Genomic DNA, 45,050 nt, shown 5'->3' on the forward strand with positions numbered 1-45,050 from the left:
ATGAACGATTACAACGAGCAATGTCCACATGATTCTCTCAACGGGATGACACCTGTTGAATACCGATTATTTCATCAACCTCAAAACTCTAGTAATACATGGCACTGATTGGGGGAGGTTTACACCCTGGCTTCAATAACTTAGCATTAATAAAAAACACACAGATCTCAGCAAATGGGACTTTGTTTTCACAATATGTAAATCTGGATAAAGGAATTGCCGGCGTATTCATGATTGCGGCATTCTGTCGGTCGATGCCATTGTTGCGCGACAAAAGGTGGAAGGATATGAACGCCTGGCTTATTGTCGTAGTTACGTTTTTTCTCACTTTCAGTATTGCCATACTCATGGGTGTGACTCATTGGCAACCCCAGTGGACAAGTTATACACCGACGTTCTTATTGGTAAATTTATTTTTTACCTGCATTGCTGAAGAAGCATTCTTCAGAGGCGGAATTCAGCAAGGCATCATCCAACTGTATCCCAAATTACCTTGGCTGGCAGTTGGCGTTTCAGCATTGCTATTTGGATTGAGCCATCTTGGCGGTGGTGCGAAGTATGCCATGTTGGCCACCATTGCTGGTCTTGGCTATGCATGTCTATATCAGCGTAGCAGAAGCATAGTGAGTGTCATTCTGATGCACTTCTTTTTTAACGCTCTGCATTTTGTGTTTTTTGTTTATCCGGCGATTGCTTAGGTGTTACTTATTTTTAATTTTCAATTTTCATTGAGCATCTCAAGTGAATCGCATAGCGGCTTCCGCTACAGAGCCGTTATGCGTGGGTCAATCACTGATATCCCTTTTGCTTTGCTAACTTAGAATTGACGTTCCAAAGCTTGATGAAATTCATCCGATTCAGAAGCGTCAAATACTAATGAATAATACTAACGACTAATGCGGATTAGCAAAACGCGGATTGCTTAAGAATTTTTGATCCGTCAAGGTACCTAAGAAATTAATCAAATCAATTTTATCTTGCTCGCTTAAGCTAATACGATTGACCAGATCACTTTTGTACGGATTTTGACGTCCGTCACCAGAATAAATGCCACTACTAATGACCCGTCCACCCGCAGCATAAAAGTCGATGACTTCCGCCAGTGTTTTGATCGAACCATCATGCATATACGGCGCAGTCACCGCTACGTTGCGCAGGCTAGGGGCGCGAAAAGCGCCCATATCCTGCACCTTGCTGGTAAATTCAAACAAGCCACGGTTGGGAAACGGAAATCCGCCCTTGCCATCGATGTTATATAAGCCAGTGTTATGAAATGGGGTATCAATCTGACTAAGCCCGGCATAACGTACCTGATCATTGAAATTGAAACTGCCATGGCAGTGAAAACATTCCGCTTTCTCTCCCATAAACAGATTCATTCCACGCAACTCGGAATCGTTCAAATTTGTTTCCTTTCGCAAATACTGATCGTAGCGGGAATCGCTAGAAATCAGACCGCGTTCGAACGTCGATATGGCGGCAATGATATTGACAAAGCTGATTGCGTCCGCATCCTGGGGAAATGCTTTCTTGAACAAGATTGCATATTGAGTGTCCTGGCGGATGCGATTCAATACCTCAACTTTGTTGCTATCGTTGATTCCCATTTCTACCGGATTTTCACCAAACATTGGCACCTCCATCTGTCGCTCTAATTCCGTCATCACCGGATTTGCCCAGGTGAGGGTGGCGTGATAAACGACATTGGCAAGACCTTGTGCATTTCGCGGATGTGTTTCACCCGTTGAGCCTATGGCCAATGGTCGCCCATCAGTGAATGCTTTGTCCTGTTGGTGGCAAGATGCACAAGACTGCGTTCCATTACCGGATAATTTGGGCTCGTAGAAGAGGGCACGTCCAAGCACGAACTTGTCTTCAGTTGCAGGATTGTTTGCAGAATTTACTGCTGCAGGAAAACCATTTTGAGCAGGGATTGTTGGTGGTGCATGGCTATGGGTTGCAGAGGGGCCACCTCCGCCACTTCCTCCGGAACCACAAGCGATGAGCATCAGACTGCTAACCGCGAGCAATGCCAGAGGGAGTATGTGACAGCTGTAGCGTTTTTTCATTTGGAACGCGCAACAAAAATAGATTGCGCACCATTACTGGTTGTTTTACCCGAGTTCAGATCGATTTTCATATTGTTGAAAATTGCTGCGCATTCGGTATCGGTGCTGCCAGACATACAACCTGTTGCACCAGCAAGATCGGTTGTCAAATCAGCTCCCGCATAAAAAGCATTCAAATCCAATGAAATTTTTTGCTTGCTGGAATCGAAGGCGGACAACTTCACTAACATGCGGTTGCTGTTGGTACAGCTATATGCTCCAGTAGTCGCATTGGTGCTGCATCCGGTCGCGCCAAGATGGGTGTACCAAGTGCTACCATTCGATGTCGTCGTGGTTGCTGGTGTGGTCGCAGTGTTAGTGCGGATGACGTTAACTCCACCGATCGGATTGACTTCTAATTTCAGAAATTTTCGACCGGATGTCCAGCTCCACGCCATACCTGCAACACCTAAAGGTTTAGGCGCAGTCGCATAATCGCTGTGGTTAAGTGCTTCAGGAACGCCAATCTCGTATTGAATTCCAGTGTACGTTCCGCTTGGAACAGTTCCAGTAATTACCGTGTTTGTTAATAAAGGGACGCCGCCGCAGACTGCGCCATTTCCATCGATCAGGTTAATCAACGCCACCTGATCACTTTGCCAGTCATTTGGTGTGAGTGTCACCGGTACGTTTTGCCCACTCGCGTCGACCAGATTGACATTGTTGACGTAAAAGCGCGCGTCCTTTAAATCTACGGTGGTATTTTTTGTGCCCAGACCAGTAATGCTTGTACCGCATTTTGCGCTAATACCATTTGCCAGCAGATCGAAATTAATGCTTACTGGCATGGATGTTGAAACTGGCGCGACGTTTGCGGAACTACCGGAACCGCCACCGCAAGCGGATAGCAGAAAGCTAGTGGTGGTTAGGATTAAAGCTAAGGAAATAATATGGTTCATTTTTTTTTGCATGATGTTCTTTCAGAATGTAGATTGAAGGCCTAATGTCGCAGCCCAGTTCGCGACGAGTTGTGTGCCGTTAACTGATTGCCGGAGCGGGATTTGGACAAAGCCGTAAGCACTGGTTTTCCCGCTGAGTTTGATACTGATCCCCGGACTTAACGAAACACTGCTGCCTCCTGAGCTATCCGGTTCCGCATTGCTGCCGCTGTCTTTGCTTTTGCGTTGCAAATTTAATTGCAGCATGGGTGCGATCTTGTCATTGAGATCGGTGCGAATACCAAGATCCAAACCGTATTTAGAACCAGGTCGGAAGCCGTCTTTTTCAGTCAGTGGTGACTCGATATTTGCCTGAACAAACCAACTACTACGCAAGTTTGGGAGAATTTTCCGGTAGTAGATTCCTGCCAACAGATCCGTACTACCTGTTCCAGGTTGCAAACTTCTTTCTGCCTTGGTGCCTGTATCGTTGGCAATAGTTGTTTTTCCGGTCGGTAGTTTCAGTCCTAAATTGAAACCACTGACTACTGCACCACCTTGGGTATCTTCAAACAAGGCAGTTTGGTATCGGGCCATAATCCGCGCGTCACCGATTTGTCTGAAATTCCAGGTGACTGGCTTACCGTTTTCTGTGTGTTCATGGCTACGATCTAAAAATGGTAATGAGGCAGTAAGCCCCCAATGTTCATTCAGACCATAATCAAGATTTGCCAGCCAACGGTGACTTCGTGTTTCGACTTCGCGGTTGCCGACATCCGTTTGGTTTACATTCAGCTTATCTGATCCGCGCATGAGTTGGTCTTGCCCGACTTGCTCGTAGCGTAGATCGAGGTGCACACCATGGTCTAGCCAGGCGCCTTGAATTGCCCAATCAGTATTAACCAGGCAAAAGCTGGCACCGCATGAGGCGCTGGCAGGAGCAGACAAGACGAAGCCCGATAGCATAACAATGACAGTCTTCATTCGAGGTAGCGTTTGTATTCGTTTATTTGAAATCATTCATTCTCTTTCCTATTGCGAAATGCAACAGCTCACGGCTCAGAATCCTGGTGGATTAAGCCAAATTATTCGGTTGACGATGAAGTGCAGACGAAGCGATTAAGCTGGTGGAGCTCGGGCGAGATAGAAGTTTCTTGTATGACGACCTAGATGAGATGTCTCGCACTGATCAATGCCTGATAACTGCTTGATAGTTCGCAATAATCCCTGTTGTTGATTGGGCAGCAGACCGAGGTCAATGTGAAATGAAAGGCAGGTGGCACAGTGACGCCAATGAGATGCGGGGGTTTTACCTGAAGTCGCTCTCCGGTCTTTGGAAACGCTTAGGATAGCTAAACCCTTACTTGCTCCGGTGCGCGAAGTGCAAATCTCACTTCCTGGCCATAACTTTTCATTCTGAGAAAAAAACACGGCTGTCGCGAACGGCAATAGCGCACTCGCAAACATACACAGACAAAGCAGACAAACTACCAGTCGGTGAAAAGGCATTTGTGTTTTTTTTAAATTCATGTAATCGCGTAATCACGACCTGACGCCATATGTGCAGAGCACGGGAAGCGAATGCATTGAAGAAATTTCTTCATATAATTCGGCAAACTAAAGAGGTAACATCGATTTTTTGACAGGCGGAACGTATGAAATGAACGAGCCGTGTGCCTGTTCAAATCTTTTTCAGTCAGTATTGCGTGTTTTGGCAGAGACCAGCTGCTATTTGGATAGCTGATTCACCAGTCAATGAAAAAACGATGTCATTCGCACAGGAGAGCGCAGGAGGAGCGCGAGGCTGGGAGCTTAGCCATGCAAATAGCGGATTTGGTGCGAGATAAAATAGTTGTGGGAATGTTTCTGACTGTGGTGCTGCGACGACATTGATTGCGAACGTTGACAATGTCACATGTTTGGCCGCATGCAAGGTGCAATAGGCGCAGGATTGTATGTGTGAACCCATATCGCTGTCAGTCTTGGAATTCGCAATTTGCACCAGTTTGATAATGCTGCCCTGAGCAGTGCAAATTTCTGTTCCAAATTTCATCGCTTGATTGTTTCTGTTCAACGCAGATGAAATGGAAGGCGCGAGCGACAGCAGGAGTATCGCAAAAATTGCAATACACGCTGTGAGTTTATTGATCGCTGCCGAGAATTTCATGGCGCGGAGTATAGAAGTAGATTGACAACAATGTCAAATTAAACAAAAGTAATCGAAGTATTTTTTGATGTTCGACAAATGGATAGTTCACGAGCCGTTTCGAAATACAACCTGAGTGTCGATTTGCATTTAACTTCGAACTGCCAAATACCATTAATCAATCACTTAGGAAGCTGGAAGTAATTTAAGTTTGAATTTATAGATTTTAGTAAACTTAAAATTATTTCTTGTCGGAGTAGACAAGTTGTTTTTAATTATGCGTATGGACCAGTGAGTTATGTGATGGTTACGTTGACTCTGCGTTCTGTAGATAGTTAGTCGTCAGTGCGTCAGTTTTTTGAAATTAAATATTGTTAGAAATTTTTATGCAATTTCTTTCGCTTTTTTTAACCAATAATTCAGCAATATTTTTATATTTTTAAGAAAGTTTTTAATGGGTTTTTATATAAATCGCAATTGGATGAATTTTATCATTGTTATTTGTGCTTTATTTTCATTGTCAAACATTGCGTCAGCAGGTGTCGAAACACAAGTAATGGGGGAAACTACGTGGATGCAGGTTGCGCAACAGGCGAACTCTTCCGCTAATGCCAGAGCACAATGCCTGGCATTAGCTTCAAGTTTTGGCATTGAAGGAAAATGGTGTACAAAGGGTAAAACAAATTCTCCTGAAGTATCTGCCTTCGGGTTTGGCAATGTTTGGGTTGCGGAAGAAAAAACATTCTATCTAGTAAAAGTCTTTTTTTGCGAGAGCGAGAATAAGCTGATTACAGGCATTGATAATCAATGTGTTGACGTAAAGCCCTTAACTGATACGTCACGGTCATTTTGCCTTTCTTGTGCTCGATCCATTAAACCAAATCATAGAAATGTAAGTTATATTGAGCGCGATTTTGTTGGTCAGCATATTGATCTTACTAGGTTCTACAATATCGATCCAAAAACTATTGATACTGATATTCCAGGTGTTTTTGGAATGCGCTGGAGCAGCTCATTTGATGTTCACTTGGAATTGGGCGGAGCTAGGTCTTATAACGAACTTCCGTATCAATGCTATATCCGCAACGACACAAAAGAAACTCTTTGTAAGGGCATTTACCGATCGTTTCAAATGAATAATCCAGCTTCAGTAACATTGGTTCAAGCTGATGGGAAGCGACTCTTCTTTTATTTGAAAGATAAAAAATACGCTCCAGTTGTCGCGATGACTGATGCGATTATTCCTACCTATTCCATTAATGGTATTTTGAAGGGATGGACGCATACCTATGGTGACAACAATTACATTGAAATATTCGATTCAGATGGACTGTTGTTATCGACAAAATATCACAATGGAAAAGTCCTTAAATTCACCTATAGCAGCGGTGCGAGCAACAATACAGCGATAAATAAATATCCGGCAAATGCACCGACATGCCGTAACGTACAAGCGGGACAAGCTGTAACGCAGTGGCGTTTGCTTTGTGTTACCGATAATGCAGGTCACCAAATTAATTTTGAATATGACATTAGCAATCGTATAAAAAAAATATTTGATGAGTCCAATCAACCCTATATCTATGAATACGACGGTGTGTCAGGTGGCTGTACTAAGTCTGAATCAAATGAGGCATGCCATGCAGGTAATCTCACCAAGGTTACTTTTCCTGATGGTAAAGCGAGAACCTATTTGTATAATGAATTGCCGAAAATTAATGCTGGAAAAACTTGTGTGGGAACAAAACCTTTAGGTGCTGGGCTAGCGCATCTCAAAAATGCACTTACGGGGTTGGTTGATGAAAACAATGTTCGCAATAAAACATGGAATTATGATTGCTCCGGTTTGCTTCGTTGAATTCACGCAGAAACGGCGAAACATCGGTCTTGAGGGCGCTAACAAGTTAGGTTGCCTCAGTTTAATATCTATTTGAGTTCAAATTCAATTTTCTGTTACTGATAGCATTTGTCGATGTTCAGATAAGTCTGAACTGCATTTTTATGAAAATCAATGACTTACATTTTGACCGAATAATGAATTCTGAACAAATAAATCAGCTAACCCTGAATTTTTATGGTTTTCGTTCAGCTAACTCTGAATTTTTCGGATAAGACAAAAACAGGCGGCCAAGTCTGGTGTTCGGATCTGCGGATGACCCGAGGCGCGCAATATGCCACTTGGTTGCTCCAACATTGCACCGAGTGGTTCGTGCGCAATCCGTGCATCTTTCGTAAGCGTCCAACCCCACCACCCTTTCAGAGCTTCAATGTGATGTACCATTGAAATTTACGTATTGCTAACGGCAAACGAGTGAATTATCTGTGTTTATTTGCATGAACCATAAACAAAGCAAATAGTATCTTTCAGTTCTCCTACTTAAGTTATTTATGAAGAGTGTGTCTGTGGTTAATACTATTCATGAGATTATTCCTATGGCACTTCCGTGCTGGTTTAATAAAGATTCACACCTCTATCAAACCGGGTAACCTCTCCGTTTGCAAGGACCAACTGTCAGATCAGATTAAGCCAGACATCATCGTTGAAGGTCGCTCATTCATCAACTTATGCGATGCACGTGAAATTCATTCAAACCACGATGCTCATTTTCACTCTCCCAATCGCACCTTGTATAACGATATCCAGAAAATATATCTTGCAGGGAGACTTCACGTTTAATCAAGCGCTTTATCACCGAGGCTAGCAAGATTACGTCGTCTTCATGATGAATCTCCATCGGAATACATGCAAAAACAATTCGTGATTTATTAGTCCATCTTATATCGAAACTTGGCAGTACTGTAAATTCGGTTGACGCTTCTATGTCACGTTTTACTTTCTTCAACCTGACCACATAATCATCATCAGGTAAGACATTATATTCAAACCCTTTCACCTTCTTGCGCGAACGCCCAAGTTTTTTATAAATTGGCTTTTGTATTGCTTCTATATTCGCATTACGTTTCGCAAACTCAAGATCGTTCTTCAAGACCATGTCGATCGCCTCGGCTTCAATGAAATATCTGAATGCTTGTCGAGGATGAGACCAAGCAACGGAAACTCGATAGTCATTGATGATGAATCCAAAATCATCCCACCATGACAATGGACTTTGTTGCTGATCTGGATAAACGTGACGTATCAAGATTCCATTCTTATAACAAGTCTGCAAGCAGTTATTCTTATGTGCAAGTTTTGCATGTTTGATTTTTTGCTCGAATTGCTGAGTCTTCATATCTATTACCCTCGGCTCTTTACGTTACTATTTAAATAGAAGAACATCTACAAAACGTGGCCAATCACAATCATCTTTTCCCCGAATTCTTTGCCAGCATTTCATTGCATACTAACCAATCTTTGGGTCTGGGCTTGAGCACTCCAGATAATCATTTTGACTCTACGCCAATTGTTGGAAATAACGACTGATACACTAACGGAGTCTTCGTTTTAGTTCTCAGTCAGGTCTAGCATCTCGCAAACCAATACTCTATTCAAATCCCGACAGCGAGTAATTTTTGACGCAATCGTAGTTCAGAATCATCGTCAAACCCAACTAATGAATTTGTCTTCACTAGGTTTGGCAAAAATGGCTTGAACAAGAAAGCCTTATCATCTATCGCTAGCCAAGATATCCATGGTTCCTCAGATCCACGCAGCCACGCTTCAACTTCAGTCTGGCGTTGGTAACCTACAACTTCAAGAAGATCAGGAAAGTCTCTCCAACTCGGCGTCATGCCAATGATCCGGCTTGAAATGTCTGCCGAGAAAAAAAACTGTATTTCTGACAGACTACGCGTTTCTCGCCATGTACTACTAATCACCACTCGCACTTTTGGAAAATCCCGTAAAACGTTTTCTAGTCGAGGTAGGCAGCAAAAAAATAATTGCTTGTCATAACATGGATCTGGGTGCAGAACCCCATCAAAGTCCAAAAACAAGATCATTCGCTTTGCGCTCCTTTCTTCTCACCTAAGCGTTCTAGGACAAGTACAGAAGGCTCGCGCACTTTCACATTCAATACATCGCCTTCACGCCATCCCAACGCAGCAAGTAATTCAACAGGAATTTCTAACATTCCATCACCGGATCCATCTCCAGCATCAACAACCGTTGTAGTGAACTTAATTGATCCGCCTCGACTAGCGTTCGTTGATTCAATGTGCTTCAACAAGATCGAAAGTAGCGCATCGTTTTCCTCTGGCAACATCAACCAAGTCGCACAGATAGACTCAGAATACTCTGTCCATGCACTAATCAGATCAGACTCGGCCACAACATAGCCTGCATCTTGAGCGCAACGGAGCATTCGTTCAACATCCCTCCTATATTGCTCTTCAAAACTGAGACTCTTACTCATCCCTATCTCCAATACGAAAGTTGTACATGCAGAGCAAATGCTTAAAATTATTAGCCTCTCCTGGACAAACACCATTTATAGTCGCACGAAAAAATATACTATTTCACACAGCCAACAACTTGGTTCAAAAGAAATGTCTCGCGTCTTCAAATTTTTAGCGCTAACTGATTGAGAAATTCAATTCTATTGCTACACTAGCTCACCTAATGAGCTAGTTCAAAGGCATACTGTTGATAACTTCTTTCCGAAAGGGAAAGTTTCTGATGAATAGCACTGAACGCCTCCACAAGATCCACCACATGTTGACTCAAAGGCATATCGTCACAACAGAGCAATTCGTCAACGAACTGCAGGTATCGGTTTCCACGATCAAGCGCGACTTAACTTTCTTAAGAGATAGATTAAATGCGCCTGTAAAGTTTGATTACGAATTGGGCGGCTATTGCTTCGAGAAAATTCAGCACGTCGGACCAAAATATGAAATGCCTGGCCTCTGGTTCAACGATAGCGAGTTGCACGCACTCGTCACTATGCAAAAACTATTGAATGAGTTACAGCCAGGATTGCTCTCACCGTACTTGGATCCATTACAGGCAAAACTGCAGGCCATTTTGTGTTCAATGAAAGACTCGCCGGAAGAAATATCCAATCGAATCTTAATTTTGGCACCAAATAAACGCGAATTGCCTTTAGAAAACTTCGAAGTCGTAGCAACAGCCGTTGTTCGACGTCGTCGCCTGAAAATTGTTCATTTCAATCGAGGTACTCAAACAAAGACAGAGCGGATCGTCTCTCCTCAACAACTGGTCTACTACAGAGATAATTGGTACCTAGATTCTTGGTGCCATCTACGCAAAGACATTCGTAGTTTCGCCGTAGATGCGATTGTCTCGGCAGAACTTATGCCGGACAAGGCAAAGGATGTTTCACTCAATAGTTTACGCGAAGAACTAAGCGAAGGGTATGGAATCTTCAGCGGTAAGCCATTGCAATGGGCCAAATTGCGCATTACCAATGTAGCGGCAGAATGGGCATCCAAACGAATCTGGCACTCCAATCAAAAATCAACCGTTGATGCTGATGGCTCTCTTCTTTTGGAAGTCCCATATACCGATGATAGAGAGCTAATCCAAGACATATCAGCTTGGCTACCTCATGTTGAAGTAATCTTGCCAAATTCACTACGTGAAAAACTGTCTGAGATTCTAAGAGCTTCTTTAGACAAAAATTCGGCTAAGTAAAAAATAAGTAACTCAATAGAGCCTATATGCAAGAAATCGCTCAAACAAAACATGCCTTAGATTCGATGACGCAAGTTGGTCTTCGCGCATTCTCTGAGATCGCTGACCTTTGGAAACTAACTCCTGAGCAGAAGGCGGTGATTCTTGGTAAGCAAAGTGGCAGCATATTAGCTGATCAGAGCGAATCGGAATCCTCTGAGCCTCACTTAACAGAAGTGATTATTCGCATCAGCTATGTTTTAGGAATATACAAACAATTAAATATCCTGCTGCCTATCCCTGCACGTGCCGACGCTTGGATCAGAAAACCAAACTCAGAAAAACTATTCAATGGTGCCAGTGCGCTAGATTTCGTACTCAAAGATCCTGAACACCATCTTCCTTTACTTCTTGCGTATCTTAAAAACGTAATCTAAGGCTATTGAAAGAGTAAATCATGAATAGTGATATCGAGCCCCTCAGCGAAAACTATGAATTAATCGCTTCGGACTTCCCTAAGCTTAATCATCTGGGGGCTGTTCCCGGATCTCAAATGAAATTGCTGGCTGTTAAGTTTGAGAATAAATACTACACACCTGGAGATACGCCACCTGAGAGATTCAAGCGCTGGCAAAATTGCGAGGATATTTCACGTCAGTTTTGTTCAGCATCTCTTAATTCTAAAGTTGGGAAGAGATCACATATGTCCGAGGAAGCGATCATTGATCAATACCTCGAACGCCTAATCGATACAGGATGGATGACGACTGCTGAGGCTCATTGGACGATGCGTCGTACCACTCAATTGCTCGGCTGGCCAGTGTCGCAAAAAATCAAAGATTTCTTCAACGATCTTGAAGCGGCATCAAAATGAAGAACCAAAAACCAATCATCGCTCTTGATGGAGACGGTGTCCTACTCGACTATCACCTTGCGTACCAGCAAGTATGGCATAAGGCTTTTGGTAATTTTCCGAAAATCAAAGATCCGTTAGCCTATTGGCCGAAGGATCGATACGATGTCAGGCATTTAGATGCAACCGAATTGGACTACTTTCGTGGTTTCTTTGATCATGATTTCTGGATCAGCATTCCTCCAATTGAAAATTCTATCGATGCATGTAATTTGCTTGTCAATGGCGGCTATAAACTCGTTTGTGTTACCGCACTCGAACATCGATACCAATCAGCACGATTCAAGAACCTACGTGAGCACGGTTTCCCTATCACGCACGTTGTTACCACGTCGCAAACGGATGGTGAAGTAAGCCCCAAGAAAACTGCACTTGAAGATCTCGGGGCGGTGGCCTTTGTTGATGATTATTTACCTTATTTTCGGGGAGTGTCTCACGTAATCCACCGAGTTCTTATTTTGCGAGAACCGCATGGTAGCCCGAATCAAGGACCTGAGTTATCGAATGTCGATTCTGTACATAGTGATTTGCAAGCATTCGCGAGAGAATGGCTGAAAGTCCAAAAATTGGATTAATTATGCGCTCACTTAACCAGAATGTAGAGCGTGAAATGAGGTAACAATGGAAAAGCTCAAAGAATATATAAAACGCTCTGCACGTGAAGCTTGGGATGATTTCTGGCAACCATTTTATTGGCTTATTTCCTCAAAAAGAACAGCAAAAGGACAGTACGAAGTTGAGGGAGGCACTACAAAGCGGCAAAAGGAGGTGACAAAAGTTATCTCTTCATTACTGACGAATATGTGGACTCCATAGAATGAGCGCTTGAAGAAAACTACCACTTCTTGTTGTATCAAACCGCTGCAGATAGTCCGAATTGACAACGTGAATTAGAAATCGACGATCATGAACTTCTTGAACTCGATCTTTCGCTGCGAGAAGAGAGTCGGTTGGAGAGTCGATTTGAGCCTTTTTAGCGAGACAGATGAAAATCAATTGCGTGAAAGACGTGTTGCGGCGTGTTTAGTGGAGTGCGCACCTAATGCGTAAAAATGGTCACCTTGCCACGCCACCGTGATGAGAGTAGGTACCCAGAATGCGAGCACCTAGCTCTGGAAACTCGACTTCATTGCTAACTACCGCGTTGCGAAAGTTTCCTACGATGCGACGATAGACCGCTGGATCTGCAAAATCGGCAACGCTTCGCCCCGTAAAGACAGTTCCGTAGTCGTCGATCGTCACTTGATCAAGGATCGAGTTCATCCCGGCTGTATCAAAGTCTGCGAGCACTGCCAGATTCGTTCTGATCTGCTTATTTGGGCGGAATATCAGGTTGTACGTTGCTCGCCCGACCACCCCGTCAGCCTGCCCAACTCCCGTGCCATGTACGAAGAGCGCTTGAGTCGCCTCATCTGCGCTGATCTCCTCGAACTCGACGCTGATGACGATCCAATGACCGCGCTAGGAACCAAGTCCCCGATAGAAATCCAACTCATTGAGCTTGTATGAAGCTCGGAGCACATTGTCATCCAACAGGAGTCTGATCGCCCTTAGTACGTTGCTCGTTCCCGCACCGTTTTCGCCAATAATCGTATTGACGCCTTTACTAAATCGCAGCGTTGCATTAGCGAAATTCCGATAATTTATAAGTGTCAGTTTAGAAATGTGCACGCGTATTTCCGCATCCATGTGGGGCAAGTGCACACGTTATCACAAACTTAAGCAAAAAAGTCTCAATCTTTTTCTGAGCAACATTTTCTAACCAGCTGTTTGTGGTCGTTGGTACATACTCAGCTAGATTGGAGGTGGGGCTCGAGCACTGGCCACCAGCCTTGCATAATACGATTTTCATGCTCTACTCGCAGTCATCGGTAACCATCCACTCATCCATACCCGAATCCAATCGCTCTTTAGCCTCAGCAAAGGTCCATGCAGGTGTTTGTGGACGGACGTGTTCGTGCGTCAGTGTGACGAGCGGAAGGTCATCGTCCTCGTACACATACGCCTTGCGAAAATCGTCAGGGTTGTAGGCCACATGAAGTTGCGCGTGGTTACCGTGCTTGGCCAGCAGATATGATATGGCTTCGTGAGGTAAGCCGGCAATAATGGAGTTCAACGGAAGGATTATATTTTGATGTTCCGAGAATAATTAATTTGAAATATGTCTGACGTTGAGACGTCTTATGAAATTTTAGACATCTTTGCATATAAAGCTACTCGTTCATAATCAGGAATATGCGTTCGTCTATTATTTGGTCTCCATTTTTTAGCCCGATCATGTAATCTATCCCGTGCCTGCATTCTTTTATTTAAATTCGTGATGAAGTTGATCAATGCGTGCCTTTGGCCTGAGGAAAAAGGGGATTGAAAATCTGCGTTAGCTGCGGAGTGCAGAATTCCTAGTTCATAAAGACGAAACATAATATGCAGGCCAAATCGTTTATTTAGCGGAGCGATTTGGCAAGAGCCGATGATAATACTAGCCATCATATTTTTTTGAATCTGTATCTGATCTTGTAAAGTTGGCAGAATTTCCTCGTTGCTTTTCTTCTTTGAAAATTCAAGCAAACAGCTCTGGCAATATCTAAAATTTGGGACAGAATTTAATCCGGCTAACAATGAATCGGAAAGAGTAATATCGTTATTGCAGTGTGGGCATGTGGTATTCAATTCGATAGCGTGATATGGGCATATTTTCCAAAATTGAAAACGCCACTCAATTCGAAAATACGGAAATGAATCGTTTTTTAAACATTCGCTGCAAATGGATGTGATCGGTTTTTTCTCATTATTTATCCGGAGTTGCTTTTTCACGGATTTAAATTTTCGAATCGATTTATTGATTGCAAATAAGCCTTGAAACCAAGCGTCATTTAAGTTTGATATTTTCGAAAATGTATTCCTCTGGATGGGGAGCGCAGGCGCATCCATATCTTTGATATGATTGAGTTCAAATAATTCTGTGATTTGTTTGTAGCTCATGGCCTGCGATTGAGCGAGTCTTTGTAGCCACGAATATAGTGATTCGCGCTGCTGTAATGGTGGAATTCCGTAAAGATAAGTGCTCATTTGTTAAAAAAGTTGTAGTTGTGATCGTGGATTGAAATTAGTAAACGAAGCTTGATGGCTATTTCTATTTCTGCAGATATCTAGCAAACTCATCGCCAACCGCGCGTCATTGATGTGTTGAAATTCATTTACAAGTAGCTCCAGGCCTGAAATCAAAAACTCCTTTCTGATCATTGGTAGGTTGTTCGTCATTTCAGATAGTTTTAATCGGTGCAAACTTCTTTCAACGCATGCGCTTGCCTCGTCAACTGAAAGTATTTTCTTTGCTTTTCCCGCCCTTAATTGATGCTCTTTGTTCTCTCGGAAACCAGTTGCAAAAATAATGCGTAGCATACCGTCCAGAGACAACCTTCTAAAAATTTTCAGGGGAGCGTAATCACTATTGATCTTGTCGTAATAGATATTTTCAACTTTTCCGGCGATCCATTCAGAAACCATTTCAGCCTCAGTGGTCGACGCAATGACACACGACTCCCTGAGGTCAAAGCCACACTGGCAGATTGCTATTCCAGGTCGGTTCCAATTAAGATTTTTTTTGCATCGTTGGCAGGTTTCGATTAAAAAAAGCTTGTGTCTGAAGCAGGCCGTCGCAAGGTTGACATCCCACCACTTTTTAGTAAATTGTTCTTCTTCAATGCACCTTACGCAAACTTGTGGACATCGAAGTCGGATAAAAAATGGACGGCTGACGCAATGCCCATAAAAATTTGCGTACGGCATGGCCGAACTCATTCTGATTTCAATATAGCGATTTGCCATGGATGTTGATTGTTCACCGAACAGCCAGGCGATGGTTGGTACGTGCTTTCTCGATAGGTGGTGAATGCGCTCAACTTTGAATACTTTGGATAACCACTGAATGCCAGAAAAGTGATTTTTTTCAGACATTCGCAATACGTACCCCATGAGTGACTCTTGTTTAAGAATCGGGGATTGCACTGGTAATCGGTGATATGGGCGCATCAATCAATTAAATGGATTGTTATTTGAGGCCGAGGTTCCGAAGATATGGCTAAATCCATTTCTTAAATCACTGATTTCAATTGCTGTCCGTCCTTCGGTCATTGCAAATGTGGCTGCTGCAATTAGCAAAAATTTCAAGGTTCTTGGTGATCCATTTGTTGCGAGATGGATTTTTGCTTCTACACTTGAAATAATGGACATATTGATACAAGTGCAAGTGGCGTGGAAGGCTCGCAGAAATGCTTGCCATTCCACTCCTCTGACAAACGGTCGTATTTGAAATCGAGCAGGTAGCCGTGAAGCGAATTGCACATCAATTTGAGAAAGATCTCCAAGTTCATCCGTACCAAACACAAAAATTGGGATTTGAGTTTTGTCGGTAATTTCCTTCAATAAATCTGTAATTTCACTGGCACTCGAATCACGCCTTCCTCGAAAAAGATGTTGAAATTCGTCAATAATGATCAGTTGTACATTTCTATCGACCAATGCTTTGATCAGAATGGATAAACGGAGATCTTGTAGCCGGGTTGCGCGAACCCCCGGTGGATGACCGAGCTCTTGTAACATTCTATCGATCATCGACCCGATGTTTGGTGAAGCGGATGCGGATATCACGATGACCGCACTACTCGAATCAATCAGATCAGAATTTTGGATATATTCTCTCTTAATGACAGAGATCAGATGAGACTTTCCAGTTCCTGTTGGCGCCGTTACGCTTCCTCCAGTTGGGCAACCTGAACGCTGACTTTGTTTGACCAAAGCGCGAATTCCAGAATAAGTATTTTTAAATTGGGGGTGCATAATCGTAATTAGGCGAATCTGATTTAACGTATCTTCAATATCTTTTTCTGTCATTTTTTAGTCCATGAAGTATGATGAAAAACTCGGTATTGATGTTTCCTCAGATTTCATTTCATCTTTTGTAAATAATTGATCATTTTTGTTTTTGAGTTCAACTACTCCTGGCGCGCTTAGTGATTTTGTGCTGGTCAGATCTCCAAATCGCAAGGCACTTTTAAGATCCTTCGTGACTTTTCGCCCCTTCGTAATGCTTTCCCATAGTTCAATGAATTCTAGTTTTGCCCTTAAGTGTGACTCGTACTTGTCGCCCTGGATGGCAGATTGCTTGAGCCTATCGCGAATTGCTTTGTGTTGTAGCATTGATAGATTGTTCGCGTACTCAGGGTGACAATTCGGAACATAAAGCCAAGTTAGATCGAGTGGATTTTGAACATAGCAATAACCAAGATCTTCGGGGTCATATTTGATATTTGACTTAAATGATGGAGAAATTTTTCTTCTCATTGCCTGCAGCTCATGCGAATTAAAACGTAAGTAATTCATAACAATTCCCTCGTTACCAACACTAAGAGTTTTTTGATGTGCAGCGATAAGACCAAGACTTTTTAGATTCGTCGGAAGAAGCGGGGGAGGCGTAGATTCAAAACTTTCTTTAAATAGATCGAACGGTAATTTAAGCGTCTTCGAGTTTATTTTTGTGGGATAAACGTCGACAAAGTACTTTAGCAATCCGTTGCAAAGCTCAGAGAATGAGATTCTTGCGGATTCTGCCGGACTGATCGGTAAAAAATTTGCAAGTGGCTTTTGTACCTTTCCTTCATCTGGAAGATTGAATCCCAGCTCTTTAAAAAAGCGTTCGACGCTCGGCTTAAACCAAGGTTGTCGCACTGGACAATATTGAATATCGGTATTTAATTCTAACGCTGCATTCACAAATTGCTTTGAATGAAATTCGAGACCATTGTCAACAACATACATTTCTCCGACGCCATAGCCTAGCCAAGGATTTTTAAGAAAGTTGACGTGATCAGTAAAAGCATTTTTTGGCATTAAGCCGACTTTCATGCAATTTAGGACTGCAGCAAGACCGGCCCCGGCAAACGAAATGTAAAATCCGACGAGGTAGCCAGAAAAGCTATCTACAATGATGGTGATCACTGGACGTCCCAACGGCATGCCGTTCGCGTCAGCAATGACAACCAAGTCTAGTATCGTGTGGTCAATTTCTAGTCTTTGCAATGCTCGATTCGTGTAGTTTCCATGAAGCGAGTAGCGCCACTTATTTTTTGCATAAGCAGCACCATAACGTAACGTGTCTCGCACATATGGATCGACTTTTTGAACCCGTCGCCTTAATGAAGATATGCTGACTTCTGGAGTTTTTTCATCCCGTTGCTCTTTTGACCGCAACATTTGCAAGTGACGCACTAACATCGTATGAGCACGCTCTAAGCTTGGGCGTGATCGTACAAAATATTCCTTTTTCAAAACTTTTTGAATTTCTTCTTCAATAAAATCAGAGAAATTAGTGACTCGCTTTCGCTGGAAATTTTTCGAAATTAAACAGGCGGGGTTGTTATTTGAAATTGCCCAATCGCGCATCCAACCCATTACAACTGAGGCTGATGGGTGCTTTACTTTTATATCAGAGTGCAGTTCAAAGAATTTTTTTATGTTGAGGTCGACTAATTCCCTTCGACCGCGAGACACGCCACATTTGTTAAGCCATTTTATTAACTTAATCTTAAATTCAAGATCTGACTTATATTTTTCAGGTAGTGAATCAATACTTGAAATGAATGCACTAGTTGAGCCAACATCGTGATTTTTTCGCTCGACCCCGCCAACCACCTGTAGTTTTCCAGACAGAATTTCACTTGTAATTTTAGAGATGGCCCACGTGTAGTTTCGGCGAGTGACGGGATCCTCGAATTGAACTTCCGACTCCGTGATCATTCTTACGAACTCGAGAGTTTGCAGTCCATTGCGTATCGTTAAGCCAATTTGGAATGAAAACATTGTCATCGTATTCTCCTTCTGCATTTCCTAAGATGAGTGTGTTGGTTGATGTAGCAATTTCATTGCTAAAACGAAGTATTCGTCTTCCCAGCATATGAAATAAAAGATGGATACTGCTGTTTGTACTGCCGCAAATTTCTTTAATGCTGATTTCACGCGTAGTAGCGCAGGAAATGAATTGCTTTACTGCTTCGATATTTGAATTTGGAAAAGAACCTTTTGCATAACGTAGTAATAAATCGATGCTCTCTGGTTCATCCTTAATGTCAATTTGTAATTCTGATACAACACAAAATTTAAAATTTCTTTGTTGCAGAATGTCTCCGGCAGCGTCAAACGTATCCGCAAATTTGGGGATGAATTTTTCAGGTTTTACTTCCGCAACAATTTTTGTTCCATCTTGAAAAGTAATCAGAAAATCTGGCGTGTAATTTTTCTCTAATGCATCACCATATTCAATTTGAAACGGCTGGTGGATGACTTCTGTGACACCCTGCGTCAGTAGAATTTTTTGTATAAATCGCTTCTCGAGTTGACTCTCGTACTCGATCGGTTGTTTTTGTAGCCAATTGCATGCGATAAGTCCAACAACTCGGTGAGGCGAGCGCGTGACTACCTTTCTGCTTGGTTTCATAGAGCCTCGCAAAATTTAGGTAAAAAAAGGGCTTCCGATTTTTAAAAAATCAGAAAATTGAGGCTTGACAGGGGAGGAGTAGAGAGAGATACTTAACGTACCACACGTAGGTATATTCTATCTACTCGACGCCACTCAGCCTTTTTGGAGAGTGGCGTTTTCTATTTTTGACTCATTTTTCTTCCTTTGTTTTAAGATTGTTGTTGATAACTGCTATCTGAATAGGACTATTCAATTTTTTGTTTTATCCCCAGTTTTACTGCAATTCTATGGCTTTCGCCACGAAGAGCCTTGCTCTTTCCGTTCAAGATTTTATAAACTAGTTGCAAATTGAAATCATTTTGACGTGCCCATTCCGCAATGCTTTCGCCGCGAGCGGCAAAGTTGTTTTTTGTGCTACTAATAATTTCAGGGTCAAGATCACGCATGGTGAAAGTAATGTATCCAAATGGTTTCATTTGATCCGTATCGTATACTAAATTTTCTATTTAGTATACAATGTTACTATTTCTTATTTAATATTCTTAATATCTATGCGCTTACTAAATAATAGTAATTCTGTCGGATCTAGATTAAAGAGTGAGCGCGAACGTTTGGGGCTGACCCAAGCAGGATTTGCGAAAAAAATTGAAGTCGGGAGACTTTCTGTTATGCGATACGAAATCGGCGACAGATGCCCAAACGCTGATTATTTAATTGAATGTGAAAAGATTGGGGTGGACATTTATTTCGTTCTTTCAGGCAGCAAATCCGAGGAAAAAATTGATTTTCAGTGTATGCGGAAAGCAGTGGGATTAATGTTGGAAATGATTAGGGATCTTGGTGACAGTGCAGACGCAAGAGTGATGACAACAGCATTAATTCACTTCTATCGATCGATCCTAAATGATCAGAGCCAACGAAATATTGAAGCAGAAAGTAAAAGGATTGTTTTAACGTCGATTGATTGATGGTGAATATGAATATACTTGAACGCATAAAGAATAAAAAAGAATCATTCTTGATATCAATTGTGAGCTTGAGAATATCACTCCCCACAATGAAAGTTGGAAAATCTGAAGAAATTGGACTTTATCGAGCAGTAATGTATTCACCTAACGCGTTGGACTACGTCGTCAATCCAATGAAATCGTTGAAGTTTCTCTACTGGAAAAATCGTTACAGTTTAATTTTTCCTGCCGGCGAACAAAGCGATGTTTACGATTGGACGTCAACCAAATTGATAGCGGCTTATACTTCATTAAAGTTTGGACGAGAATTAAATAAGTTAGTTACCGCGAAGTTAATTTGGTTAATGCTTGAAGGAAAATTCAAAGAACAACAGATAAAAAAAATTCTAAGCGATGCAAACTTATATGTTAATAAAAACGGGAATATCGAAGTTCGTTTAATCAGTCCACCTCAAAAGATCGCAGCATTAAGTGTTTTTGTATTTTTTTTGTTGGTTGCAATTTTTTGCGTTTATTCATTAGCCATTTTCTTGCTGAGCGATAGATGTACTCCTACCTGCGCTATTACCGGAGCGACTGAATTGTTGCTGATTTCGACTATTTTTATTTGGTCCGGGGAAAAAATTGGGTTTCGAAACAAGAAAATTTGGTGTCTTTACGATTCATTGAACTGATTAATGATGCATTGCAAAGAAATAAAATGTAGTAGTTTAAGCCGTTACGACTTTTTATATTATCGCTGGACGGACTACGCCTGCCAATGCATAAAACTGGTCTGCAATTGACATGTACTCACATCCGACCAGATTCAGTTGTCCTTTGCGTAGCATATGCATAAGCTCAATTCCCGCCAAAATATTTCTGGCTGCACGAAATGACTTGAACCCAAGCATCGGACGCGTCACACGCTTGATCCCACGATGATCTTGCTCAATCATATTATTGAGATATTTGACCTGCCGTACAATAATGCTCAGTCCTTTGTCTTCGATGATCTGATCAATCGCTGCTTTATTTGCACCGCTCTTATCCATGGCGATCTTTCCTGGCAAGCCATTGAGAAGCATGGCTTTGTCGAAGAAGCGCATGGCAGCAGTTTTATCGCGTTTAGCAGTTAAAAGAACATCGACGGTTTGTCCCTCTTTGTCGACGGCACGATACAAGTATTTCCATTGTCCATTGATCTTGATATAGGTTTCATCCATTCTCCAGCTGCTACCAACAGGGCGTTTATATTTTCTGAATGTTTTCTCGATCAGAGGCAGAAACCGGATTGCCCAGCGGTTGATGGAGGAATGATCAACAAAGGCGCCACGTTCTTGCATCATCTCTTCGAGATGTCGGTAGCTGAGTGGGTAAGCTGCATACCAACGAATACAGGCGGATATAATTTCTAATGGAAATCGCATTCGTTTCGTATCAAGCATGGCTGAGCATCAATTTTAAAAAGGTGCTGAGCATAACCGATTTCGCTTTTAAAAAGTTAATGCGACGGAACCAAAATAAGTACTCGGTTTAATATAAGTACAACAGTCATTGAATGGATTTAATCGTCTAGCTTCCGTACACGTTTCTGAGAATTTTTTGCTTGTAATGTCGAATTTCTGAAATTTTGAAAAATATAAATTAAAGCATGTTTAAAAAGTAATTTATTTTATTGCTATTTAATGTATCAGTAAAGTATTATTGCATCTCAAACAATGACAAATTTTGTTGTAATGTTTAATGTGATGTTCATATCGTATCTTTTTTTGCTTTCTCTTTAATGGGAATGCCCGGTAGTTAGACGACTTTGAATCATTGTATTCTTAGAATTTAAACTTTCTACTAAATCAACTTAAGTATGCTGAGTCGATTGAGTATCGTCGATTCGACTGGTCTAGTTTGTCTTGATGGTTGTATTACATTTAAATATGGCATCAATTCTTTATATAACAATTGCTCCTGACTTGTCTGTTTGGTGCTCAGATCTGCTGTGATATGTTTCAATGCTAATTTAACAACAGCATCAACTATAGCTTAGACAGGGCAACCGTGTTCAAGAAACCGTGACAGACGCCAGCGGCACCCCGAGCCGTCAGGTCAGTCGTATCTATGACACGCTCAACCATCTCCGGCAAGTCACTGGTGCAGCACAATGAACAGACCACAATTAGAGATCAGACTTCAGTCGACATGTACACCATAGCCCTGATTTATTAATTAATTTGAATTTATTTCGTCTCTTTAGAATGTATTTATGTATTATTTTTTAAAAAAAATATCGACACTAATAGTAATTTTGTTAGTTTCAAATTGCTGCTATGCACAAACTATCATTTGGAACGATAAGTACGCAAGTCCACTGGAAGCGTGTGAAGCAGCAAACATGGGCCCAAACGGACCTGTCCGTCGTGAAGTTACAGCAACCGTCAATGTATATTATCCTGCATGGTATGATTGTTCTGGTTTGCTTGATATTCCAAAGGATTTTAGACAAGGCTACGCGACGGCTTTTCCTAGGTCATGTGATGCACCTTGGCATTTCTTTGGAAGTGAACACACTTGCGTCTACCAGACACCGCAACCGGCTCCACCTGAGCCGCCACCATGTCCGCCATGTAAATCCGGAGCAGAAGAGCAACCGAGCGTGGGTAACCCAATTATCGTTGCCACTGGCGCTAAGATTCAAACTGAAGCCGATTACCGGAACAGCAGTCCTTTAAGACTACTACGAACCTATGACAGCAATCCGGCTAAAGTCGGTGCGATAGACTTACATCCCTTCGGTCGACGCTGGGGCCACAATTTTGAATCTAGCTTACGGGCCGAAACTTCTATAGCCTTAAATACTACACGTTCCGTTTGCTGGCAGCGCTCTGATACTCAAGCTATCTGGTGTGAGAACGCCACCAAAGTCCTTGACCCTGCCACTATCCCTGACGCGGTCTCCGTCACCATAGGTGCCGGCAATAAAGCCTTCTTCAAACGCAATGGCACGAACTGGCAAAGCGATCTCATTAACAGTGACCGTTTAACGTCGATCTGGAGCAGTAACCAGAGTGCCATTACCGGCTGGACTTTAACGACCTCTGGTGGCGACGAAATTTGGCAGTATGATGCCAGTGGTCGTTTGATTTCTGTGACCGAACGTAGTGGCATTAATTTTAAACTGACCTACAGCAATGGTATTACCAACGATACCAAAGTAGGACGCCTGCCGGTAGATGCCCCCGTGTGTACACAAGTACTACAAACGAGTGCAGCAGTCACGGTGGGGCAATTACTCTGTGTCACCGATAACTGGGGACATCAACTACAAATGAGCTACGACAGTGCAGGTCGCATCACTACTGTTGTTGATCCGGCAGGAGGCAAGTTTCAATATGCCTATGACGGTATCAGCGGTGGCTGTACAGGGACTGGCACGGGTCCCACCGCCAGCTTGGCATGCTCAGCCAACAACCTGACATCTGTCACTTATCCGGATGGAAGTCAGCGGGTGTACTACTACAACGAACTCGCTAAAATTAACAACGGCCAAGCCTGCCATGGTAATAATGTGGCTGCAGGACTCGGCTCACTCGTCAATGCCTTAACTGGCATTGTGGATGAGAATGGCAAAGCCTATGCGAGCTGGAACTATGATTGCCAGGGCAGGGCGACCTCCTCAGAACACGCCGGGGGAGTAGAAAAAGTTACCCTGACCTATAACCCTGCACAAGCAGATGGATCAACCACCGTGCAAGTCACCAAGTTATTAGGAACGTCCACATCACCCCAGTCTACTTCCACCAATTACCAGTTCAAACCGGTGTTGAACACTATCCTCAATTCGGGCATGGATCAACCCTGCGCAGATTGCAATAACCTCGCGCAGCGCAGCTACGACGCGAACGGCAACGTCTCAAGCAGCACCGACTTTAACGGCATCGTCACCACCTACAGCTACGACCTGAGCCGCAACTTAGAAACCAGTCATACCGAAGCCTCAGGCACAGCCCTGGCGAGAACGACAACGACTTCGTGGCATCCAAGTTTCCGCTTGCCAGTACAAATCAACGAACCCTTGTTGCGCACTGTATTCACCTACGACAGCAACGGTAACGTCTTAACTAAAACTCAGCAAACGACCACCGATACTAATGGTAGTCAAGGCGCAGCAGCAACGGTGACCGGCGCCCCCCGCGTCTGGAGCTACACCTATAACAACGTCGGTCAAGTATTGACGGCCACCGGTCCACGTACCGACGTTGCTGATGTCACTACCTATGCCTATGACACCCAGGGTAATCTCACCAGCGTCACCAATGCGGCAGGACATGTCACCACCATGACCAACTATGATGCCCACGGCCATGTTGGTACCATCACCGACCCGAATGGTGTTGTGACTAACTTGACTTATGCCCCACGTGGCTGGCTGCTCAGTCGTAGCACCAGTGCCGATGGCATCACAGAAACCACTACCTACACCTATGACGGCGTAGGGCAGATGACCCAGGTAACTTTGCCGGACAATAGCCAGGTGCACTACACCTACGATGATGCGCATCGCCTGGTGCGCATCACCGATAACGTTGGCAACAGCATCAACTACAGCTTAGACAACATGGGCAACCGTGTTCAAGAAACCGTGACAGACGCCAGCGGCACCCTGAGCCGTCAGGTCAGCCGCATCTATGACACACTCAATCACCTCCAGCAAGTTACTGGAGCAGCACAATGAACAGACCACAATTAAAGATCAGCCTTCAGTTGACAACCCTGGCTTATGTGATCGCCCTGGCAATGGGCAGCATCAGTAGCAGCGTACAGGCACAGACAGTAACACCAACGCCGCCACCTTCTGTTCCTGTGCAAAACAGTACCTATCAATACGAATATGATGCACTGGGTAATGTGACTAAGATCACCAACCCTTTAAAAGCACAGACCGTACAAAGCTACGATGCACTGGGTCGTTTGCAAACACAGACCGATGCCAATAACCAGGTCACCAGCTATGGCTATGATGGCCAACATCACCTCATTAAAGTCACTGACGCACGCCAGTTGTCGACCCTCTACAGTATTGATGGTTTGGGAAATCAACTCGGTTTAACCAGCCCCGATACCGGTACCAGTAGCACCACGGTCGATATTGCCGGTAACGTACTGACATCCACCGACGCCAAAGGACAAACGACCCGTTATACCTATGACGTCTTAAACCGCGTCACTAGCATTACCTATAGTGATGGGCAAGTAACGAACTACACTTACGATCAGGGGAATAATGCCAAAGGTCGCCTGACCCAAATACAAGACGCCAGCGGCAATATTCAACTCAGTTATGACAGCCGTGGCCGACTTCTGAGCGAAACCCGCACCCTTAGCAATAATGGGAACCCCATCGTATCGACCACCAGCTACCAGTACGACATTCAGGGGCAACTGACACAGCTCACCTACCCGAACGGAAGACAGATTCGCTACACACGAGACAGCCTTGGCCACATCACTCAGATTGATACCAGCAAAGATGGCATCACCGCCACCGTGTTAAGCAAAGTGACCTATCGCCCCTTCGGTGGCGTACAAAGCTACCTCAATAGTGCAGGGCAAGCCTATAACCGTGGCTTTGATCTCGATGGTCGCATTACCAGCTACACCCTTAATAACCAGGTACAAGCCATAAGCTACGATGCCGCTAGTCGTATTATTGCCATCAACGAAGTCAATAACACCGCACGTCAGGCCAGCTACGGCTATGACAGCGTTGACCGTCTCACCAGCTATCTGACCCCGCAAAGTAATCAAAACTTTAGCTACGATGCCGTTGGTAACCGTCAAAGTAAAACCACCGGATCGACCACTACCAACTACAGCTATAGTAACACCAGCAATCGCTTAACCCAGATTGCCGGTAGTCAGACCACGAGCATTCAGATGGATGCCAATGGCAGTACTACCAATAACGGCAATGCACAAATGAACTACGATGCCCGTGGCCGTCTGGTCTCAGTCACGACCGCCGCTGCGACCATCAGCTACCGCATCAATGCCTATGGTCAGCGCGTACAAAAGAGCAGTCCGAATGGCAACACCCTGTATCACTACGATCAGCGTGGCCGCCTCATCAGTGAGCATAGTGGACAAAGCGATGTGGACTACGTCTACCTCGACGACATACCGGTTGCCGTGCTGAAGTAATTCACACACAGCACACAAACCGTCCACACATAGACACCATCACTGATGACAAGACAGAATAGAAGGTAAAAGAATGAAGCACGAACTTTCAGCACTTCGCGCACCTAAAAATTTATGGCGCATGAGTGCCCTGAGTGCAGCCGTACTCCTGGGCGCTCTTTGCACTCAGGCGCAAGCACAAAGCCAACCCAATCAACCGCAGACAACAACCAGCGGCAGCGTCTTTAACGCTTTCGCCAATGGCAGTATTACCCTCGGTGACCAAGTCAATACCCAGGCCTATTGCAACTTTGGGTTTGTAGACAGTCCAACACTGAACGTCAGCGCAGCAGGATTCTTAGGTAGTACCCAATGTAATAACATCGATAGCAAAAACCCAGGCAATGCACCAACCAAAGTCAGTGCCAGTGGCAATCCTGTCGCCCGCTTACCGCTCGCAGCGTTCCAGACGACCAGTAGCCCACTCAACGTCAACTTTGCTAATAGCTTACAAGTCATCGTCAACGATGGCAGTACTCAGCAACAGATCAGCGGTAATGGCCAAGTCAGTGCCAATAGTTTGGGACAAAGCCTGCTCATCAGCAAACAAGGCAATGTCGTTACCATTCCTGCAGGTGACTATGCAAGTGTCAGTCTCCAGATCAATGGTATCCTGCACTTCCAGGCGGGGGCGAATGGAACACGGATTCAACAACTCAATTTAGCCAACTGCAATGGCATGAGCATGGAGTTTGAACCGGGTGATTACTACATCAACCAGGCAAGCATCCAGACTAGTTGCCACTTAAAAGTAACACCAGCAACAAGCAGTGGTAACAGCAATACCGTCAGCAACAGTACCAGCGTCAACTTGCACTTTAACAGCAGCTTCACGCTCAATTCTGGCCCCACTTGCTGGAATATGAGTGATGGCACCTGCAACGCCACTATTGGTGCGACAGAAATCCAGGCTCAACACCCGGAACGACTCAAACTCTACCTGCATAAGGGTGACTTCATCACCTACCAAGGCGCTAAGGTTGCTGCAGGCATTTATGCCGATCAGGGTGATATTAAATTCGTCGGCGCTGGTAACTCAGCCTTCATTGGCGAGGCCTGGGCGAACCATGTCACTACCGCCAACGGTGGCCCAACTGCATATGCTTACCGCCAGGTCTTCACCACGAGTGGCGGCGGTGGCAATAACAACCCACCACCGAGCATCAGCATCACACCGGTGGCACCCAATGTTACCTTCGTGGCACCCGCCAGCATCACTGTGAGCCTCAACGCCAGTGCGGTCGGAGCAGGCAATAGCATCACCAAAGTCGACCTGTATCAGGGCAGCACCTTAGTGGGCACCACAAGCAGTCCTACTGCACCGAACAGCAACACCTACAGCATCACCTGGAACAAAGTACCCGCCAACAGCTACATCCTCACCGCTGTGGCCACCGACAGCACAGGCCATACAACTACCAGTGCACCGATGAGCATCAACGTCATCAACAACATGCCACCGGTCGTGAGCCTCACTGCCAGTCCGGCCAATGCTGTCGCACCAGCGACGATACTGCTCAATGCGACCGCCAGTGATCCGGATGGCAGCGTTGCTAAAGTTGACTTCTACAATGGCAGCAACCTCATCACCAGCATTGCCCAAGCACCCTACAACACCCCATGGTCAAATGTAGCGGCAGGAACCTACAGCGTCACAGCCAAAGCAACGGATAATTTAGGAGCAAGCACAACCAGTACCCCTATCACCGTCACGGTAGCCAGCGGCACAGCAAAGATCTATGATATCCAGACGGATCAAATCAATACACCGCGGGTAATCACGGACAGCACAGGCAATGTCGTATGGAGATGGGATAGCACACCGTTTGGAGAGAGCTTGCCGGATCAGAATCCGGGTCATACGGGAACAGCGAACGACTTTACGTTTAATTTGAGATTCGCGGGTCAGTACTATGATCAGGAGACGAATCTGCACTATAACTATTTTAGGGATTATGATCCGGCAACGGGGCGGTACATCCAAAGTGATCCGATTGGCTTGGGTGGGGGGATTAATACTTATGCGTATGTTGAGGGGAATCCAGTTACTTTCTTTGATCCACGCGGTTTGCACAAAGGTGATAAGTGGTACGGTCGAAACAACCGTGAATTTCAGCGGTGGTTTCATAATCCTCAGTGCTGGAAACAACCGGGTAACGCAGATGCGGACCAGGAAGAAATCGAGGAAGCCTATGCTGAATGGGTAAGCCGTGGCAGTCCGAAGGGAGGTAAATGCGATAACATGCCTCCGCCTCCGCCCGCTCCTGCTGCACCGATCTGCGGTGAAGATTGCAAACAAAAAGTTCTAAAGCCTGTCAAAGATCCTATCACTGGTTTAATGATTTTAACGTTAGTGTGTTTGTTTTTGTTCACTCCTCAATGGTAGCTATGAGTATAAAAAATAGTTAACTTTAGCGGCAAGATAATCAGGATATGAAAAATGCATAAGTACACGATAGAGCTGAGCTTCTATGGGGACCAGTTGGATCCGTCTGAGATTTCAGCTTGCTTGAATTTGCAGCCAAGCGGTAGCCTGAGTCAATCGCAAATCCAGGCAATCAAAAGGAAGCGACGCCCGTATTGGGGATTCAATGGACAAGGGGAGGTTGGATTCCAGCCTGAGTGGACATGTCTGGAGGATGGCTTTGAATTTCTTCTAAAAATTCTGAATCCCAGAAAGTCTGAAATCGTTGCGCTTGCCCATCAGTTTGATGGCCTTTGGTGGTGCGGTCATTTCCAAGCCAGCTTTGATGGTGGCCCTACACTGTCTCCGGATTTACTGGTTGAGATAGGTAGCTACGGAATTCCCCTTACCATCGACAATTATTTTTCCGACGGAATGTAAAGCAACTGCGACTCGTGCTCAGGCTCAAGCTCAAGCATATGCTTGGGCAGGAATATCGGAGGGGGGGGCGCCAACTCCATGGATTAACTTTAATCCACCCGGTGGACCAGACTTTAGAAAGACTCCAGTTTGGGCAGATTTCATGCGACGTTATTATCCTCCGAACTTTGGCGCGAATGGCGAAAGTGGGGGTTTGGAGGAGCATCCATTTGGTCACCCGGATATTCCTGGTGGGCAGAATCATGATTGCCCCCATTTCGTGGCCACCAATTCCGCCGGGGCCAAAAAGAGTTCCCATTTAAACCAGGTTCATAAAGAGGGTGTAAATGTCAAACGTTGACGACAATGGATATTGGTCAAAAGACTTAATGCTTAGAGATGCATACCCGGAAATAGTGCCAAAAATAGCTGAAAATCTCGCGAGACGAGGACTTGAACGCGTTGCTGATCAGATCAAAGATATACTAGTTCCATATCAGGTACCAAATGGAGCATCAGGTGAATTCTCGTTCATGGCATATTCGGTTCCGAGATTGACGCCTGAGGAGCGTCAGTTGATGGCGCTGAAAGAAGCAGAAACCATTATGTTAGATGATCTTGGAATTAGGATTGATGTGGATGACTTTGGTAAGATCGCTTGGTTTTACATCAAAAATATGCCTGAAATGTATGAGCTATTTCAGCGTAGTTTATCCTTTGACGCGATGATCAAACTACGCGACTCAGTTCCGCGCAACGAAGGGCCGACCGAGCCGATGCGGAAAGACTAAAGCAAAGCGGGGCGGAAAAATACCCCCGCCCGCTACGTGTTTGCGGTCGCTAAAAAAAGTCGGTCGGGAAAATCTCCCCATCGGCTTTTTAATGGAAAAAACTTCAAAAGCGGCTTGGTATGACGCACATACGGCCTGCGGTTGTTTGGGAGCACTCAACGTCAGTGCCAGGGCAATCCTGTCGCCCGCTTACCGCTCGCAGCGTTCCAGACGACCAGTAACTCTGCCTTCATCGGCGAGGCCTGGGCGAACCATGTCACTACCGCCAACGGTGGCCCAACTTCCTCTCGGAAAAGGTCGTGCAGCGTTTGATGAAGCAAGAACGCTTGATCGTCGCCAAGGTCAAGCGACGCCGTTATAGTTCCTACCTGGGAGAAATCTGCCCTGCACCAGAGAATGTAATCAATCGCGATTTCCGTGCCGCAGTCCCCAATGAGAAGTGGCTCACCGACATCACGGAATTTCAAATCCCGGCCGGCAAGGTATATCTATCGCCGATGATTGATTGCTTCGATGGCATGGTCATCAGTTGGTCAATCGGCACGAGTCCAGACGCAAAGCTTGTCAACACGATGTTGGATGCCGCCATCGAGACGGTGGCCAAGAGCAACGACCGGCCCATCGTTCACTCTGATCGTGGGGCTCATTATCGCTGGCCTGGGTGGCTATCGCGGATCAGCGATGCAAAGTTGATTCGTTCGATGTCGCGTAAAGCGTGCTCGCCTGATAATGCGGCATGCGAAGGATTCTTCGGGCGGCTGAAAACGGAAATGTTCTATCTTAGGGAATGGCAAGCGACTACCATTGAGCAGTTTATTCAGGTACTTGACTCATACATTCGTTGGTACAACGAAAAACGGATTAAAATTTCCCTTGGCTCTCGCAGTCCACTAGAATATCGCGAGAGTCTCGGGTTAACGACATAAATCAGTTCAAGTTTTTATCCGCACCCCCTGTTGGTCAATATTCGGTGCGCGTCAACACCATACCAGCCCAAGCGAGGAGGCAATACCATTACAAATCGCGTGAGCTTCTTCAGCTGAACCAGCAATTTGATAAATAAGTTCACTAGCGGAAGCATACTGAGGAACTAGAAACCATGAGTTCAACATGCACAAAATTAACAAAAACTTACGAAATTTAACCATGGGTATTTTTTCAAAAAATTAGAAGGCAATATTATTTAAAAAATTGCACCGTAGTGTGCGCTAAAAGCACATTAGTATTCAAAAACGCACTTTAACAATTTCCAAAATTTCAGATTAAGATCTGGCTTACAAAACAGGGATACATTTCGATAAGATTTTTCTTGCCATTTTAGTCACAAAATTTTTCAAGCGATTTTTTAGAAACATTAAGGAATAATTAGCTACTTTTCAAAATGATATAATACGCTATTGATACATTAAGTAGCATAATAAATATGCTTTTTAACCACTCTTTAACTTTAAATTAATTTTTCTTAATCGCATGATTCTCGCATCTCTTAAAAAAAAATCGTGCCAACTGTCATCTCGAAAATCACAAGGCTTCACACTTTTAGAGCTTTTAGTAGTAGTGGTGATCATTGGGCTGTTAGCATCCTATGTGGGTCCCAAATACTTCTCTCAGATCGGAAAATCAGAAGTGGCAGTTGCCAGGGCGCAAATTACGGCATTAGATAAAGCACTTGAAACGTACAGAATTGACATGGGTCGCCTACCGACAACCGAAGAAGGACTATCGGTATTGAGACAAAACTCAACATCGAATCCAAAGTGGAATGGACCTTACTTGAACAAAGATATTCCATTGGATCCTTGGGGAAACGCATACCAGTATTACGCCCCCGGAAAAGCTAAGGACTTTGACATCATCTCTCTAGGTAAGGATGGACAACCGGGTGGTACGGGCGAAAACGCCGACATCAGCAACTGATCAACCACTGTAAATCTTTCCTGCAAAAAGCATGCAATTTAAAGTCAGGGCTTTAACCAAAGATCAGTACGTGGTTATCGAAACCATCAATGCGGTCGACGAAACACAAGCACGCCAAGAAATTAAATCGCGCGGTTGGTTTGTGTCGTCTATACAAAAGGAGGCTGATAATCGCTTTCCTTCACTGACTGGCAGAGCTCTTAACAAATGGAAATCGACGTTTTCCCTACTTCTGTTTAGTAAGGAACTATTGGCATTACTACAAGCAGGTCTCACCATCGTTGAATCGCTGGAAGCGCTGGTAGAAAAAGAAAAGAATGAGCAAACACAAAATATTTTGATGACGTTGCTCGCAGGTGTAAGGGAGGGGAAACGGTTTTCTCAAACCCTACATGACCAACCTACTATTTTTACGGCACTTTTTATTGGCATTATTCAAGCCTCCGAAAGAACAAGTAGCTTGCCTTCTTCGCTTTCCCGATTCATACAATATCAAGAGCGAATTGATATCATTAAAAACAAAATCGTGAGCGCTATGATTTACCCAACCATTTTGCTTGCGGTTGGAGGTAGTGTCACAATCTTTCTGATGACATATGTCGTTCCCAAATTCGCGGACGTCTATAAAGGAACCGGTAGAGAAATGCCTTGGTCGTCTCAGCTATTGTTGGACTGGGGAAATTTTGTAGCTCAACATAGCTCAACATTAATCGTGTCACTGCTGGGACTCGTGATAATTGGGGCATTTTACTTACATAGATCATGGAAAAATGGCGAATTCATGGAACTGGTTCGCAATCTTCCTGGGCTTAGTGAGTCCTTTCATATCTACTATCTTTCACGCCTGTATCTGACTCTAGGTATGTTGCTCGATGGAGGGATTCCTATTGTCACAGCATTGACTACCGTTGAAAAAATGCTCACCTCCACCATGAAGCAAAATCTACATAGAGCGCTGCAGGCTATCGAATCTGGTATCTCGTTATCTGATGCATTTGAAAACAATCAATTGACCACACCTATTTCGCAACGTTTGCTACGAGTTGGAGAGCGTACTGGTGAACTTGGAAAAATGCTGACTGAATCGGCAAACTTTTATGAAGGTGAAATAAGCCGTTGGATAGATCGCTTTATCCGTGGGTTCGAGCCATTACTCATGGCTGCAATAGGTTTAATTGTAGGGACAATTGTCGTCTTGTTGTATATGCCGATTTTTAATCTTGCAGATGGGTTTTCATGATAGCGACATCAAGTATTGAGACTAGCACATCACCCCCTAAGAAACTCAGCAATACGATTTACGAGCAAGCTAGAGCGCAATCTGCTAAGTTAGGTGTATCAATTTGGAATGCTCTCTCGGAAATAACCGAGCTCGACGCCAGAGCATTGAATGCTGAAGTGGCCTCTTATTTAGGTATGCCGTCGCTAGACACTCCGAGGATGTTACAGTACGTTCCTGCATTTGATGTACTGCCTCTTAGCAAAGCGATGCAGCGGCAATGCGTGATTCTACGCGACGCCAATGGTGTCCTTTCGGCAATCATCTCAGACCCCTTCGATACTGACATTTACGTTTGGCTCCAAAATATAGCGAGTCAGCCAATAGAATTTGGGCTGTCGTTAAAGTCAGACATTCAGGCCTATTTATCAAAACAAGAAGAATCAGTCAGAGCGACTGATGGGATTATCAGCAGTTCTTCGCAAGAAAAACGTGAAAACAAGGCGGCAACGAAACTGTCATTCGAGTCAGTTTCGGAACTCTCCAGCCCTGCAGTCAAGCTTGTCAATGCGACTTTATATGACGCGTTGAAAGCAGGTGCATCTGACATTCATCTTGAATCCACTGCCACAGGTTTAACAGTCAAATACCGGATTGATGGCGTGCTAGATCACATTACAGCGCTATCGGGAAATACGGACGCAGAACAAGTCATTTCCCGACTAAAAGTCCTCGCAGAGTTAGATATTTCCGAAAGACGCGTACCTCAAGACGGCAGTTTCAGCGTCGAAGTGAACGAGCGTGAAATTGACTTACGTTTATCTATTATGCCAAGCATACATGGCGAAGATGCGGTCATTCGTATTCTCGACAAACGAGCAATGATCGAAGCCTATGGCGCACTCAATCTTGAGTCTCTGGGATTCGACACGCCGTCATTGGTAACGCTAAGAGCCTTGACCGAAGAAGCGTACGGGATGTTATTGGTAACGGGTCCAACAGGATCGGGTAAAACCACGACCCTCTACGCAGCACTATCCGAAATCAATACAGGGCGAGAAAAGATTATCACCATTGAAGATCCCGTTGAATATCAACTCCCAGGCATATTACAAATACCTGTCAATGAGAAAAAAGGACTGACGTTTGCAAAAGGTTTGCGCTCTATATTGCGGCACGATCCCGATAAAATCATGGTAGGCGAAATCAGAGATAAAGAAACCGCGGAGATTGCTGTTCAATCCGCGTTGACAGGGCACATCGTATTGACCACTGTCCACGCTAACAATGTCTTTGATGTTTTTGGTCGATTTACCCATATGGGTATTGACCCCTATGCATTTGTATCCGCACTCAATGGTATATGGGCGCAACGTCTGGTTCGTTTAAATTGCCCTCACTGTTCTATTGATGACACCATGACCAGCGAGAGATTGTCGCGTGTCAATTTATGCTTTGAAAATGTGAAAGATTTTCATTTTCGTCGTGGCGTCGGTTGTGGCGATTGCCGTGGCACAGGGTACAAAGGGCGACGTGCTATTGCTGAAATTTTGACTCTAACAGATGAAATGCGCGAATTTATTATTGAGAAGAAACCGATCCGTCAAATCAAGGAACTGGCAAAAAAGAACGGGACTCATACGTTGCGGGAAGTGGCTCTTGAATTGGCAAAAAAAGGAATGACGACACTTGAAGAAATCAAAAGGGTTACTCTTCATGCTTAAGCTTTTATTCCCTCTAACTGAATGTCGGATAACGCGCCACGGTATTTACATCAACAAAAAGCTACAGGCCCGGCTAACGAAAAAGGTAGCGGAGGGGCCACTCTATTTTCCCTATGATCTAGATTTTTCAAAAAATGGTTTTGAAGCAATTTGGGAAAAGGCAATTACTGGGATTAAAGCAAGCCCTAAATTTTTGGAAATGACCGTATCTGATTATTGGTTACGGTATTTTGTATTTACTCCGCCGAACACGGCGAGTTCTCTAGATGACATGCGAGGCTTCGCATCGATGCGATTTGAGACACTGTTTAACCAAGCCAGTGAAGATTGGGTGCTACGCAGCGACTGGTCAACGACGGGTAGTTCTTTGGTATGCGCTATACCAAGGCACTTGATCGATCAAATACAGGCATCAACCAAGATGCGTCGGCAATGTATCACATCTCTCCAACCAAACTTTATTAAAGAATGGAATAAGTGGAAAAACACCATCAAAGATGGGACATGGTTTGCCGTATGTGAAAGTACGGGTTTAGTTGTCGCTGTAGCCCAGTTTGGCTCAATCGTGAATTTATTATCAGTCCCGTATGGCGCCGAAAAGAACGGCCAGTGGTTAATCAATCAATTAATTAGGTTTTCTGTTTTAGCTCGGTCTGCGCTTCCAGAACAACTAGAAATCGTCGGAGAGGTTCCTACCCATTGGAATTTAAAAAAGATAATGACAAACCAATTAGGTGACAAATATTCATTGTCACTGGTTAATACTGCGATGAATGATCACAAATCGCAACAATAAAAATGCACGGTATATATACATGCGAGAACTAAACATCGATTTTGCGCCAAAAACACTTTGCCATCAATTGCTCAACATCAGCATCATTACAATAATGTTGGTGGTGGCATTGACGCTAATCTTTGGTACTTTTCTCGAGCACTATCTCGCACTTGAAGGTCGAAAGTCCGTTATCGAATCAGAGATCCACAACACCACAGCATTGCGATTTAACTTGTTAAAAGAGATGACCCCCTCTGCACCGACACCTATTCCAGATGCAAAAAAGCTCACCATCAACCATGCCATCGCGAAACTCAATATGCCATGGTCTGATCTATTTGATCAGTTGGAACATGCGACATCACCGAACGTCGCGCTATTAAGTATTTTGCCAAACGCTGAAAAGTTCCAAATTAAAGGCGTAGCTGAAACGAAAACTACGGACGATATGATTGATTACATCGAAAGACTAAAAAAAGAAACGTTCTTTACGAATGTCATGATTGAAAAGCATGAAGTCAATGAACAAGATATTAATCATCCGATCCGATTTCAATTTTCCGCTCAATGGCGTCCACAATAAAATATCGACATGGGCAATCATTACAAGATAAGAGCAGCGCTTTATTTACGATCCAATGCGTTTTGGAACGTATTGCTGTTTCTACTTATCATCGTAACAATCTTCGGATGGGGTTGTTTGATTCCATTGGAAATGGCAAAAATAGATCGTGCAGACGTCTCTTTAAAAAATGCTCAACAAGAATTGATTCGTGCTAAAAACTCAAAGAAAATAGTTCGATTATCGCCAGACGAAGTAAATTTAAATAAATTCAATGATAATTTAGGTCAAAAAAAATATGTTGAACAACAGCTAAAGACCATTCTTGCTTTAGCACAGGATGCGCAATTATTAGTTAATAGTGGCGACTATAAATTCGACCATGATCCTGTAGGTGGCTTTTTTATTTATCACATGCAGTTTCCTATCAAAGGCACATATAAACAGATCAGACAGTTTTCTGAACAAGTCTTACTGATGATTCCTTACGCTTCATTGGAAGAAATCACTTTCAAACGCGATGCCATTGGAAGTCCGTTACTAGAAGCAAAGCTGGCGTTTAATATTTACGTGACAGATATTTCACGCAAGAGAGATGACATTGAATAAGCGCATTGGAATTCTGATCGTGGGTTTATGTATTTCAGGTGGATTTGCTTTTTTTGGAAATAAAGCACCGGACAGCAACGTTGCGGAACCCGTCATTAGAAAAGCAATCCCGAGCAATACGCAAAAGCGGCGTGACTCGAATATGCCGACAGCAATTCAAAATGAAGGTACCAAATACCTCTCACGGGGAATTACTGAACTCATTGACAGGAAAACTTTAATCACCTCGTCGCCTGGTGACTCGTCATTGCTATTTGTTTCTCAAAACTGGAATCCACCTCCGCCAAAGCCAGCTAAGCCCGCACCGCCTCCGCCACCGGTGGCACCACCGCTCCCTTTTCAATATTTGGGCAAGAAATCTGAAGACGGTGTGGTTGAAGTTTATTTGGGCAGCGGAGATAAAAGCTATGTTGTTCAAAAAGGCGCAGTTATTAATGGCCTGTATAAAGTGGAGTCGATTGCACCACCGATAATGACAATGACTTATCTACCTTTGAATCAGTTACAAACAATTCAAATTGGCAGTCTCGAATAAAAATAAAGATATCCGAAAAAAGCCACATCATGCATAAAAAAACTAACACTCGCTCACAAAGACTTATCATCATACTTTTTGCTTGCCTACTCTGCAGCTGTGCGGGACAAAAGGCTTTTCGTGATGGCAATGACTTGCTTTCCCAAAATAAATTTGAAGATGGCCTGAGTAAATTGAAATCCGCGATGATCCAGGCACCAGACAATCTGGAGTATCGCAAAACCTATTTAAGCAATGCTGAAAAAATTGCTTATACCCTCAATGCACAAGCAGACGCAGCAATTAAAAGTGGCGACTATAATTTCGCAAAAAGTAATTTCTTGCGCGTCATCAACATTGATCCTGAAAACGATTTTGCAAAGCTAGGCCTGACTAAGTTAGATCAACTTGAACGGCATCCTGACATACTGGCCAATGCACAAAGCGCATTTGAACAAAAAAACTTAAATGAAGCTAACCGCCTGGTCAAAAAAATACTCTCAGAAAATCCCGACAACGATGCTGCAAACAAGTTAGCACATCAAATTGCACATCTCAACGATTTGGAGCCACAAATTTCGAACAATACAGTTAGCCTTAAAAAGCCGATTAGTATTGAATTTAAAGATGCGACGATCCGGCAAATTTTTGAGGTAATTTCGCGTACGTCTGGTATCAACTTTCTGTTTGACAAAGAAATCAAAACTGACCAACGCGCATCTATTTTTCTTCGCAATAGCACAATTGATTCGGCTATCCATTTCCTATTGATAACGAACCAATTGGAAAGGCAGATTCTTGATGACAATACAATGCTGATCTATCCAAGTACCCCAGGCAAACAAAAGGAATATCAAGAAATGCTCGTCAAAAGCTTTTTCTTGACGAATGCGGACGCAAAAAAGGTCGAGAACACCCTGAGAACTATTCTCAAAACAAAGGACATTATCGTTGATGAAAAGCTCAATATGCTGATCGTTCGTGATACTTCTGATGCTATTAAATTGGCTGAAAAACTCGTCGCTTTGCATGATGTACCAGAGCCTGAAGTGATGTTAGAAGTAGAAGTACTGGAAATCAAAAGAACGCGACTAATGGAATTGGGTGTCCAATGGCCAAATAGCCTGAGTCTAACTCCTCTGCCGACAGTTGCTGGAGGAACACTCACACTGCAAGACCTTCGTTCTAATTTACATAGTTCGACAATCGGTGCAACCATCGGGCCAGTAACCGCCAAAGCCAGAAGAGAAACTGGCGACGCTAATTTGTTGGCAAATCCTCGAATTCGCGCAAAAAATCATGAAAAAGCAAAAATTCTTATCGGCGAACGTGTGCCTAATATTTCAACGACTGCCACTTCTACTGGATTTATTTCAGAGTCAATTAATTATATTGACGTAGGCTTAAAGTTAGAAGTTGAACCAACTGTTTACCTTGACAACGATGTAGGTATTAAAGTGGCATTAGAAGTCAGCAGCGTCACAGATCAGTTAAAAACACAATCAGGGACTGTCGCATACCATATCGGAACCAGAACCGCGAGCACTACTCTGCGATTAAAGAATGGCGAGACGCAGGTGTTAGCTGGACTAATTAATAACGAAGAACGAAATTCTGCAACTAAGGTCCCAGGAGTAGGTGAAATTCCACTACTGGGCCGACTATTTGGCAGCCAATTAGATGATAACCAAAAGACAGAAATTGTTCTCTCTATCACTCCACATCTGATTCGAAATATTCAGCAACCGGATGGAATGAAGTCTGAGTTTAATTCAGGCACAGAGACCAATTTTAAAGCACACCCTGACTTTATCGAAACCTCAGGGAAAGGGAATAACTCTGTTATTGCACCCAATTCAGTTGGCTCAGCGCAAACTGGACAAGTAAGTTCAAATCAGACTTTTGCCAATTCAATCAACGGCATGTCACCAAGCAATGCTCAAACGGCCGCTGACATCGCTAAATTAGAATGGCAAGGGCCAAAGTTTGTCAAAATCGGAGACGTATTTTCTGTGCAGTTATTGATGCAATCGGGCCAGCCTGTCAAGCATACTGACTTGATCATTGGCTTTGATAGTCAAGCTCTGCAAGCAGTGAGTGTCAACGAAGGAATCTTCATGAAGCAAGGTGGTGTACAAACCAGTTTCGTTAATCAGATTGATCCCAAAGGTCAGATTTCGCTCTCTAACGGCCGTGCACAAGGGGCAGCAAGTAATCTGGGGAATTTAGTCACATTTAATTTTCGGGCTCTTGCAGTGACAAATAGCACTCCCATACAGATAATCAATATAAAGCACACCAGTGGCTCAGGACAAGCATTGCCATCGTCTCAATTGGCGCCGATGAATATAGAAATTCACCCATAGTCTGCTTACGCAAAGTAACAATGAACAAAAAAAATCGCGGCTTTACACTCATTGAGTTGCTAATGACCTTAGCCATACTCGGTTTATTAGCGACGATAACGCTTCCCGTCTCGCAACTTATTCAACAACGAAATAAAGAGCGAGAATTACGGACTGCGCTCATTGAGATAAGAACTGCCATAGATGCCTACAAACATGCGAGTGACGATGGCCGGATTGCTAAATCAATGGGAGAAACGGGATACCCGCCTAATTTAGAAGTTCTGACTAGCGGTGTCATCGATCAGCGCGACCCGATGCGGCGAAAGATATTCTTTCTACGTCGTCTACCACGTAATCCACTAGCGCTTCCACAAGCGCAAGATGAAATTAACTCATGGGGCCTTCGCAGTTACACCAGTGAAGCAAATGATCCCAAGGAAGGGGATGACGTTTATGACGTTTACGTCGATAGCGATCAATTGGGTCTGAACGGAATCGCATACCGATATTGGTAATCGGCGTTGAAAACAAAATTATCCTTCAATGGACTCTAAACAAAGAACCTTTTATTGAAACATCGCATGAAAAAATCCGGCTTTACTCTTATTGAATTATTGGTCGTACTCGCCATTTTAGCACTCTTGACGACATTGACCTTGCCGAGATATTTTCAAAGCATAGACCGCAGTAAGCGAGTCGTTCTCGTTGAAAACTTACGTACGACGAGAGAAGGAATAGACAAGTTCTTTGCGGACACAGGGCGTTATCCAGAGTCGTTGTCAGAATTAGTTGATCGTCGATACCTAAAATCAATTCCGTACGACCCCGTCACTGAAAGTACAACGACTTGGCAATTAGTAGCGCCAGAAAGCAACCAACAAGGCCATATTTATGATTTGCATAGTGGCGCGCCAGGTAAAGGTCAGAATGGTATTCTGTACGGTTCGTTATAAGAGATACCAATGGTGACGAAACAACTTCAACATGAAATAAGGTACACGCACATTAAATGTGCAGAAGGCGGCCTTGCTTATTTAGGCTTAGTGATTCTGCTCGCCATACTGGCAATTTGTGCGTCTGCGACGCTGGTAGTCGCATCATTAGAACAGCAACGTACCGCGGAAAATGAACTTCTTTTTGTGGGTCTAGAATTTCAGACCGCATTTAAGAGTTACGCAAACACCGCACCACCTGGGTCTTCACGCTTTCCGAGTCATCTTGAAGATTTATTAAAAGATCCAAGAACCCCACAAATACGTCGGCATCTCAGGAAAATTTATATCGACCCGATGACAAAGCAAGCTGACTGGGCGACCATCAAATCAGAAGATGGCAAATATATTGTTGGCGTTCATAGCATCTCAGAAAAACGACCAATTAAAATTGCGAATTTCCCGATTGAACTGGGTAGATTTGAAAACGCCAAATCTTATCGAGACTGGGCGTTTCGTCTTAAATTTTAAATCTTTACCATTGAGCAGTTTATTCAGGTACTTGACTCATACATTCGTTGGTACAACGAAAAACGGATTAAAATTTCCCTTGGCTCTCGCAGTCCACTAGAATATCGCGAGAGTCTCGGGTTAACGACATAAATCAGTCCAAGTTTTTATCCGCACCCCCCGATGGTCAATATTCGGTGCGCGTCAACAGACAATGCTATGACTACTCGTGAATTCGAGCAAGTGCGTTACGCATCCCGAAACAGTGGTTCGACACTCTTCAAATAGAATCCAGCACGACCTTGGTCATTTCGTCGCGTAAACTGTATGGGTTTTAGCACTTCCGCAGTCTCAGCTGAAATTTTCTCGTTTTCTAATAGAATGATTTGACCAGGGCCAGCCCATCCCGCAAGCCATGCGTAAAAATTGTCTTTCACAGCTGCCAGCGGAACATCCCCTATGCTCTTGTCGCTCTCAGATGGATCTTGGTCTGCATATGCTTTGAGAGGGGAGTCGATAACCACAACTCCTAGATGTGGGAATCCACATTTCAATGAGTGACGCATCAAAGCTATTGTCAGGGCTGTCAAGAATAAACCTCGCTTTCCTGCACCGTAGCTCAAACGCTCTCGCTCATTTATGTATAGATCGCATTCATCAGTATCTAGGCGAACGGAGGTGATATCCTTAAACCCCCAATCGATGAGCATTGACTTTGCATGGCTCGCCACTTCGGCAGCCGCATTGCCGCCGTCACGACTGATTGGTGCTGTTTTCTTTTGTTTCGAACTCTTGAGTTTCTCTATCTCGATATGAAGGCGTTCTACTTCATCAAATAGATTAAGAATGGCTGATAGTTCACTTCGGCGCATGGCCAATGTCTTTGGATCACCTTCAAACTCGATACGTGCACCTTTTAGCTGACGTTCTTCTTGGTGCTCCAATTCATCGAGTGTTTGGATAAATTCACGGACATTCCTTTCGATGGCTTGCAAGCGAACCCGTTCATGCTCCAATGAATTCAAAAGTCCAGACCGAAGAGCACGAATTTTGTTCGCTTCCGCAGCTACAGCAATTCGATATTTATCTGTAGCTTTTGCATTTGGTTGTCCGTTCAATACGTTTTGTTCAATCTCAGTCCCGCAAAGTGGGCAAGGCGCTTTATGCAATGCCTGGAAGTATGCTACACCTTCATCTATTGCGTTAAGTCGATTTAGGTCACTGTCATATTTTTCGAACAGTAGTTCGAAGCGTTCAAGCATAGACGCTGAATGTTTCATTCGAGCCGACTCAGTTGCTAATGCCTCTGTTTTATCAACGATCTGTTGACGTATAGCTTTTAGACTATGAGCACGCAACTCATACTGCTTGGTCATTTCATTCAATATCTGATCGACTCTTTCTAATGCTTCGACTGTTTCTTTCCTATCCGTATTAGTAGGTATGCCTGCGAGCGCACGTCGTATGCCGTCTTCTGCAGAACTAAGCGCGCCTGCAGCGCGATCTTGCTCAGCCTTAGATTTAGTCAATGCAATTGAAGAGTCATCGGTTCCAGTTAGAAAAAGATGAAAAGCTGCGGTTCTCTGTGGTCTTTCCGTGTGGCTAGAACCGCTGGTTGGAGATTCACTGATAATGGTAGGTTGTGAAAGTAAGAACCAATGACGAAGGTCGGTTCCTGTAACATCCCCCATCTTACTCTTGGATCGAAGGATCTTCTTACCTGAGGCTCCAGCTAGTTTCACCATCAACTCAGAAAGGTCCACGTCTAGTGGTTTCCAGTCATGAAGATTAAATAGCGGATCGCTATCCTCACTTTGTGAAGACAGTTGATCAGGTGTTGAAGTACTATCGGAAATTGCCACTCGCTTATAGATTGTCGATGAGCCTCCTGCTAAAGCACGCTGGACGATATAGGCTTCATCATCAAAATGAAACTCTAAGGCAATGGTTTGGTAGCCATCTGCTTCCGGCACGTACTTTGGAACTTTTTCCCCGCCCAAGAGATACCATAAGCAATCACGAATGTATGATTTACCCGTATCGCTTGGGCCTCGAATCAAGCAATTGTTCGAGGCAAATGTTATGCCTGCCGTTGGACGATCGATGCCTTGAGCAATCAGTTTTTTCAATACTACTGCCATCTATTGAGCCTTATCTTCAGAACCTTCAATTTCCGCACCCCAACGGTGCCCCATCTCATTAAACTCCTGTGTCAAGCTTATTGAATCAATTTGAGCGAATCGTTCGGCCGCCCATCGGCAACGTTCAGTAAGCTGCATGAAATAGGGAGCAGATGCGGATCCGACCAGAGCTAATGCATTGGGACCCGCGACGTAACTGATTCCTTGGGAATCTAGTCGTGCGTCCACCAGTCCTCGAGTACTCATTAAATGCAAACCCTCTTCGATAAGAGCGCGCCTACTAAGCATTTCATTTCCCCTATATGGAACTGGAGTGTGTAGGCTTTGAGGTCCCCCGAGGTCACCAGAATACACCGCTGCGTAGTCCAGTAATATAAGCTTTTGGAGGTCAACAGCGAGTGGTCGAATTGCACTTAGCAGATATACCATCCGTAAACCCAATTCAAATGGAGAATTGAAGACTGACACGTTAACTTCTTTATTCACTTGACCCACTTAATTCTCGATTCATTTACCAAATGATGGCAGGCTCCAGGAATGTCCCCACCGCGGAGTCGTGGATACAATCGACTGTCTGTAAATGGTAGTGCCGAAACACTTGATAACGTTGCATCCAAGCGCTCAAGTCCAGTCTTATGGCGTGGGCTGGAAGCAGCGCGTTTCGCACTTGGGTAAATCATTTCCAATAGTCGGCCAAATTCATCTTCAGGAAATAAATCACGGCTAAAGCGTTTTAGACCTTCGGCACAGTAGAATTCGGCACGACAGGATGCAAAGTGGTCAGCATAGTTCTTTGAGGTAACGACATCGGAGACAGTTAAGGTGCAAGCTGAGTCTTCACCATAGGCTTTAACAAGTTCAGACACATACGACTGTTCATCAGCAGTTGGTGCTATCGGCACACCCGGATCATCACCTCTTTCGGGTTCTATGCCAAACATTTCGTAATGAGCCTTTGTGTCAGTCTCATGCCACTGAAGAAGTGTCCTGACTAACATCTCTCGAATTTTGGTGAAATCAAAGTTGTGAATAGTAACTAAAACGTCCGGTGTTAACCGTTTACTCTGGCCCTTTAATCCTGTCCTCTCTGCTTGCCAATCTTCAATTAAACGCTTTTTAAGTTCTATTGGCTTTTCGAGAAGATCGTGAAGATCGGGGCCAGCATTCTGCGGTGAACAAATGAAATAATAACGCGGAGCCGGATATGTTTTAATAGTCAAATGCTGAAAGAACTTGGCCAGCTCGGGAAAAAGATCAGACGGCGCCAACGGATTTTTATAGTGCTTTGCCTGGTACAAATCCCATTTTTCTGAAGCCAGCGAATCGACTAGTCTCGCTTCAATATCTCTTCCTGCGTCTCCAGCTCCTCCTAGTCGCTTAACTCTGATGTATTTCCTTTCCGGCTTCAGGTTTGCTACACAGCTGGACTCAATAAATTGCTCCCATTGACCTGGCGCAAGGTGCTGGACTTGCACTGAAGGCGGTAGGGCTCCAGTTCTGACAACAAGCTGGTTTACTCTGGCTTTTGTGGTTGACTGGGCTTTCGAGTGCATTGTAAAAAGAGAAATCTAATGTATTTGTCAATATTACATAAATGTAGGTTCATTGGGAATTGTTTTATTGAATTTGGTTTGCGTTGATAAGAAAAATTAAGGCGTAAATCCTCAGAACGTTACGTATGTAAGACAAATTCTGATACGCGTATTCAAAAGCGTCCTAATTCGCAAGCAGCGATTTGACAATGGCGACTAATACCTCAAGATATTATTTTTTTATAATATTTTTATTTGCCATCTCGAATTGTGTTGAAATCTTGATGAAATAAAAAATAAAACAGCCGCAGTAGGTGACTACTGCGGCTGTTTTATTTTAAGACAAGAAAGTGAAAGAAAATGTGATTATTTTT

46 protein-coding genes and 2 pseudogenes are annotated in these 45,050 nt (G+C 43.9%); 28 read left to right on the forward strand and 20 right to left on the reverse strand.

The window, feature by feature from the left end:
- Positions 1-98 precede the first annotated feature (98 nt).
- The gene (locus ACO0KY_RS17665; RefSeq protein ID WP_423048249.1) at positions 99-698 is read left to right on the forward strand and encodes a lysostaphin resistance A-like protein; all 600 of its coding nucleotides are present in this window, start codon (positions 99-101) and stop codon (positions 696-698) included.
- A gap of 195 nt (positions 699-893) precedes the next feature.
- Here ACO0KY_RS17665 and ACO0KY_RS17670 read toward each other — a convergent pair whose 3' ends face one another.
- The 5 genes from ACO0KY_RS17670 to ACO0KY_RS17690 all read right to left on the reverse strand — a co-directional run bounded on the left by ACO0KY_RS17670 (position 894) and on the right by ACO0KY_RS17690 (position 5,153).
- Positions 894-2,069 (reverse strand): MbnH family di-heme enzyme, encoded by a 1,176-nt coding sequence (locus tag ACO0KY_RS17670; protein WP_423048251.1) that lies wholly within the window; start codon positions 2,067-2,069, stop codon positions 894-896.
- Positions 2,066-3,019 carry an MbnP family copper-binding protein gene (locus ACO0KY_RS17675; protein WP_423048253.1) on the reverse strand — a complete coding sequence of 318 codons (954 nt, stop codon included), beginning with the start codon at positions 3,017-3,019 and terminating at the stop codon, positions 2,066-2,068. Before ACO0KY_RS17675 ends, ACO0KY_RS17670 begins: the two co-directional genes overlap by 4 nt.
- 9 nt (positions 3,020-3,028) lie before the next feature.
- Positions 3,029-3,970 carry a hypothetical protein gene (locus tag ACO0KY_RS17680; protein ID WP_423048255.1) on the reverse strand — a complete coding sequence of 314 codons (942 nt, stop codon included), beginning with the start codon at positions 3,968-3,970 and terminating at the stop codon, positions 3,029-3,031.
- Positions 3,971-4,105: 135 nt separating this feature from the next.
- On the reverse strand, positions 4,106-4,516 hold the full coding sequence (locus ACO0KY_RS17685; RefSeq protein ID WP_423048257.1) for a DUF2946 family protein: 411 nt from the start codon (positions 4,514-4,516) through the stop codon (positions 4,106-4,108).
- 166 nt (positions 4,517-4,682) lie between these two features.
- The gene (locus ACO0KY_RS17690; RefSeq protein ID WP_423048259.1) at positions 4,683-5,153 is read right to left on the reverse strand and encodes a DUF2946 domain-containing protein; all 471 of its coding nucleotides are present in this window, start codon (positions 5,151-5,153) and stop codon (positions 4,683-4,685) included.
- A 433-nt stretch (positions 5,154-5,586) separates the two neighbouring features.
- Here ACO0KY_RS17690 and ACO0KY_RS17695 point away from each other — a divergent pair, with 433 nt between their 5' ends.
- Positions 5,587-6,990 carry a hypothetical protein gene (locus tag ACO0KY_RS17695; RefSeq protein WP_423048261.1) on the forward strand — a complete coding sequence of 468 codons (1,404 nt, stop codon included), beginning with the start codon at positions 5,587-5,589 and terminating at the stop codon, positions 6,988-6,990.
- 700 nt (positions 6,991-7,690) lie between these two features.
- On the opposite strand, the gene ACO0KY_RS17700 is transcribed toward ACO0KY_RS17695, so the two are convergent.
- The 3 genes from ACO0KY_RS17700 to ACO0KY_RS17710 form a co-directional block, all read right to left on the reverse strand.
- Entirely contained in the window at positions 7,691-8,365 is a 675-nt protein-coding gene (locus ACO0KY_RS17700) for a hypothetical protein (RefSeq protein WP_423048263.1), read from the reverse strand.
- Positions 8,366-8,621: 256 nt separating this feature from the next.
- Positions 8,622-9,074 carry an HAD domain-containing protein gene (locus tag ACO0KY_RS17705; RefSeq protein ID WP_423048265.1) on the reverse strand — a complete coding sequence of 151 codons (453 nt, stop codon included), beginning with the start codon at positions 9,072-9,074 and terminating at the stop codon, positions 8,622-8,624.
- A complete protein-coding gene (locus ACO0KY_RS17710) occupies positions 9,071-9,487 on the reverse strand; it encodes a hypothetical protein (RefSeq protein ID WP_423048267.1) in 417 nt (138 codons plus the stop codon). The genes ACO0KY_RS17705 and ACO0KY_RS17710 overlap by 4 nt, the downstream gene beginning before the upstream one ends.
- A gap of 263 nt (positions 9,488-9,750) precedes the next feature.
- Between ACO0KY_RS17710 and ACO0KY_RS17715 the strand changes: the two genes are divergently transcribed.
- The 5 genes from ACO0KY_RS17715 to ACO0KY_RS17735 are packed head-to-tail and all read left to right on the forward strand — an operon-like array spanning position 9,751 to position 12,436.
- On the forward strand, positions 9,751-10,728 hold the full coding sequence (locus tag ACO0KY_RS17715) for a helix-turn-helix transcriptional regulator (RefSeq protein WP_423048269.1): 978 nt from the start codon (positions 9,751-9,753) through the stop codon (positions 10,726-10,728).
- A gap of 26 nt (positions 10,729-10,754) precedes the next feature.
- Positions 10,755-11,144, forward strand: a complete 390-nt coding sequence (locus ACO0KY_RS17720; RefSeq protein ID WP_423048271.1) for a hypothetical protein — start codon at positions 10,755-10,757, stop codon at positions 11,142-11,144.
- A gap of 20 nt (positions 11,145-11,164) precedes the next feature.
- Complete coding sequence (locus tag ACO0KY_RS17725; protein WP_423048273.1) at positions 11,165-11,581, forward strand: hypothetical protein; 417 nt, start codon at positions 11,165-11,167, stop codon at positions 11,579-11,581.
- Positions 11,578-12,195, forward strand: coding sequence for an HAD family hydrolase (locus ACO0KY_RS17730; RefSeq protein WP_423048275.1), 618 nt, complete (start codon positions 11,578-11,580; stop codon positions 12,193-12,195). Before ACO0KY_RS17725 ends, ACO0KY_RS17730 begins: the two co-directional genes overlap by 4 nt.
- A 46-nt stretch (positions 12,196-12,241) precedes the next feature.
- Complete coding sequence (locus ACO0KY_RS17735; RefSeq protein WP_423048277.1) at positions 12,242-12,436, forward strand: hypothetical protein; 195 nt, start codon at positions 12,242-12,244, stop codon at positions 12,434-12,436.
- A 240-nt stretch (positions 12,437-12,676) separates the two neighbouring features.
- Here ACO0KY_RS17735 and ACO0KY_RS17740 read toward each other — a convergent pair whose 3' ends face one another.
- From ACO0KY_RS17740 to ACO0KY_RS17775, 8 genes are all read right to left on the reverse strand, one after another.
- Positions 12,677-12,910 (reverse strand): hypothetical protein, encoded by a 234-nt coding sequence (locus ACO0KY_RS17740; RefSeq protein ID WP_423048279.1) that lies wholly within the window; start codon positions 12,908-12,910, stop codon positions 12,677-12,679.
- Positions 12,911-13,081: 171 nt separating this feature from the next.
- On the reverse strand, positions 13,082-13,309 hold the full coding sequence (locus tag ACO0KY_RS17745; RefSeq protein WP_423048339.1) for an AAA family ATPase: 228 nt from the start codon (positions 13,307-13,309) through the stop codon (positions 13,082-13,084).
- 166 nt (positions 13,310-13,475) lie between these two features.
- A complete protein-coding gene (locus tag ACO0KY_RS17750; protein ID WP_423048281.1) occupies positions 13,476-13,619 on the reverse strand; it encodes a hypothetical protein in 144 nt (47 codons plus the stop codon).
- 182 nt (positions 13,620-13,801) lie between these two features.
- Positions 13,802-14,689, reverse strand: coding sequence for a TniQ family protein (locus tag ACO0KY_RS17755; RefSeq protein WP_423048283.1), 888 nt, complete (start codon positions 14,687-14,689; stop codon positions 13,802-13,804).
- 3 nt (positions 14,690-14,692) lie between these two features.
- Positions 14,693-15,577, reverse strand: a complete 885-nt coding sequence (locus tag ACO0KY_RS17760; protein ID WP_423048285.1) for a hypothetical protein — start codon at positions 15,575-15,577, stop codon at positions 14,693-14,695.
- A gap of 78 nt (positions 15,578-15,655) precedes the next feature.
- Positions 15,656-16,513, reverse strand: coding sequence for a TniB family NTP-binding protein (locus ACO0KY_RS17765; protein ID WP_423048287.1), 858 nt, complete (start codon positions 16,511-16,513; stop codon positions 15,656-15,658).
- Between the two features lie 1,831 nt (positions 16,514-18,344).
- The gene (locus ACO0KY_RS17770; RefSeq protein ID WP_423048289.1) at positions 18,345-19,112 is read right to left on the reverse strand and encodes a Tn7 transposase TnsA N-terminal domain-containing protein; all 768 of its coding nucleotides are present in this window, start codon (positions 19,110-19,112) and stop codon (positions 18,345-18,347) included.
- Positions 19,113-19,339: 227 nt separating this feature from the next.
- Positions 19,340-19,570: a DNA-binding protein gene (locus ACO0KY_RS17775; protein WP_423048291.1), complete on the reverse strand. Its 231-nt coding sequence runs from the start codon at positions 19,568-19,570 to the stop codon at positions 19,340-19,342.
- 75 nt (positions 19,571-19,645) lie between these two features.
- On the opposite strand from ACO0KY_RS17775, the gene ACO0KY_RS17780 reads away from it, so the two are divergent.
- Both ACO0KY_RS17780 and ACO0KY_RS17785 read left to right on the forward strand, forming a co-directional pair.
- Complete coding sequence (locus ACO0KY_RS17780; protein ID WP_423048293.1) at positions 19,646-20,062, forward strand: helix-turn-helix domain-containing protein; 417 nt, start codon at positions 19,646-19,648, stop codon at positions 20,060-20,062.
- 8 nt (positions 20,063-20,070) lie between these two features.
- Positions 20,071-20,736 carry a hypothetical protein gene (locus ACO0KY_RS17785; RefSeq protein WP_423048295.1) on the forward strand — a complete coding sequence of 222 codons (666 nt, stop codon included), beginning with the start codon at positions 20,071-20,073 and terminating at the stop codon, positions 20,734-20,736.
- A gap of 54 nt (positions 20,737-20,790) precedes the next feature.
- On the opposite strand, the gene ACO0KY_RS17790 is transcribed toward ACO0KY_RS17785, so the two are convergent.
- On the reverse strand, positions 20,791-21,489 hold the full coding sequence (locus ACO0KY_RS17790; RefSeq protein ID WP_423048297.1) for an IS6 family transposase: 699 nt from the start codon (positions 21,487-21,489) through the stop codon (positions 20,791-20,793).
- A gap of 941 nt (positions 21,490-22,430) precedes the next feature.
- On the opposite strand from ACO0KY_RS17790, the gene ACO0KY_RS17795 reads away from it, so the two are divergent.
- The 19 genes and pseudogenes from ACO0KY_RS17795 to ACO0KY_RS17885 all read left to right on the forward strand — a co-directional run.
- Positions 22,431-24,770 carry a DUF6531 domain-containing protein gene (locus ACO0KY_RS17795; protein ID WP_423048299.1) on the forward strand — a complete coding sequence of 780 codons (2,340 nt, stop codon included), beginning with the start codon at positions 22,431-22,433 and terminating at the stop codon, positions 24,768-24,770.
- Positions 24,767-26,236, forward strand: a complete 1,470-nt coding sequence (locus ACO0KY_RS17800) for a hypothetical protein (protein ID WP_423048301.1) — start codon at positions 24,767-24,769, stop codon at positions 26,234-26,236. The genes ACO0KY_RS17795 and ACO0KY_RS17800 overlap by 4 nt, the downstream gene beginning before the upstream one ends.
- Before the next feature lie 73 nt (positions 26,237-26,309).
- Positions 26,310-28,661, forward strand: coding sequence for an RHS repeat-associated core domain-containing protein (locus tag ACO0KY_RS17805; protein ID WP_423048303.1), 2,352 nt, complete (start codon positions 26,310-26,312; stop codon positions 28,659-28,661).
- Positions 28,662-28,715: 54 nt separating this feature from the next.
- Positions 28,716-29,120, forward strand: coding sequence for a DUF4279 domain-containing protein (locus tag ACO0KY_RS17810; RefSeq protein WP_423048305.1), 405 nt, complete (start codon positions 28,716-28,718; stop codon positions 29,118-29,120).
- 326 nt (positions 29,121-29,446) lie between these two features.
- On the forward strand, positions 29,447-29,890 hold the full coding sequence (locus ACO0KY_RS17815) for a hypothetical protein (RefSeq protein ID WP_423048307.1): 444 nt from the start codon (positions 29,447-29,449) through the stop codon (positions 29,888-29,890).
- Positions 29,891-29,981: 91 nt separating this feature from the next.
- Entirely contained in the window at positions 29,982-30,251 is a 270-nt protein-coding gene (locus tag ACO0KY_RS17820; protein WP_423048309.1) for a hypothetical protein, read from the forward strand.
- Positions 30,175-30,816 (forward strand): annotated as a pseudogene (locus ACO0KY_RS17825) (IS3 family transposase); the annotation flags it as partial. The gene ACO0KY_RS17820 and the pseudogene ACO0KY_RS17825, both read left to right, overlap by 77 nt.
- 544 nt (positions 30,817-31,360) lie before the next feature.
- Positions 31,361-31,807, forward strand: a complete 447-nt coding sequence (gene gspG / locus ACO0KY_RS17830) for a type II secretion system major pseudopilin GspG (RefSeq protein WP_423048311.1) — start codon at positions 31,361-31,363, stop codon at positions 31,805-31,807.
- 31 nt (positions 31,808-31,838) lie between these two features.
- On the forward strand, positions 31,839-33,047 hold the full coding sequence (locus ACO0KY_RS17835) for a type II secretion system F family protein (protein WP_423048313.1): 1,209 nt from the start codon (positions 31,839-31,841) through the stop codon (positions 33,045-33,047).
- Complete coding sequence (locus ACO0KY_RS17840) at positions 33,044-34,750, forward strand: GspE/PulE family protein (protein ID WP_423048315.1); 1,707 nt, start codon at positions 33,044-33,046, stop codon at positions 34,748-34,750. Before ACO0KY_RS17835 ends, ACO0KY_RS17840 begins: the two co-directional genes overlap by 4 nt.
- Positions 34,716-35,546 (forward strand): hypothetical protein, encoded by an 831-nt coding sequence (locus ACO0KY_RS17845; protein WP_423048317.1) that lies wholly within the window; start codon positions 34,716-34,718, stop codon positions 35,544-35,546. Before ACO0KY_RS17840 ends, ACO0KY_RS17845 begins: the two co-directional genes overlap by 35 nt.
- A 19-nt stretch (positions 35,547-35,565) precedes the next feature.
- On the forward strand, positions 35,566-36,111 hold the full coding sequence (locus ACO0KY_RS17850; protein ID WP_423048319.1) for a PilN domain-containing protein: 546 nt from the start codon (positions 35,566-35,568) through the stop codon (positions 36,109-36,111).
- A gap of 9 nt (positions 36,112-36,120) precedes the next feature.
- Positions 36,121-36,699: a hypothetical protein gene (locus tag ACO0KY_RS17855; protein ID WP_423048321.1), complete on the forward strand. Its 579-nt coding sequence runs from the start codon at positions 36,121-36,123 to the stop codon at positions 36,697-36,699.
- Positions 36,700-36,718: 19 nt separating this feature from the next.
- A complete protein-coding gene (locus ACO0KY_RS17860) occupies positions 36,719-37,234 on the forward strand; it encodes a hypothetical protein (RefSeq protein WP_423048323.1) in 516 nt (171 codons plus the stop codon).
- A 134-nt stretch (positions 37,235-37,368) separates the two neighbouring features.
- Positions 37,369-39,579, forward strand: a complete 2,211-nt coding sequence (locus ACO0KY_RS17865; RefSeq protein ID WP_423048325.1) for a secretin N-terminal domain-containing protein — start codon at positions 37,369-37,371, stop codon at positions 39,577-39,579.
- A 20-nt stretch (positions 39,580-39,599) separates the two neighbouring features.
- Entirely contained in the window at positions 39,600-40,076 is a 477-nt protein-coding gene (locus ACO0KY_RS17870; RefSeq protein ID WP_423048327.1) for a type II secretion system protein, read from the forward strand.
- Between the two features lie 66 nt (positions 40,077-40,142).
- Positions 40,143-40,514, forward strand: coding sequence for a type II secretion system protein (locus ACO0KY_RS17875; protein WP_423048329.1), 372 nt, complete (start codon positions 40,143-40,145; stop codon positions 40,512-40,514).
- Between the two features lie 9 nt (positions 40,515-40,523).
- Positions 40,524-41,024 carry a type II secretion system protein gene (locus ACO0KY_RS17880; RefSeq protein WP_423048331.1) on the forward strand — a complete coding sequence of 167 codons (501 nt, stop codon included), beginning with the start codon at positions 40,524-40,526 and terminating at the stop codon, positions 41,022-41,024.
- A gap of 6 nt (positions 41,025-41,030) precedes the next feature.
- Positions 41,031-41,156 (forward strand): annotated as a pseudogene (locus ACO0KY_RS17885) (IS3 family transposase); the annotation flags it as partial.
- A gap of 95 nt (positions 41,157-41,251) precedes the next feature.
- Here the strand turns inward: ACO0KY_RS17885 and ACO0KY_RS17890 are convergent.
- Genes ACO0KY_RS17890 through ACO0KY_RS17900 form a run of 3 tightly spaced genes read right to left on the reverse strand, consistent with a single transcriptional unit; the run spans position 41,252 to position 44,697 of the window.
- Positions 41,252-43,144: a hypothetical protein gene (locus tag ACO0KY_RS17890; protein ID WP_423048333.1), complete on the reverse strand. Its 1,893-nt coding sequence runs from the start codon at positions 43,142-43,144 to the stop codon at positions 41,252-41,254.
- Positions 43,145-43,639, reverse strand: coding sequence for an ABC-three component system middle component 2 (locus ACO0KY_RS17895; protein WP_423048335.1), 495 nt, complete (start codon positions 43,637-43,639; stop codon positions 43,145-43,147). It abuts the gene before it with no gap.
- Positions 43,627-44,697 (reverse strand): ABC-three component system protein, encoded by a 1,071-nt coding sequence (locus ACO0KY_RS17900; protein ID WP_423048337.1) that lies wholly within the window; start codon positions 44,695-44,697, stop codon positions 43,627-43,629. Before ACO0KY_RS17900 ends, ACO0KY_RS17895 begins: the two co-directional genes overlap by 13 nt.
- Positions 44,698-45,050: the final 353 nt, after the last annotated feature.

Origin of the sequence: Undibacterium sp. Dicai25W, from assembly GCF_049340505.1 — a bacterium.
Classification (GTDB): domain Bacteria; phylum Pseudomonadota; class Gammaproteobacteria; order Burkholderiales; family Burkholderiaceae_D; genus Undibacterium; species Undibacterium jejuense.

Coding starts and splice junctions, on each gene's coding strand:
- ACO0KY_RS17900 (WP_423048337.1), bottom strand. CDS start 44,697: ATGCACTCGAAAGCCCAGTCAACCACAAAAGCCAGAGTAAACCAGCTT.
- ACO0KY_RS17795 (WP_423048299.1), top strand. CDS start 22,431: ATGGGCCCAAACGGACCTGTCCGTCGTGAAGTTACAGCAACCGTCAAT.
- ACO0KY_RS17815 (WP_423048307.1), top strand. CDS start 29,447: ATGTCAAACGTTGACGACAATGGATATTGGTCAAAAGACTTAATGCTT.
- ACO0KY_RS17790 (WP_423048297.1), bottom strand. CDS start 21,489: ATGCTTGATACGAAACGAATGCGATTTCCATTAGAAATTATATCCGCC.
- ACO0KY_RS17710 (WP_423048267.1), bottom strand. CDS start 9,487: ATGAGTAAGAGTCTCAGTTTTGAAGAGCAATATAGGAGGGATGTTGAA.
- gspG (WP_423048311.1), top strand. CDS start 31,361: ATGATTCTCGCATCTCTTAAAAAAAAATCGTGCCAACTGTCATCTCGA.
- ACO0KY_RS17805 (WP_423048303.1), top strand. CDS start 26,310: ATGAAGCACGAACTTTCAGCACTTCGCGCACCTAAAAATTTATGGCGC.
- ACO0KY_RS17755 (WP_423048283.1), bottom strand. CDS start 14,689: ATGAGCACTTATCTTTACGGAATTCCACCATTACAGCAGCGCGAATCA.
- ACO0KY_RS17680 (WP_423048255.1), bottom strand. CDS start 3,970: ATGAAGACTGTCATTGTTATGCTATCGGGCTTCGTCTTGTCTGCTCCT.
- ACO0KY_RS17835 (WP_423048313.1), top strand. CDS start 31,839: ATGCAATTTAAAGTCAGGGCTTTAACCAAAGATCAGTACGTGGTTATC.
- ACO0KY_RS17785 (WP_423048295.1), top strand. CDS start 20,071: ATGAATATACTTGAACGCATAAAGAATAAAAAAGAATCATTCTTGATA.
- ACO0KY_RS17840 (WP_423048315.1), top strand. CDS start 33,044: ATGATAGCGACATCAAGTATTGAGACTAGCACATCACCCCCTAAGAAA.
- ACO0KY_RS17820 (WP_423048309.1), top strand. CDS start 29,982: ATGGAAAAAACTTCAAAAGCGGCTTGGTATGACGCACATACGGCCTGC.
- ACO0KY_RS17725 (WP_423048273.1), top strand. CDS start 11,165: ATGAATAGTGATATCGAGCCCCTCAGCGAAAACTATGAATTAATCGCT.
- ACO0KY_RS17735 (WP_423048277.1), top strand. CDS start 12,242: ATGGAAAAGCTCAAAGAATATATAAAACGCTCTGCACGTGAAGCTTGG.
- ACO0KY_RS17855 (WP_423048321.1), top strand. CDS start 36,121: ATGGGCAATCATTACAAGATAAGAGCAGCGCTTTATTTACGATCCAAT.
- ACO0KY_RS17800 (WP_423048301.1), top strand. CDS start 24,767: ATGAACAGACCACAATTAAAGATCAGCCTTCAGTTGACAACCCTGGCT.
- ACO0KY_RS17850 (WP_423048319.1), top strand. CDS start 35,566: ATGCGAGAACTAAACATCGATTTTGCGCCAAAAACACTTTGCCATCAA.
- ACO0KY_RS17675 (WP_423048253.1), bottom strand. CDS start 3,019: ATGCAAAAAAAAATGAACCATATTATTTCCTTAGCTTTAATCCTAACC.
- ACO0KY_RS17670 (WP_423048251.1), bottom strand. CDS start 2,069: ATGAAAAAACGCTACAGCTGTCACATACTCCCTCTGGCATTGCTCGCG.
- ACO0KY_RS17700 (WP_423048263.1), bottom strand. CDS start 8,365: ATGAAGACTCAGCAATTCGAGCAAAAAATCAAACATGCAAAACTTGCA.
- ACO0KY_RS17870 (WP_423048327.1), top strand. CDS start 39,600: ATGAACAAAAAAAATCGCGGCTTTACACTCATTGAGTTGCTAATGACC.
- ACO0KY_RS17745 (WP_423048339.1), bottom strand. CDS start 13,309: ATGGATGCGGAAATACGCGTGCACATTTCTAAACTGACACTTATAAAT.
- ACO0KY_RS17810 (WP_423048305.1), top strand. CDS start 28,716: ATGCATAAGTACACGATAGAGCTGAGCTTCTATGGGGACCAGTTGGAT.
- ACO0KY_RS17715 (WP_423048269.1), top strand. CDS start 9,751: ATGAATAGCACTGAACGCCTCCACAAGATCCACCACATGTTGACTCAA.
- ACO0KY_RS17690 (WP_423048259.1), bottom strand. CDS start 5,153: ATGAAATTCTCGGCAGCGATCAATAAACTCACAGCGTGTATTGCAATT.
- ACO0KY_RS17880 (WP_423048331.1), top strand. CDS start 40,524: ATGGTGACGAAACAACTTCAACATGAAATAAGGTACACGCACATTAAA.
- ACO0KY_RS17875 (WP_423048329.1), top strand. CDS start 40,143: ATGAAAAAATCCGGCTTTACTCTTATTGAATTATTGGTCGTACTCGCC.
- ACO0KY_RS17780 (WP_423048293.1), top strand. CDS start 19,646: ATGCGCTTACTAAATAATAGTAATTCTGTCGGATCTAGATTAAAGAGT.
- ACO0KY_RS17775 (WP_423048291.1), bottom strand. CDS start 19,570: ATGAAACCATTTGGATACATTACTTTCACCATGCGTGATCTTGACCCT.
- ACO0KY_RS17685 (WP_423048257.1), bottom strand. CDS start 4,516: ATGAATTTAAAAAAAACACAAATGCCTTTTCACCGACTGGTAGTTTGT.
- ACO0KY_RS17760 (WP_423048285.1), bottom strand. CDS start 15,577: ATGTCTGAAAAAAATCACTTTTCTGGCATTCAGTGGTTATCCAAAGTA.
- ACO0KY_RS17695 (WP_423048261.1), top strand. CDS start 5,587: ATGGGTTTTTATATAAATCGCAATTGGATGAATTTTATCATTGTTATT.
- ACO0KY_RS17705 (WP_423048265.1), bottom strand. CDS start 9,074: ATGATCTTGTTTTTGGACTTTGATGGGGTTCTGCACCCAGATCCATGT.
- ACO0KY_RS17770 (WP_423048289.1), bottom strand. CDS start 19,112: ATGAAACCAAGCAGAAAGGTAGTCACGCGCTCGCCTCACCGAGTTGTT.
- ACO0KY_RS17665 (WP_423048249.1), top strand. CDS start 99: ATGGCACTGATTGGGGGAGGTTTACACCCTGGCTTCAATAACTTAGCA.
- ACO0KY_RS17765 (WP_423048287.1), bottom strand. CDS start 16,513: ATGACAGAAAAAGATATTGAAGATACGTTAAATCAGATTCGCCTAATT.
- ACO0KY_RS17890 (WP_423048333.1), bottom strand. CDS start 43,144: ATGGCAGTAGTATTGAAAAAACTGATTGCTCAAGGCATCGATCGTCCA.
- ACO0KY_RS17730 (WP_423048275.1), top strand. CDS start 11,578: ATGAAGAACCAAAAACCAATCATCGCTCTTGATGGAGACGGTGTCCTA.
- ACO0KY_RS17720 (WP_423048271.1), top strand. CDS start 10,755: ATGCAAGAAATCGCTCAAACAAAACATGCCTTAGATTCGATGACGCAA.